The organism is Pseudomonas sp. USHLN015 (assembly GCF_037153275.1).
GTDB lineage: Bacteria > Pseudomonadota > Gammaproteobacteria > Pseudomonadales > Pseudomonadaceae > Metapseudomonas > Metapseudomonas tohonis.
Genome location: NZ_JBBCKP010000001.1, coordinates 553,674 through 610,364, shown reverse-complemented (window position 1 = coordinate 610,364; position 56,691 = coordinate 553,674). Strand labels below are relative to the sequence as shown.

Annotated in this window: 49 protein-coding genes (2 of these 49 running past the window's edge); 19 read left to right on the top strand and 30 right to left on the bottom strand. The window is 67.0% G+C overall.

Annotation, left to right across the window (positions count from 1 at the left end; all coding sequences use genetic code 11):
• Positions 1 to 844 carry the 5' portion of a transcriptional regulator HexR gene (hexR, locus tag WFQ67_RS02865; protein ID WP_111259177.1) on the bottom strand. It extends 23 nt beyond the left edge of the window, so the window shows 844 of its 867 coding nt (coding positions 1-844); its start codon is at positions 842 to 844; the stop codon falls past the left edge of the window.
• Between the two features lie 173 nt (positions 845 to 1,017).
• On the opposite strand from hexR, the gene zwf reads away from it, so the two are divergent.
• Together zwf and trhP are read left to right on the top strand one after the other, a co-directional pair.
• A complete protein-coding gene (gene zwf, locus WFQ67_RS02860; RefSeq protein ID WP_244863108.1) occupies positions 1,018 to 2,439 on the top strand; it encodes a glucose-6-phosphate dehydrogenase in 1,422 nt (473 codons plus the stop codon).
• Between the two features lie 391 nt (positions 2,440 to 2,830).
• A complete protein-coding gene (gene trhP, locus WFQ67_RS02855; RefSeq protein WP_213627349.1) occupies positions 2,831 to 4,189 on the top strand; it encodes a prephenate-dependent tRNA uridine(34) hydroxylase TrhP in 1,359 nt (452 codons plus the stop codon).
• Here the strand turns inward: trhP and WFQ67_RS02850 are convergent.
• Complete coding sequence (locus tag WFQ67_RS02850) at positions 4,158 to 7,043, bottom strand: EAL domain-containing protein (protein ID WP_213627350.1); 2,886 nt, start codon at positions 7,041 to 7,043, stop codon at positions 4,158 to 4,160. The two genes, trhP and WFQ67_RS02850, sit on opposite strands and share 32 nt — an antisense overlap.
• Positions 7,044 to 7,242: 199 nt before the next feature.
• Between WFQ67_RS02850 and uvrD the strand changes: the two genes are divergently transcribed.
• From uvrD to WFQ67_RS02835, 3 genes are all read left to right on the top strand, one after another.
• Positions 7,243 to 9,426: a DNA helicase II gene (gene uvrD / locus WFQ67_RS02845; protein ID WP_173178163.1), complete on the top strand. Its 2,184-nt coding sequence runs from the start codon at positions 7,243 to 7,245 to the stop codon at positions 9,424 to 9,426.
• Between the two features lie 109 nt (positions 9,427 to 9,535).
• Complete coding sequence (locus tag WFQ67_RS02840; protein WP_213627351.1) at positions 9,536 to 11,323, top strand: hypothetical protein; 1,788 nt, start codon at positions 9,536 to 9,538, stop codon at positions 11,321 to 11,323.
• Between the two features lie 224 nt (positions 11,324 to 11,547).
• A complete protein-coding gene (locus WFQ67_RS02835) occupies positions 11,548 to 12,390 on the top strand; it encodes a Tim44 domain-containing protein (protein ID WP_213627352.1) in 843 nt (280 codons plus the stop codon).
• Between the two features lie 238 nt (positions 12,391 to 12,628).
• On the opposite strand, the gene WFQ67_RS02830 is transcribed toward WFQ67_RS02835, so the two are convergent.
• On the bottom strand, positions 12,629 to 13,087 hold the full coding sequence (locus WFQ67_RS02830) for a GNAT family N-acetyltransferase (protein ID WP_337056118.1): 459 nt from the start codon (positions 13,085 to 13,087) through the stop codon (positions 12,629 to 12,631).
• 136 nt (positions 13,088 to 13,223) lie between these two features.
• On the opposite strand from WFQ67_RS02830, the gene WFQ67_RS02825 reads away from it, so the two are divergent.
• Positions 13,224 to 13,631, top strand: coding sequence for an SMI1/KNR4 family protein (locus WFQ67_RS02825; protein ID WP_111259185.1), 408 nt, complete (start codon positions 13,224 to 13,226; stop codon positions 13,629 to 13,631).
• A 15-nt stretch (positions 13,632 to 13,646) separates the two neighbouring features.
• Here WFQ67_RS02825 and WFQ67_RS02820 read toward each other — a convergent pair whose 3' ends face one another.
• Together WFQ67_RS02820 and WFQ67_RS02815 are read right to left on the bottom strand one after the other, a co-directional pair.
• Positions 13,647 to 15,410, bottom strand: a complete 1,764-nt coding sequence (locus tag WFQ67_RS02820; protein WP_337056117.1) for a cation:proton antiporter — start codon at positions 15,408 to 15,410, stop codon at positions 13,647 to 13,649.
• Positions 15,411 to 15,625: 215 nt separating this feature from the next.
• Positions 15,626 to 16,291 (bottom strand): GntR family transcriptional regulator, encoded by a 666-nt coding sequence (locus tag WFQ67_RS02815; protein WP_213627355.1) that lies wholly within the window; start codon positions 16,289 to 16,291, stop codon positions 15,626 to 15,628.
• A 282-nt stretch (positions 16,292 to 16,573) separates the two neighbouring features.
• Here WFQ67_RS02815 and WFQ67_RS02810 point away from each other — a divergent pair, with 282 nt between their 5' ends.
• The 4 genes from WFQ67_RS02810 to ybaL all read left to right on the top strand — a co-directional run bounded on the left by WFQ67_RS02810 (position 16,574) and on the right by ybaL (position 21,986).
• A complete protein-coding gene (locus WFQ67_RS02810; protein ID WP_337056116.1) occupies positions 16,574 to 17,965 on the top strand; it encodes an aspartate aminotransferase family protein in 1,392 nt (463 codons plus the stop codon).
• A 14-nt stretch (positions 17,966 to 17,979) separates the two neighbouring features.
• Complete coding sequence (locus WFQ67_RS02805) at positions 17,980 to 19,347, top strand: glutamine synthetase family protein (RefSeq protein ID WP_213627357.1); 1,368 nt, start codon at positions 17,980 to 17,982, stop codon at positions 19,345 to 19,347.
• A 268-nt stretch (positions 19,348 to 19,615) separates the two neighbouring features.
• Positions 19,616 to 20,125: an acyl-CoA thioesterase gene (locus WFQ67_RS02800; RefSeq protein ID WP_213627358.1), complete on the top strand. Its 510-nt coding sequence runs from the start codon at positions 19,616 to 19,618 to the stop codon at positions 20,123 to 20,125.
• 169 nt (positions 20,126 to 20,294) lie between these two features.
• Positions 20,295 to 21,986 (top strand): YbaL family putative K(+) efflux transporter, encoded by a 1,692-nt coding sequence (gene ybaL / locus WFQ67_RS02795; RefSeq protein WP_213627359.1) that lies wholly within the window; start codon positions 20,295 to 20,297, stop codon positions 21,984 to 21,986.
• A 15-nt stretch (positions 21,987 to 22,001) separates the two neighbouring features.
• On the opposite strand, the gene WFQ67_RS02790 is transcribed toward ybaL, so the two are convergent.
• The 4 genes from WFQ67_RS02790 to pdxY form a co-directional block, all read right to left on the bottom strand.
• Positions 22,002 to 22,514, bottom strand: coding sequence for a copper chaperone PCu(A)C (locus tag WFQ67_RS02790; RefSeq protein WP_213627360.1), 513 nt, complete (start codon positions 22,512 to 22,514; stop codon positions 22,002 to 22,004).
• Positions 22,515 to 22,585: 71 nt separating this feature from the next.
• Positions 22,586 to 23,965, bottom strand: coding sequence for a PepSY-associated TM helix domain-containing protein (locus tag WFQ67_RS02785; RefSeq protein WP_337056115.1), 1,380 nt, complete (start codon positions 23,963 to 23,965; stop codon positions 22,586 to 22,588).
• A 121-nt stretch (positions 23,966 to 24,086) separates the two neighbouring features.
• Positions 24,087 to 24,470: a DUF2946 domain-containing protein gene (locus WFQ67_RS02780; protein ID WP_337056114.1), complete on the bottom strand. Its 384-nt coding sequence runs from the start codon at positions 24,468 to 24,470 to the stop codon at positions 24,087 to 24,089.
• Positions 24,471 to 24,588: 118 nt separating this feature from the next.
• On the bottom strand, positions 24,589 to 25,458 hold the full coding sequence (gene pdxY, locus WFQ67_RS02775; protein ID WP_337056113.1) for a pyridoxal kinase PdxY: 870 nt from the start codon (positions 25,456 to 25,458) through the stop codon (positions 24,589 to 24,591).
• A 105-nt stretch (positions 25,459 to 25,563) separates the two neighbouring features.
• Between pdxY and WFQ67_RS02770 the strand changes: the two genes are divergently transcribed.
• Together WFQ67_RS02770 and WFQ67_RS02765 are read left to right on the top strand one after the other, a co-directional pair.
• Positions 25,564 to 27,102, top strand: coding sequence for a sensor domain-containing diguanylate cyclase (locus WFQ67_RS02770; protein ID WP_337056112.1), 1,539 nt, complete (start codon positions 25,564 to 25,566; stop codon positions 27,100 to 27,102).
• Between the two features lie 47 nt (positions 27,103 to 27,149).
• A complete protein-coding gene (locus tag WFQ67_RS02765; RefSeq protein ID WP_337056111.1) occupies positions 27,150 to 27,554 on the top strand; it encodes a DUF3301 domain-containing protein in 405 nt (134 codons plus the stop codon).
• Positions 27,555 to 27,598: 44 nt separating this feature from the next.
• On the opposite strand, the gene WFQ67_RS02760 is transcribed toward WFQ67_RS02765, so the two are convergent.
• The 3 genes from WFQ67_RS02760 to WFQ67_RS02750 all read right to left on the bottom strand — a co-directional run bounded on the left by WFQ67_RS02760 (position 27,599) and on the right by WFQ67_RS02750 (position 29,695).
• Positions 27,599 to 27,964 (bottom strand): DUF7079 family protein, encoded by a 366-nt coding sequence (locus WFQ67_RS02760; protein ID WP_337056110.1) that lies wholly within the window; start codon positions 27,962 to 27,964, stop codon positions 27,599 to 27,601.
• The gene (locus WFQ67_RS02755) at positions 27,961 to 28,836 is read right to left on the bottom strand and encodes an alpha/beta fold hydrolase (protein ID WP_337056109.1); all 876 of its coding nucleotides are present in this window, start codon (positions 28,834 to 28,836) and stop codon (positions 27,961 to 27,963) included. Before WFQ67_RS02755 ends, WFQ67_RS02760 begins: the two co-directional genes overlap by 4 nt.
• 67 nt (positions 28,837 to 28,903) lie before the next feature.
• Complete coding sequence (locus WFQ67_RS02750; RefSeq protein WP_213627367.1) at positions 28,904 to 29,695, bottom strand: alpha/beta fold hydrolase; 792 nt, start codon at positions 29,693 to 29,695, stop codon at positions 28,904 to 28,906.
• A gap of 184 nt (positions 29,696 to 29,879) precedes the next feature.
• On the opposite strand from WFQ67_RS02750, the gene WFQ67_RS02745 reads away from it, so the two are divergent.
• Positions 29,880 to 30,494, top strand: coding sequence for a TetR/AcrR family transcriptional regulator (locus WFQ67_RS02745; RefSeq protein ID WP_337056108.1), 615 nt, complete (start codon positions 29,880 to 29,882; stop codon positions 30,492 to 30,494).
• On the opposite strand, the gene WFQ67_RS02740 is transcribed toward WFQ67_RS02745, so the two are convergent.
• Together WFQ67_RS02740 and WFQ67_RS02735 are read right to left on the bottom strand one after the other, a co-directional pair.
• Positions 30,491 to 31,852, bottom strand: a complete 1,362-nt coding sequence (locus WFQ67_RS02740) for a DUF1329 domain-containing protein (protein ID WP_337056107.1) — start codon at positions 31,850 to 31,852, stop codon at positions 30,491 to 30,493. The two genes, WFQ67_RS02745 and WFQ67_RS02740, sit on opposite strands and share 4 nt — an antisense overlap.
• A 16-nt stretch (positions 31,853 to 31,868) precedes the next feature.
• On the bottom strand, positions 31,869 to 33,617 hold the full coding sequence (locus WFQ67_RS02735) for a DUF1302 domain-containing protein (RefSeq protein WP_337056106.1): 1,749 nt from the start codon (positions 33,615 to 33,617) through the stop codon (positions 31,869 to 31,871).
• Between the two features lie 328 nt (positions 33,618 to 33,945).
• Here WFQ67_RS02735 and WFQ67_RS02730 point away from each other — a divergent pair, with 328 nt between their 5' ends.
• The 4 genes from WFQ67_RS02730 to WFQ67_RS02715 all read left to right on the top strand — a co-directional run bounded on the left by WFQ67_RS02730 (position 33,946) and on the right by WFQ67_RS02715 (position 40,471).
• Positions 33,946 to 34,782 carry an extracellular medium-chain-length polyhydroxyalkanoate depolymerase gene (locus WFQ67_RS02730; RefSeq protein WP_213627371.1) on the top strand — a complete coding sequence of 279 codons (837 nt, stop codon included), beginning with the start codon at positions 33,946 to 33,948 and terminating at the stop codon, positions 34,780 to 34,782.
• A gap of 70 nt (positions 34,783 to 34,852) precedes the next feature.
• The gene (locus WFQ67_RS02725) at positions 34,853 to 36,613 is read left to right on the top strand and encodes a sensor histidine kinase (protein ID WP_244862960.1); all 1,761 of its coding nucleotides are present in this window, start codon (positions 34,853 to 34,855) and stop codon (positions 36,611 to 36,613) included.
• Positions 36,610 to 37,950 (top strand): sigma-54-dependent transcriptional regulator, encoded by a 1,341-nt coding sequence (locus WFQ67_RS02720; RefSeq protein ID WP_337056105.1) that lies wholly within the window; start codon positions 36,610 to 36,612, stop codon positions 37,948 to 37,950. The genes WFQ67_RS02725 and WFQ67_RS02720 overlap by 4 nt, the downstream gene beginning before the upstream one ends.
• Before the next feature lie 1,213 nt (positions 37,951 to 39,163).
• Positions 39,164 to 40,471, top strand: coding sequence for an MFS transporter (locus WFQ67_RS02715; RefSeq protein ID WP_173178140.1), 1,308 nt, complete (start codon positions 39,164 to 39,166; stop codon positions 40,469 to 40,471).
• 90 nt (positions 40,472 to 40,561) lie between these two features.
• Here the strand turns inward: WFQ67_RS02715 and WFQ67_RS02710 are convergent, their stop codons facing one another.
• Positions 40,562 to 41,527, bottom strand: a complete 966-nt coding sequence (locus tag WFQ67_RS02710; RefSeq protein ID WP_337056104.1) for a CobW family GTP-binding protein — start codon at positions 41,525 to 41,527, stop codon at positions 40,562 to 40,564.
• Between the two features lie 82 nt (positions 41,528 to 41,609).
• On the opposite strand from WFQ67_RS02710, the gene WFQ67_RS02705 reads away from it, so the two are divergent.
• Complete coding sequence (locus WFQ67_RS02705) at positions 41,610 to 41,996, top strand: NADH:ubiquinone oxidoreductase (RefSeq protein WP_337056103.1); 387 nt, start codon at positions 41,610 to 41,612, stop codon at positions 41,994 to 41,996.
• Between the two features lie 123 nt (positions 41,997 to 42,119).
• Here WFQ67_RS02705 and WFQ67_RS02700 read toward each other — a convergent pair whose 3' ends face one another.
• The 3 genes from WFQ67_RS02700 to dksA are packed head-to-tail and all read right to left on the bottom strand — an operon-like array spanning position 42,120 to position 44,437.
• Entirely contained in the window at positions 42,120 to 42,764 is a 645-nt protein-coding gene (locus tag WFQ67_RS02700) for a DUF1826 domain-containing protein (protein WP_337056102.1), read from the bottom strand.
• On the bottom strand, positions 42,764 to 43,969 hold the full coding sequence (zigA, locus tag WFQ67_RS02695) for a zinc metallochaperone GTPase ZigA (protein ID WP_337056101.1): 1,206 nt from the start codon (positions 43,967 to 43,969) through the stop codon (positions 42,764 to 42,766). Before zigA ends, WFQ67_RS02700 begins: the two co-directional genes overlap by 1 nt.
• 48 nt (positions 43,970 to 44,017) lie before the next feature.
• The gene (gene dksA / locus WFQ67_RS02690) at positions 44,018 to 44,437 is read right to left on the bottom strand and encodes an RNA polymerase-binding protein DksA (RefSeq protein ID WP_213627377.1); all 420 of its coding nucleotides are present in this window, start codon (positions 44,435 to 44,437) and stop codon (positions 44,018 to 44,020) included.
• Positions 44,438 to 44,507: 70 nt separating this feature from the next.
• Here dksA and folE2 point away from each other — a divergent pair, with 70 nt between their 5' ends.
• Positions 44,508 to 45,428, top strand: coding sequence for a GTP cyclohydrolase FolE2 (gene folE2 / locus WFQ67_RS02685; protein WP_337056100.1), 921 nt, complete (start codon positions 44,508 to 44,510; stop codon positions 45,426 to 45,428).
• Positions 45,429 to 45,500: 72 nt separating this feature from the next.
• Here folE2 and glmS read toward each other — a convergent pair whose 3' ends face one another.
• The 12 genes from glmS to WFQ67_RS02625 all read right to left on the bottom strand — a co-directional run.
• On the bottom strand, positions 45,501 to 47,333 hold the full coding sequence (gene glmS, locus WFQ67_RS02680; protein ID WP_337056099.1) for a glutamine--fructose-6-phosphate transaminase (isomerizing): 1,833 nt from the start codon (positions 47,331 to 47,333) through the stop codon (positions 45,501 to 45,503).
• A 12-nt stretch (positions 47,334 to 47,345) separates the two neighbouring features.
• Positions 47,346 to 48,116 (bottom strand): DeoR family transcriptional regulator, encoded by a 771-nt coding sequence (locus WFQ67_RS02675; protein ID WP_173174600.1) that lies wholly within the window; start codon positions 48,114 to 48,116, stop codon positions 47,346 to 47,348.
• A 141-nt stretch (positions 48,117 to 48,257) separates the two neighbouring features.
• The gene (gene glmU / locus WFQ67_RS02670; RefSeq protein ID WP_337056098.1) at positions 48,258 to 49,619 is read right to left on the bottom strand and encodes a bifunctional UDP-N-acetylglucosamine diphosphorylase/glucosamine-1-phosphate N-acetyltransferase GlmU; all 1,362 of its coding nucleotides are present in this window, start codon (positions 49,617 to 49,619) and stop codon (positions 48,258 to 48,260) included.
• Between the two features lie 98 nt (positions 49,620 to 49,717).
• Positions 49,718 to 50,143 (bottom strand): F0F1 ATP synthase subunit epsilon, encoded by a 426-nt coding sequence (locus WFQ67_RS02665; RefSeq protein WP_111259219.1) that lies wholly within the window; start codon positions 50,141 to 50,143, stop codon positions 49,718 to 49,720.
• Positions 50,144 to 50,186: 43 nt separating this feature from the next.
• Entirely contained in the window at positions 50,187 to 51,563 is a 1,377-nt protein-coding gene (atpD, locus tag WFQ67_RS02660) for a F0F1 ATP synthase subunit beta (RefSeq protein ID WP_111259220.1), read from the bottom strand.
• A gap of 30 nt (positions 51,564 to 51,593) precedes the next feature.
• The gene (gene atpG, locus WFQ67_RS02655) at positions 51,594 to 52,454 is read right to left on the bottom strand and encodes a F0F1 ATP synthase subunit gamma (protein WP_111259221.1); all 861 of its coding nucleotides are present in this window, start codon (positions 52,452 to 52,454) and stop codon (positions 51,594 to 51,596) included.
• A 50-nt stretch (positions 52,455 to 52,504) separates the two neighbouring features.
• Entirely contained in the window at positions 52,505 to 54,049 is a 1,545-nt protein-coding gene (gene atpA / locus WFQ67_RS02650; protein WP_173174604.1) for a F0F1 ATP synthase subunit alpha, read from the bottom strand.
• Between the two features lie 21 nt (positions 54,050 to 54,070).
• Positions 54,071 to 54,607 (bottom strand): F0F1 ATP synthase subunit delta, encoded by a 537-nt coding sequence (locus WFQ67_RS02645; RefSeq protein ID WP_337056097.1) that lies wholly within the window; start codon positions 54,605 to 54,607, stop codon positions 54,071 to 54,073.
• 12 nt (positions 54,608 to 54,619) lie between these two features.
• Entirely contained in the window at positions 54,620 to 55,090 is a 471-nt protein-coding gene (locus WFQ67_RS02640; RefSeq protein WP_111259224.1) for a F0F1 ATP synthase subunit B, read from the bottom strand.
• Between the two features lie 48 nt (positions 55,091 to 55,138).
• Positions 55,139 to 55,396, bottom strand: coding sequence for a F0F1 ATP synthase subunit C (gene atpE, locus WFQ67_RS02635; protein WP_003457994.1), 258 nt, complete (start codon positions 55,394 to 55,396; stop codon positions 55,139 to 55,141).
• A 190-nt stretch (positions 55,397 to 55,586) separates the two neighbouring features.
• A complete protein-coding gene (gene atpB / locus WFQ67_RS02630) occupies positions 55,587 to 56,456 on the bottom strand; it encodes a F0F1 ATP synthase subunit A (RefSeq protein WP_111259225.1) in 870 nt (289 codons plus the stop codon).
• Between the two features lie 16 nt (positions 56,457 to 56,472).
• Positions 56,473 to 56,691 carry the 3' portion of a F0F1 ATP synthase subunit I gene (locus tag WFQ67_RS02625; RefSeq protein WP_337056096.1) on the bottom strand. Its footprint extends 189 nt past the window's final position, so the window shows 219 of its 408 coding nt (coding positions 190-408); its start codon lies beyond the right edge, outside the window; the stop codon is at positions 56,473 to 56,475.

The following is a 56,691-nucleotide window of genomic DNA, read 5'->3' as shown; positions in this document are numbered from 1 at the left end:
ACTTGGGCGACAGGCGCAGGCTGCGCAAGCTGCGCTTCACGCTCTTGAGGTGGTTGACCAGGCTCGGGCCACGGGCCATGGCGACGCCCATCGCCAGCACGTCGATCACCACCAGGTGGGCGATGCGCGAGGTCAGCGGGGTGTAGATCTCGGTGTCTTCCTGCACGTCGATGGCCAGGTTCACCGTGGCCAGGTCCGCCAGCGGCGTCTGGCTCGGGCACAGGGTGATCAGCGTGGCGCCGGCCTCGCGCACCAGGTTGGCGGTGATCAGCAGGTCCTTGGAGCGGCCCGACTGGGAAATGCAGATGGCCACGTCGGTGGGCTTGAGCGTCACCGCCGACATCGCCTGCATGTGCGGGTCGGAATAGGCGGCGGCGGTCAGCAGCAGGCGGAAGAACTTGTGTTGGGCATCGGCCGCCACCGCACCGGAGGCACCGAAGCCGTAGAACTCCACGCGCTGGGCCTGGGCGCAGGCGGCGATGGCGCGTTGCAGGGCCTGGGGGTCAAGCTTCTCGCGCACGTCCATCAGGGTGTGCAGCGTGGTGTCGAAGATCTTCAGGCTGAAGTCGGCGACCGAGTCGTCCTCGTGGATCGCGAACTGGCCGAAGCTCGCGCCGGCGGCGAGGCTCTGCGCCAGTTTCAACTTGAGGTCCTGGAAGCCGCCGCAGCCGATGGCGCGGCAGAAACGCACGATGGTGGGTTCGCTGACGCCGACGCTCTGCGCGAGGTCCGCCATGGAGCTGTGCATGACTGCGGCGGGATCGAGCAGGACGTGGTCGGCGACCTTCAGTTCCGACTTGCGCAGCAGGTGGCGCGACTGGGCGATGTGTTGCAGCAGATTCACAGGGCAGGCTCTTCGAAGTGGGGGATACGCCTCACGGCTCGATCAACGCGTGGGGACAACTCGGTTATGATCGACGGCCGTCGGGCTGTAGTGACCTTGTAGTTATACTACATGACCCGCTTTTCCGCCCAGGTAAACCACGCAGGAGTGCACCCTTGACCCAGCCCTGTGACATGTTGGTCTTCGGCGGTACCGGCGACCTCGCCCTGCACAAGCTGCTCCCGGCGCTCTACCACCTGCATCGCGATGGGCGCCTGCATCCGCAGCTGCGCATCCTCGCCATCGCCCGCAATCCCCTCGACGCCCCGCAGTACCGGGCCCTCGCCGAGCGCCACTGCCGCGCCCAGGTGGCCCGCGCCGACTTCACCAACGAGGCCTGGGCGGGGTTCGCCGCGCGGCTCGACTACTTCGTCATGGACGTCTCCCAGAGCGCCGACTTCGGCCGCCTGGCCCGCCACCTGGGGCCGGGCGAGGATCGCGGCCGCGTCTACTACCTGGCCATCGCCCCGCGCCTGTTCGAGGACATCGCCCGGCACCTGCAGATCGCCGGCCTCGCCGGGCCCCAGGCGCGCATCGTGCTGGAGAAGCCCATCGGCCACTCCCTGGAATCGGCCCTGGCGATCAACGCCGCCATCGGCGCGGTGTTCGACGAGCGCCAGGTCTTCCGCATCGACCACTACCTGGGCAAGGAGACGGTGCAGAACCTCATGGCCCTGCGCTTCGCCAACGCCCTGTTCGAGCCGGTGTGGCGCGCCGGGCACATCGACCATGTGCAGATCAGCGTGTGCGAGACCCTGGGCGTGGAGAACCGTGGCAGCTACTACGACCACGCCGGCGCCATGCGCGACATGGTGCAGAACCACCTGCTGCAGCTGCTCTGCCTGGTGGCCATGGAGGCGCCGGTGCGCTTCGACGCCGACGCGGTGCGCACCGAGAAGGTGAAGATCCTCGAGGCCCTCAAGCCCATCTCCGGGCTCGACGTGCAGGACAAGACCGTGCGCGGCCAGTACGCCGCCGGCAAGATCGGCGGCCAGGAAGTGCCCGCCTACTACTTCGAGAAGAACGTCGACAACGACAGCGACACCGAGACCTTCGTCGCCGTGCAGGCGGAGATCGACAACTGGCGCTGGGCCGGCGTGCCCTTCTACCTGCGCACCGGCAAGCGCCTGGCGCGCAAGTACTCGGAGATCGTCATCCAGTTCAAGCCGGTGCCGCACCGCCTGTTCAACGGCGGCGAGGCCAACCGCCTGCTGATCCGCCTGCAGCCCGAGGAGCGCATCAGCCTGCAGCTGATGGCCAAGAACCCCGGCAAGGGCATGCGCCTGGAGCCGGTGGAACTGGACCTGAACCTGGCCCAGGCCTTCAGCCAGCGCCGCTGGGACGCCTACGAGCGCCTGCTGCTGGACGTGATCGAGGGCGACTCGACGCTGTTCATGCGCCGCGACGAGGTGGAGGCCGCCTGGCGCTGGGTCGACCCGATCCTCGAAGGCTGGCACGAGTACTATCAGAGCCCGCGCAGCTACCCCGCCGGCTCCACCGGCCCCGAGCAGGCCCACAGCCTGCTGGAGCTGCAGGGCCGGGAGTGGAACGACTGAAGCGAATGGAGCCGCCTCCAAGGGAGTGGTTGCGGGAAGAAGAGCGGGCGAATGAATTCGCCCCTACAAAAGCGCGGCCGCCCCAACGCCCCGTAGGTTGGCGCCGAGACCCGTAGGATGGGTAGAGCGCAGCGAAACCCATCATTGCGGATATCGGGCATTGCACCCCATCGCCCATGAATTCGCTGCCGGGCGTGACTCCGCCTGGTGGATAAAAGAGCGTTATCCACCCTACGCAACGGGATAGTCCGTGCGGGTGGGAGCGGTTTCAGTTCCCACGCCGTCACCCCCACCGAAACACCAACGGCCCGCGCCGTCATTGCTCCAGCGCAATACCCGCGCCGCGCGGCTTGCCTAGAATCGGCGGTTTTTCGCGCAACGAGCCTCGCCCATGTCCAGCCGCCAAGCCCCCGAACTGCTCTGCCCCGCCGGCACCCTCAAGGCCATGCGCCATGCCTTCGCCTACGGCGCCGATGCCGTGTACGCCGGGCAGCCGCGCTACAGCCTGCGCGTGCGCAACAACGAGTTCGACCACGCGACCCTGGCCGCAGGCATCGCCGAGGCCCACGCCCAGGGCAAGCGCTTCTACGTGGTGGTGAACATCGCGCCGCACAACGCCAAGCTCAGGACCTTCCTCAAGGACCTGGCCCCGGTGGTGGCGATGGCGCCGGACGCGCTGATCATGTCCGACCCGGGGCTGATCATGCTGGTGCGCGAGCACTTCCCGCAGGTGCCGGTGCATCTCTCGGTGCAGGCCAACACGGTGAACTGGGCGAGCGTGAGGTTCTGGCAGGCCCAGGGGCTGACCCGGGTCATCCTGTCCCGCGAGCTGTCGCTGGAGGAGATCGGCGAGATCCGCCGCGAGGTGCCGGAGATGGAGCTGGAGGTGTTCGTCCACGGTGCGCTGTGCATGGCCTACTCCGGCCGCTGCCTGCTGTCCGGCTACATCAACCACCGCGACCCCAACCAGGGCACCTGCACCAATGCCTGCCGCTGGCAGTACAAGGCCGGCGAGGCCCGCGAGGACTCGCTCGGCGACCTGGTGCACCGCTGCACGCCGCAGCCGACCCTGGGCGAGGGCGCACCCAGCGAACGCCTGTTCCTGCTGGAGGATGGCAGCCGCCCGGGCGAATACATGCCCGCCTTCGAGGACGAGCACGGCACCTACATCATGAACTCCAAGGACCTGCGCGCCGTGCAGCACGTGGGCCGCCTGCTGGAGATGGGCGTGCACTCGCTGAAGATCGAGGGTCGCACCAAGTCGCACTTCTACGTGGCGCGTACCGCCCAGGCCTACCGCCAGGCCATCGACGACGCCCTCGCCGGTCGTCCCTTCGAGCCGCGCCTGCTGGAGCGCCTGGACTCCCTGGCCAACCGCGGCTACACCGAGGGCTTTCTGCGGCGCCACACCCACGACCACTACCAGAACTACGAGCACGGCAGCTCGCGGCCCTCGCGCCAGCAGTTCGTCGGCGAGCTGACCGGCGTGCGCCGGGGCGAGCTGGCGCAAGTGCGGGTGAAGAACCGCTTCGAGGTGGGTGATCGCCTGGAACTGATGACCCCGTCGGGCAACCTGGGCTTCATCCTCCATGGCCTGGAGACCGAGGCCGGCGAGCGCCGCGATGTCGCGCCCGGCGACGGCCACGTGCTCTACATCCCGCTGCCCGCCGACCTCGACCTGGAGTACGCCCTGCTGCTGCGCGACCTGCCGGAGGCGGTCAGCGCCACAGCGCCGTCGCCTGCTCCTTGAGCAGCGCGGCGAACACCGGCGCCTCCACCGGCGGGCTGATCAGGTAGCCCTGAATCTCGTCGCAGCCCTGGGTCTTGAGGAAGTCCATCTGCGCCTGGGTCTCCACGCCCTCGGCCACCACCTTGAGTTCCAGGCCGTGGGCCATGGCGATGATGGCGCGGGTGATGGCGGCGTCCTCGCCCCCGGAGGACAGGTCGCGGATGAAGGTCTGGTCGATCTTCACGTAGTCCACCGGGAAGCGCTTGAGGTAGCTCAGGGACGAGTAGCCGGTGCCGAAGTCGTCGATCGCCAGCTTCACCCCCAGCTCGCGCAGCTGGCGGAAGGTGGCGATGACGTGCTCGACGTTCTCCAGCAGGTGGCTCTCGGTCAGCTCCAGTTCCAGCAGCCGCGGCGACAGGCCGGTCTCGTCGAGCACCTGGCGCACCAGGCTGGTGAGGTTGCCCTGGCGCAGCTGGTGGCCGGAGAGGTTCACCGAGACGCGGATGTCCGCCAGCCCCTGGCGCTGCCACTCGCGCGCTTGCAGGCAGGCCTGGCGCAGCACGAACTCGCCGATGGGCGCGATCAGCCCGGTCTCCTCGGCCAGGCCGATGAAGTCCCCCGGCGGCACCAGCCCCAGTTGCGGATGGCGCCAGCGCACCAGCGCCTCGGCGGCGTTGAGGCTGTCGTCGGCCAGGCACAGCTTGGGCTGGTAGAAGACCTCCAGCTGGCCTTCCTCGATGGCCTTGCGCAGCTGGGTCTCCATCTGCAGGCGTTCGAGGGTGCAGGCCTGGAGGTTGTCGGTGAAGAACTGGAAGGTGTTGCCGCCCAGGTGCTTGGCGTGCTGCATGGCCATGTTGGCCTGGCTGATCAGGGTGGAGATCTCGCGGGCGTTGTCCGGCAACAGGCTGATGCCCAGGGATGCGCTGACCACCAGTTCCTCGCCGCCCACCGTCATCGGCGTGCGCAGCTTGGTCAGCAGGCGGCTGGCGGTGCGCGCCAGGCTGGAGAGGCTGCCGTAGGCGTCGAGGATCACCGCGAATTCGTCGCCGGACAGCCGGGCTATGGTGTCCGCCTCGGGCGCGGCCTGGGCCAGGCGCCGGCTCATCTGCCGCAGCAGCTGGTCGGCCACTTCATGGCCGAGGCTGTCGTTGAGTACCTTGAAGCGATCCAGGTCGATGTGCAGCAGGGCCAGGCTGCGACCGCTCTGGCGCGCGCGCTGGCTGGCCTCGTGCAGGCGGTCCTTGAACAGGGTGCGGTTGGCCAGGCCGGTGAGTTCGTCGTAGTGCGACAGGTAGCGCAGGCGCTCCTCGGCATCGCGGCGTGCGGAGAGGTCGGCGAAGAAGCCGACGATGTGGCTGGCGTTGCCCCGGGCGTCGCGTACCACGTTGAGCTGCAGCCACTGCGGGTAGAGCTCGCCGTTCTTGCGGGTGTCCACCAGTTCGCCCTGCCAGCTGCCGCTCTGCTCCAGCTCCTGGCGGATCAGGTGGTACTGGCGGCGGCTCTCGCGGGTGCTGTTGATTTCCACCACCGTGCGGCCGAGCACCTCGTCGCGGCGGTAGCCGGTGACTTCGCTGAAGGCCTGGTTGACCGCCAGCAGGCGGTATTCCGGGTCGAGGATGACGATGCCCTCGCTGGCCGCCTCGAAGACCATGGCCGAAAGGCGCTGCTGCTCCTCGGCCTGCTTGCGCTCGGTGACGTCGCGGCGGGTGCCGAGCATGCGCAGCACCTTGCCCTGCTCGTCACGCTCCACCACGCGGCCGCGGTCCTCGACCCAGAGCCAGCGGCCGTCGGCGTGGCGCACCCGGTAGTCGATGGCGTAGCCGTCGCTGCGGCCCTTGAGGTGGTCGACCAGGGCCCGGCGCAGCAGCGGCAGGTCGTCCGGGTGCAGGCGCGGCTTGAGGTCGCTGAGCACGCGGGTGACGTCGTCCATCTCGATGCCGAAGATCTCCCGCAGGTGCGAGTGGTGCACCTCGTCGGTCTCCAGGTTCCAGTCCCACAGCCCCAGCTCGCTGGCCTCCAGGGCCAGGGCCAGGCGCGCCTCGCTCTTGGCCAGGGCGTGGCTGGCGTCGGCCAGTTCCAGGGTGCGCTGGGCGACGCGGATCTCCAGGTCGTTGTGGGCGGCGCGCAGCTCGCGCTCGGCGCGCCGGCGCTGCTCCACTTCCCGCGCCAGCTCGCTGTTGAGCCCCTCGGCGCGGACCTTGGCGTGCTCCAGGTTGTCGATCAGCGCCTGGTTGTGGAAACGCTGGATCAGGCTGCGCTGCACCAGGCGGTTGACCTGCCAGGCCACCACCATCAGCGCGGCCAGGAGGATCAGGCTGAGCAGGCCCCAGCCGCGCTGCAACGGCTCGCCGCTGGCCAGCAGCCAGGACACGGTGGGCACCAGGCACGGCAGGGCGAAGGTGAGGAAGGCTTGCAGGCTCACCGCATAGGCGACGCTGGCGGAGAGGATGGCGGCGGCGATCAGGCCGTAGACCAGCGCCTGCTGCAGGAAGGCATCGCCCGGCACCAGGAAGATCACCGGGAAGGCCAGGGTCAGGCCGGAGGCGGCGGCACCGAGAAGGAAGGTGCGGTGCCACTGGGGCTGGGCCTGGCGCGAGGGCAGCGCGGCCTTGAAGGCGGCCACCTGGGTCAGGCGCAGCACCGCCAGCAGCACCAGCCACACCAGCCAGCCGCCCAGCAGCAGACCGTTGGCGGGCTCCCACAGCAGGTAGGCGCAGGCCAGGCCGTTGAGCAGCATGAATAGAGTGGGGGTTTGCGAGCCCTGGTAGAGCAGGCGCGTGCGCTCCACGGCCAGGTCCGTTGCGAAGTGCTGGCTGAGGGCGCGGCTGTCGCCGCCGGGCAGGTCGATCTGGGCTTCGTTGGGTGTCGCGGTCATAGGCGATTTTCTTGTAATGGTTGCCTAGGCGTCGGCGGAGCTTACCCGAGCGGAACGTGCCGCCAAAGCTTTATGTGCCGTGTTTCACGGATGCGCCGCCCAACTTTCGGCGGGCCTTCCGGGCGCGGCTCGCGAACCGTCTGGCTGACCACGCGGTCATCGGTTTGCCCTCGCCTGGGCCGGTCAATAGAATGCCGCGATGCATGACGATCTCTCTCTCCTCCTGAACTCCCTGAACGATGCCCAACGCCAGGCCGTAGCCGCCTCGCTGGGGCGTCAACTGGTCCTCGCCGGTGCCGGCTCGGGCAAGACCCGCGTGCTGGTGCACCGCATCGCCTGGCTGATCCAGGTGGAGCAGGCTTCGCCGCACTCGATCCTGTCGGTGACCTTCACCAACAAGGCCGCCGCCGAGATGCGCCACCGCATCGAGCAGCTCCTGGGCATCAACCCGGCGGGCATGTGGGTCGGCACCTTCCACGGCCTGGCCCACCGCCTGCTGCGCGCGCACTGGCAGGAAGCCGGCCTGGCCGAGAACTTCCAGATCCTCGACAGCGACGACCAGCAGCGCCTGGTCAAGCGGGTGATCCGCGAGCTGGGCCTGGACGAGCAGCGCTGGCCGGCGCGCCAGGCGCAGTGGTTCATCAACGGGCAGAAGGACGAAGGCCTGCGCCCACAGCACATCCAGGCCGGGGGCGACCTGTTCCTCGGCACCATGCTGAAGATCTACGAAGCCTACGAGGCCGCCTGCGCACGCACCGGGGTCATCGACTTCTCCGAACTGCTGCTGCGCGCCCTCGACCTGTGGCGCGACAAGCCCGGCCTGCTGGCCCACTACCAGCGGCGCTTCCGCCACATCCTGGTGGACGAGTTCCAGGACACCAACGCCGTGCAGTACGCCTGGCTGCGCCTGCTCGCCCAGGGCGGCGACAGCCTCATGGTGGTGGGTGACGACGATCAGTCGATCTACGGCTGGCGCGGCGCGCGCATCGAGAACATCCAGCAGTTCTCCAGCGACTTCGCCGACGCCGAGACCATCCGCCTGGAGCAGAACTACCGCTCCACCGCAGGCATCCTCAAGGCCGCCAACGCCCTGATCGCCAACAACCAGGGGCGCCTGGGCAAGGAGCTGTGGACCGAAGGCGAGGACGGCGAGCCGCTGGGCCTGTACGCCGCCTTCAACGAGCACGACGAAGCCCGCTACGTGGTGGAAAGCATCGAGAGCGCGCTGAAGGACGGCATGGCGCGCAGCGAGATCGCCATCCTCTACCGCTCCAACGCCCAGTCGCGGGTGCTGGAGGAGGCGCTGCTGCGGGAGAAGATCCCCTACCGCATCTATGGCGGCCAGCGCTTCTTCGAGCGCGCCGAGATCAAGAACGCCATGGCCTACCTGCGCCTGCTCGACGGTCGTGGCAACGACGCCGCCCTGGAGCGGGTGATCAACGTCCCCGCCCGGGGCATCGGCGAGAAGACCGTGGAAAGCATCCGCGAATTCGCCCGCGCCCAGGACGTCTCCATGTGGGAGGCGATCCGCCTGCTTCTGGCCAACAAGGGCCTGCCGGGCCGCGCCGCCGGCGCCCTGGCGGTGTTCATCGAGCTGATCGAGAACCTCGCCGCCAAGGTCATGGAGATGCCCCTGCACCTGATGACCCAGACCGTCATCGAGCAGACCGGGCTGATCACCTACCACAAGGAAGAGAAAGGCGAGAAAGGCCAGGCCCGGGTGGAGAACCTCGAGGAACTGGTCAGCGCCGCCCGCGCCTTCGAGAACGGCGAGGACGATGTCGAACTCACCCCGCTGCAGGCCTTCCTCAGCCATGCCTCGCTGGAAGCCGGCGATACCCAGGCCGATGCCTTCGAGGACAGCGTGCAGCTGATGACCCTGCACAGCGCCAAGGGCCTGGAGTTCCCCCTGGTGTTCCTGGTGGGCATGGAAGAAGGCCTGTTCCCGCACAAGATGAGCCTGGAGGAGTCCGGCCGCCTGGAAGAGGAGCGCCGCCTGGCCTACGTCGGCGTCACCCGCGCCATGCAGCGCCTGGTGCTGACCTACGCGGAAACCCGCCGCCTCTATGGCAGCGAGACCTACAACAAGGTTTCGCGCTTCGTCCGCGAGATCCCCCCGCAACTGATCCGCGAAGTGCGCCTTGGCAACAGCATCAGCCGCCCGGTGGCCGGCGGTGCACGCAGCGGCGGCTCGATGTTCTCCGGCGCGGAGATCCCGCAGACCGACTTCAACCTCGGCCAGCGCGTGCAGCACGCGCTGTTCGGCGAAGGCACCATCCTCAACTTCGAGGGCTCCGGCGCCCAGGCGCGGGTGCAGGTGAAGTTCGAAAGCGAAGGCAGCAAGTGGCTGATGCTCGCCTACGCCAAGCTCCAGGCCCTCTGACCGAACCCGGGCCCCGCTGCCATGGCGGAGCCCGGCACAACGCGCACTTGGCAGTTATCCACAGCCACGGCAGGATGGCCGCTCCCCTCCTTCTTGCGGAAACACGGACGTGCGCCTTCCCCTGCTGCTGCTCAGCCTGATCATCGCCACCGGCATCGAGGCCGCCCCCGGCTTCGAGGTGAAGCGCGAAACCGACAGCTACCGCGACTGGAACACCGGTCAGCGTCGCGAGCGCACCGAGACCTCCCTGCGCCTGGACGGCGAAACCCTGTCGATGAAGGCCCTCTCGCGCCTGCTGGCACCCGGCGGCGAGACCCTCTACCCGACGCTCTGGGACGCCCGCGTCAACGGCCCCGACCAGGTGCTGATCCTCTTCAACCGTGGCAGCGGCCAGGACTTCGAACTGGCCCGCCTGTACCGCAAGAACGGCGGCAAGCCGCAGGCCGAGGTGTTGCTGCGCGACCTCCCCTACAACTGGTTCAACGACGCCCGCCGCAAAGGCTGGGTGAGCGTGGGCGGCGCGGACCGCTTGTACCTGGTGCAACTGCAACCGCTGCGCATCGTCGATGCAGGCCCCGGCGCGCTGCTGGATGTGCGCGGCGAGGTGGCCCTGCTCGCCGACCCGGGCTGGAACAAGCGCCCGCCGGCCTTCCTCGCGGTGGACATGCAGCGTGGCCGCGAAGTCGCCCGCCTGGAGTTGGACCCTGCCTGCTTCGTGCTGCCCGATCTGGAGTTCAGCCATCCGCTGATCTATTCCGCGCTGGGCAGCTCCACCCCCGGGCGCCTGCGCTTCCAGGATGGCCCCGCCTGGTTCGACCGCAACCTGGAGCTGGTCACCACGCCCGCACCGGCCCTGCGCCTGCGCCCGACCCAGCAACTGCCGCGACCCGACCCGGTACGTTGGGGCGTGACCCTGCGCGAGGTGGACGCCGGTCCGCAGCCGCGCACGCCGGAAACCCTCGACTACGCCTCCAGCCCCGAGCCCGACGACTTCGTCGATACCCTCGACCTGGTCCCCGGGCAATGCCAGGCCATCAACCCCAATCCTCCGCTGCATGCCGGCCAGGCGCCCTACCCCAGCAGCCAGGTGCCAACCGACGACCTGTGCCTGGGCGAGCCGCTGCCCGGCGTGCCGGACACCCTGCGCCAGGAGCGTTGCGTACTGCCGGCACGCACCCGCGTGCTGGTCGGGAGTCCGCGCTGGTCGCTGGAGGAGGTGCGCTATGCCTATCGTCCCGGCGGCACGGGGGCGGCCATCGAACAGACCGTCTACCAGCTGCGCGAGGGCGACGTGGTGAACCGCTACATCGCCAGCAGCAATGGCTATGCCGAGGCCCTGGCGATCCGCGAGGTGCTGCCCACCGGCCAAGGCGAGGCCCTGTTGAAAACCCGCGGTGACGGCGCCTACGAACTGCTGCGCGCCTCGACCGAGGCCGACGGCAAGCTGCGCCTGGGCTACCTCGACATGCTGCCCTACCCCGCCAGCCCCTTCGACTCCAGCCGCCCGGGCTGGGTCTACCTGCGCAAGCCGGGCCTGCTGGTGCGCCTTGCGCCCTTCGCCCATGAGCAGACCGGCGAGAACCTGCTGGATATCCGCGGCGAGACCCTGCTCTACGCCTATGGCGACAGCGAGAAAGACCGCCTGACCCTCGGCCAGCGAACCTTCGGCAGCGACCGCGCCGACGACTCGCCCCTGCCGGGCCTGGTACTGAACGCCAGATGCCGGCGGGAGGACGACCCCTACTGGGAATTCACCCTGCCACCGGTCAACGCGACGCTGGAGCAATCCGCCGCCTGGTTCGCCCGCAACTTCGACTACCAGCCCGGCGCCAAGGGCGCCATCCGCCTGCGCACCGACCACCAGCTGCGCGCCCGCCCGGGCTGCGCCGCCCGCTAGCTCGGCCGTGGGAGCGGCTTCAGCCGCGAAGCGCTCGCCGGATGGCCTTCAGGGGCCGGCAGCAACATCGCGAATGAATTCGCTCCCACGGGAAGTGCGCCGGCCCCGGCGGCACACGCCCCTCAGCGCAGCCGTAAAAAATCCCGATACATTCTGCCGCTAGCCATCGCAGGCGCGACTGGGCAGCATGGCGCGCGTGGACCCCTAACCAAGAGATGCCTCTGATGCGCCGATTCCTCAGTATCGCCCTGGCCCTTTGCGTCGGCCTGACGCTCAGCCTGGATGCCAACGCCAAGCGTATGGGCGGTGGCAAGACCTTCGGCTCCGCGCCGACCCACCAGACCCGCCAGGCGCAGCCCAACACCCCTGCCGCCACCCCGACCGCACCCGGTCGCCAGCCCGCTGCCGCCAGCGGTGCCTCGCGCTGGCTCGGCCCGCTGGCCGGCCTCGCCGCCGGTGGCCTGCTCGCCTCCATGTTCATGGGCGACGGCTTCCAGGGCATGCAGATCTTCGACTTCCTGATCATCGCCCTGATCGCCTTCGTCATCTTCCGCTTCATCGCCGCCCGCAAGCGCCAGCAGCAGGGCCAGCCCGCCATGGCCGGGGCGCCGTTCCAGCGCGAGATGCCGCAGCAGCAGGCGCCGATCTTCGGCAGCGCCGCCGCCCCGGCCCCGGTGGCACAACGCGCGTTCAACGCTCCGAGCTGGTTCAACGAAGAGCGTTTCATCGAAGCCGGCCGCGAGCACTTCATGTCCCTGCAACAGCACTGGGACGCGGCCGAGATGGACAAGATCGCCGAGTTCGTCACCCCGCAGATGCTCAGCTTCCTGAAGGAGGAGCGCGCCAGCCTGGGCGACGGCTTCCAGTCCACCTACATCGACAACCTGCAGGTGCAGCTGGACGGCATCGACGAGCTGGCCGACAAGACCGTCGCCACCCTGACCTTCAACGGCGTGTCGAAGACCTCGCGCTTCGACCAGGGCGAAGTGTTCAGCGAAAGCTGGCGCATGGAGCGTGCCAACGGCGACAACCAGCCCTGGCTGGTGGCGGGCATCCGCCAGAACTGATCACGCCTCGCGCAATGAAGAAACCCCGGGCATGCCCGGGGTTTTCTTTTGTGGTGTTCGCTCAGCCTCTGAGCCGAACGAGAGGGTGGATGACGCTCTTTCATCCACCACACCCTGCGTGGGCCGCGACCGGAATCTGTGGGTCGGGTGCAACCCGGCGTTCGTGGCAGGCGGCAGCAGGGACCGCTAGCGGTCCTTGGCGAATTAATTCGCCCCTACTGGGCGATATCCACCGGTATCAAACCGCCGCCTTGCGCATGCCGACATGGGGGATGTCGTCCTCCAGGTAGACCTCGGTCACCGGCACGAAGCCGTAGCGCCCGTAGTAGTTCTGCAGGTGCGCCTGGGCCGAGAGGTACACCGGCAGGCCCGGCCAGCGTCGCTGGCAATCCTCGAGGGCGCGCTCCATCAACTGGTGGCCCAGGCCGGTGCCGCGCGCCGCCTCGGCGATCACCACGCGGCCGATCACCACCTCGCCCTGGTTGTGCTGCGGGTCCAGCAGGCGCAGGTAGGCCACCAGCGCATCGCCATCGCGTGCCATCAGGTGGCAGCTGTCGCCCACCAGGTCCAGGCCGTCCACCTCCAGGTAGGGGCACTTCTGCTCGACGACGAACACTTGGGTGCGCAGGGCGAGGATGTCGTAGAGCGCCTGTTTGTCGAGTTCGCTGTGGTGGCTGCAGGTCCAGGTGATCGGCATGCGGGCTCCGTCGTGGTCAGGGGAAGGGGGCAGTATGCAATGCACCACCACCGGACGAGCGGTCCGCTCGCGGTTTTTTTCTTCCGGGCGCCAGCTACTGTATAAAGCGCATCCCAATGCACGAGGACCTGTCGCCGTGGAAGAAGTCATCGAACAGCTGCGCGAACTCAACGAACCCGTACCGGTCCCGCTGGAGCTGCCGGACGACGAGCTGCTTGTGGAGATCGAGGAGCAGTTGCTGATCAACCTGCCCTTCGAGCTGCGCGAGTTCCTGCTCAAGGTCAGCGATGTGGTCTACGGCCGCCTGGAGCCGGTGACCGCCACCGACCCGCAGTCCCACACCTACCTGCCGGAAGTGGCCTCGGTGGCCTGGGACCTGGGCGTGCCCCGCGACCTGGTGCCGATCTGCCAGGACGGCCGCGACTACTACGTGGTCGACCTGGAAGGCGAAGTGCTGCTCTGGTCCGGCGAAGAGGGCGACATGACCGATGAGAGCTGGGACTCCGTCTGGCACTGGGCGCGCGACGTCTGGCTGGAGAGCTGAGCGCCCTCCCGCCCCTCAGTGGTGGCCCTGGTCGCGGCTCTGCTCCAGGGTCTCCAGCAGCGCGATCTGCATGCGCGAGTGCACGCGGATCAGCCAGCGCCACAGCAACGCGATGACCCCGGCCGCCAGCAGCGCGATCAGCAGCAGCAGCTCCAGAGTCGGCAGGATGCTCGCCGACAGCGCCATGAGCAGCAGCATGATCACCCCCAGCGACAGCGCCGGGATCACCTCGGCGATCACCTTGCGCACCCGCGCGGTATGCCGCCCGGCCTTCTCCGGCGTCACGCCCATCTCCGCCAGCAGCATCGACAGCGCCTTGAGCTTGCGGTACGCGGCGATCAGGAAGGGCAGCGACAGCAGTAGCGCGGCGCCCCAGACCATGGCCTTCTGCAGGTTCTGCTGGGCCACCCAGTCGCTCAGGTACTCGCCCAGGGTGCCGGCGAAATAGGCGCCGGAAAGGAAGATCGCCACCACCAGCGCGATGTTCACCCCCACCTGCAGGAGGATCTTGCGGATCATCCCCGCCAGCACCGCGCCCTGCCCCTGGGGCTGGATGCTGCGCAGCCAGTCGCCATAGAGGTTGAATACCCGCGCGATGCGCGCCGGGACGATGCCGGCGAGCGTCTGCGACAGCGGATCGGCTGCGCGGATCAGGTAGGGCGTGAGCAGCGTGGTGATGGCCGAGACCGCCACCGCCACCGGGTAGAGGAAGTCGCTGGTGACCTGCAGGGTCATGCCCAGCGCGGCGATGATGAAGGAGAACTCGCCGATCTGCGAAAGGCCCATGCCGACGCGCAGCGAGGTGCGCCCGTCATTGCCGGCGATGAACGCGCCGATGCCGCAGGAGACCATCTTGCCCAGCACCACGGCGACGGTGATCACCGCGATGGGCCAGGCGTATTCCAGCAGGATCGCCGGGTCGATCATCAGGCCGATGGCGACGAAGAAGATGGCGCTGAACATGTCGCGCACCGGCTCCACCAGGCGCTCGATCTGCGCCAGCTGGCGCGACTCGGCGATGATCGCGCCGATCAGGAAGGCGCCCAGCACCATGCTGTATTCCAGCTTCACCACCAGCAGGCAGAAGCCGAAGCACAGCCCCAGCACCGTCACCAGCAGCATCTCGTTGCTCTCGAACTTCGCCACGTAGGCCAGCAGGCGCGGCACCAGCAGGATGCCGATGACCAGCGCGACGACCATGAACAGGCTGAGCTTGCCCACCGTGGCGAACACCTGGCCGGTCTCCACCGAGCCGGACAGGGCGATGCCCGAAAGCAGCGCGATGATGCCGATGCCGAGGATGTCCTCGACTATAAGCACGCCGAAGATCAGTTGGGCGAAGCGCTCGTTCTTCATCTTCAGGTCGCTCAGCGCCTTGATGATGATGGTGGTCGAGGAAATGGCCAGGATGGCGCCCAGGAACAGGGAATCCATGGTGCTCCAGCCGAAGAAGCTGCCGATCTCGTAGCCGATCCAGATCATCAGCACGATTTCCAGGAAGGCGGCGATGAAGGCCGTGGCCCCCACCTTGAACAGCTTGCGCAGGCTGAACTCCAGGCCCAGGCAGAACATCAGGAAGATCACCCCCAGCTCGGCGAGGATCTTGATCGTCTCTTCCTCGTGGATCAGGGCGAAGGGCGGCGTGTGCGGGCCGATGAGGAAGCCGGCGATGATGTAGCCCAGCACGACCGGCTGCTTGAAGCGGTGGCAGAGGATGGTGACCAGGCCGGCCACCAGCATGATCACGGCCATGTCCTGGATGAAACTTATGGCATGCATGGCGCACCGGCTCCTTCTTGCTGGTCAGTGCGCAGGACACAGTGCCGCGCCCGGGGTTGCTCGCTTGGCTCCTTGGGAGCCCCTGTATGAAATAGGGAAGTTCCTAGTCAGAACTTTCGGCAGAGTAACACCGGGCACCGCACCGTCATTTTCGGCGAAACAAACCGAAACAGCTTTGCCGGGCCGCGAGGGGAAGCAGCCGCATCAGCCGCCTTTCAGCCCCCGCTCCTGGCGTGGGCGGTCTCCAGCTCCAGCAGGTTCATCAGGAAGTTGCCGAAATAGGTCATGTCCTGCTCGATCGCCACCCGCGCCCCCTTGGCGTCACCGGCGAGCAGCGCCGCGAAGGCGTCCTCGTGGAAGTCGTTGAGGCGCAGGGACAGGTCGGCCTCGGTGAACAGCTGGTTGAAGAAGGGGCCGACCTGCAGCCACAGCGACTCGATCATGCGCAGCAGCGTGGGGTTGGCGCAGGCGCGGTAGAGCGTCATGTGGAACAGGCTGTTGTCGTCCAGGTAGCCCTGCACGTCGCGCCGCTCCAGGGCCCGCTCCATGTTCTCGACGCAGCGTCGCAGCTGCTCGATGTCCTCCCCGGTGAGCCGTGGCGTGGCGGTCTCCACGGCCAGCCCTTCGAGGGACAGGCGCACCAGGAAGATCTGCTGGAAGCGTTCGCGGGTCATGATCGGCACCCGCAGCGAGCGCTGCGGCTCGCCTTCCAGGGCACCCTCGGCCACCAGGCGCTGCAACGCCGCACGGACCGGCATCGGGCTGGTGCCCCATTCGGCGGCAAGGTCGCGGATCTTGAGGCGCTCGCCGGGCTGGAAACGCCCTGCCAGCAAGCCTTCACGTAGTCGTAGGTAAAGCTGTTCCTGCAGGTTGTCGGCCATGGGTCACTCCTGGCTGGCCGGTGGTGCCGGCAGTTGGGCGAGGGTCAGGCTGCAGTTGCGCATGGTGGTGGATCTCCTGGGTCGACGGATGGCCGGGCCTGTGGATAACTGCCCCGGCGCGCTGCAAGCGCAGCGACCGCCTGGGGACAAGACCGACGGGCCTGCCGATAGTGTGATCACAAAAGCAGTTCGATCATAGGCTTTTGCCAGAAACAGTCCAGCTATTGACATATCTGTGATCACAAAACAGGATGTGCGGAAATTCGAACGAGGTGTTCAAACATGACCGCCAGTGGCATTGCAGAATCCGCCGTTGAAACCTTCGCCGCCGCCGAGCGCGCCCGTTTCATCGCCCAGAACCCCAAATCCCTGGCGCTCGCCGAGCGTGCCCGCCACTCGCTGTTCGGCGGCGTGCCCATGCACTGGATGAGCGACTGGTCGACGCCCTGCCCGCTGTTCGTCGAGCGCGCCCAGGGCGCGCGCTTCCACGACGTCGACGGCCACGAGTACGTGGACTTCTGCCTCGGTGACACCGGCAGCATGTTCGGCCACTCCCCCGCGCCCATCGCCCGTGCCATCGCCGAGCAGGGCGCGCGCGGGCTCACCACCATGCTCCCGGGCGAGGACGCCGTGGTAGCCGGCGAACTGCTGGCCGAGCGCTTCGGCCTGCCCTACTGGCAGGTGGCGACCACCGCCACCGACGCCAACCGCTTCGTCATCCGCTGGGTGCGCGCCATCACCGGGCGCAAGGTGCTGCTGGTGTTCGACGGCTGCTACCACGGCACCGTCGACGACGTCATGGTGCGCCACCGCGAGGGCCGCACCGTGCACCGCAGCGGCCTGATCGGCCAGGCGCGCAACCTGGCCAAGACCAGCCGCGCCGTGCCCTTCAACGACCTCGACGCGCTGGAAAAGGCCCTGGCGCAGAACGATGTCGCCGCCGTGCTCTGCGAACCGGCGATGACCAACATCGGCATGGTCCTGCCCGATGCCGGCTACCTGGAGAAGCTCCGCGAGCTGACCCGCCGCTACGGCACCCTGCTGATCATCGACGAGACCCACACCATCTCCACCGGCCCCGGCGGCTGCACCCGCGCCTGGAACCTGCAGCCGGATTTCATCACCCTCGGCAAGCCCATCGCCGGCGGCGTGCCCTGCTCCGTCTACGGCTGCACCGCCGAGATGGCCCAGGCCATGAAGCTGGCCCGCAAGCACGCCAGCGAACAGTCCGGCGGCCACGGCCACAGCGGCATGGGCACCACCCTCTCGGCCAACGCCCTGGCCATGCACTGCATGCGCGCCAACCTGGAACAGGTGATGACCCCGGCCGCCTATGACCACATGCTGCCCCTGGCGGCACGCCTGGCCGAAGGCTTCCGTGGACTTATCCACAAGCACCACCTGGCGTGGTCGGTGACCGAGCTGGGCGCCCGCTGCGAGTTCCAGTTCTGCGCCACCTCGCCGCGCACCGGTGCCGAGGCCGAAGCGGCCTTCCACGACAGCCTGCAGATGGCCCTGCACCTCTACCTGATCAACCGGGGCATCCTCATCACCCCGTTCCACAACATGACCCTGTGCTGCCCGGACACCACCGAGGCCGATGTCGACCGCCTGATCACCACCCTCGACCAGGCCCTGGGCGAGCTCCTGGCCATCCCCGGCGCCCGACTCTGACTGCGAGAAAATCCATGCGATTCGCCGATCCCCAGGAAGCCCGCGACTTCCTCGACCGCCACCCCGAAGTCCGCAGCATCGAACTGATGCTGTTCGACGCCAACGGCATCCCGCGCGGCAAGCTGCTGCACCGCGACGAGCTGCTGGCCATCTACGAGAATGGCCGACCGCTGCCCAGCTCCATCCTCTCGCTGACCATCCAGGGCGAGGACGTGGAAGCCAGTGGCCTGGTCTGGGAAGTGGCCGACGCCGACTGCTGGACCTACCCGGTGCCCGGCTCGCTGGCCCTGCAACCCTGGCGCAGCAGCCCCACCGCCCAGGTGCAGGTGAGCATGCACCCGACCCAGGGCCTGCCCGCCACGCCCGGTGACCCGCGCCACGTGCTGGCCCGCGCCATCGACCGGCTCAAGGCCGACGGCTACCACCCGGTGATGGCGGTGGAGCTGGAGTTCTACCTGCTGGACAAGGCCCGCGACGCCAACGGCCGCCCGCAGCCGGCGCTGCAGGCCAATGGCGTGCGCCCGCAGGCGCCGCAGGTCTACGGCGTGTACGAACTGGAGCAGCTGCAGCCCTTCCTCGACGACCTCTACACCGCCTGCGAGGCCCAGGGCCTGCCGCTGCGCACCGCCATCTCCGAATACGCCCCCGGCCAGCTGGAGCTGACCCTGGAACACCGCTTCGACGCGCTCCAGGCCATCGACGAAGGCGTGCGCTACAAGCGCCTGGTCAAGGGCGTGGCCAACAAGCACGGCCTGGTGGCCTGCTTCATGGCCAAGCCCTTCGGCGACCTGGCCGGCAGCGGCATGCACCTGCACGTCAGCCTGGCCGACGAGGCGGGCAACAACCTGATGGCCAGCGAGGACCCGCACGGCACCCCGCTGCTGCGCCACGCCATCGGCGGGATGATGGCGACCCTCGACGACGCCCTGGCGATCTTCTGCCCCAACGCCAACTCCTACCGGCGCTTCCAGGCCAACAGCTACGCGCCGCTGGCCAAGAGCTGGGGGGTGAACAACCGCACCGTGTCCTTCCGCGTCCCCGGCGGCCCGGCCCAGAGCCGGCACGTCGAGCACCGCATCTGCGGCGCCGACGCCAACCCCTACCTGGCCGCCGCCGCGATGCTGGCGGGCATCCACAAAGGCATCCGCGAGCAGATCGACCCGGGCGAAGCCATCACCGGCAACGGTTACGAACAGGCCCGCGAGACCCTCGCCACCGACTGGCTCACCGCCCTGCGCACCCTGGAGCGCTCGGCCTGGGCGAAGGAGGCCCTGGGCGAAGGCTTCCTCGACATCTTCCTCGCCATCAAATGGGAAGAGTTCCGCCAGTTCGTCAGCGAGGTAGGCGAGCAGGACTGGCGCTGGTACCTGACCCACGCCTGATGCGTGGGGTTGTGGACAAGTTGCTTATCCACAACCCCACCAGCCGCAAACCGCAACTCGTAGGATGGGTAGAGCGGAGCGAAACCCATCAATTCCGAGTACCGGCATGACTTCGGCGTCGGGCGGGCAGCATGGGTTTCGCGGGGCTCTACCCATCCTACGGGGCGGAGTGCGGCTGGGTGTTTATCCACAGGCGGTGCCCCTGTGCTCCGTGCCTGTCTCGCTGCGTCTACAGTTTCACTTCCCAGCCCCGAGACAGAGCCCTTCCATGGAACCCGGCAACGCGCAACTGACGATGACCGTCCTCATGACCCCGGACATGGCCAACTTCTCCGGCAACGTCCACGGCGGCACCCTGCTCAAGTACCTCGACGAGGTGGCCTACGCCTGCGCCAGCCGCTATGCCGGGCGCTACGTGGTGACCCTATCGGTGGACCAGGTGGTGTTCCGCGAGCCGGTGCACGTGGGCGAGCTGGTGACCTTCCTCGCCTCGGTGAACTACACCGGCACCACGTCCATGGAGATCGGCATCAAGGTGGTGACCGAGAACATCCGCGAGCGCTCGGTACGCCACACCAACAGCTGCTTCTTCACCATGGTGGCGCTGGATGACGACCGCAAGGCGGCTCCCGTGCCGCCGCGCCAGCCGGAGACAGCCGAGGAAAAGCGGCGCTTCCTGCAGGGCCAGCAGCGCCGGCAGATCCGCCAGGAAATGGAGCGCCGCTACCGTGAGCTGCGCGAGAACGGCACCGAACCGTCGCTACATCCTGAAAAATAATCTGACGGACTTTTCATACAATCACCGTCAGCCAACGGGTAACCTGACGCACGCGGCGGCAGCCGCGTTCGCCACGGGCCAGGCCCCGTGAACCACCTTCGAACCGTCCTCCGCAGCGTTGCGCGCATCGTTGCGGCCTGGATGTTCCCTGCGTGCAAGGAGCCGCCGCATGCCCCACCACACACCGCTGATCGCGACCCTCTCCGCCGGCCTGGTGCTGGCCTTCCTGCTCGGCAGCCTGGCCAACCGCCTGCGCATCTCGCCGCTGGTGGGCTACCTGCTGGCCGGCGTTCTCGCGGGGCCCTTCACCCCGGGTTTCGTCGCCGACCAGGCGCTGTCCCAGGAGATCGCCGAGCTGGGGGTGATCCTGCTGATGTTCGGCGTCGGCCTGCACTTCTCCCTCAAGGACCTGATGTCGGTGAAGAACATCGCCATCCCAGGCGCCGTGGTGCAGATCGCCGTGGCCACCCTGCTGGGCATGGGCCTGGCCTGGGGGCTCGGCTGGTCGCTGGGCGGCGGGCTGGTGTTCGGCCTGGCGCTGTCGGTGGCGAGCACCGTGGTGCTGCTGCGGGCCCTGGAGGAACGCCAGCTGCTCGATACCCAGCGCGGCCGCATCGCCGTCGGCTGGCTGATAGTCGAGGACCTGGTGATGGTGCTGACCCTGGTCCTGCTGCCGGCGCTCTCGGGCATGCTCGGCGGCAAAGCCCATGGCGGTGGCGAGATCAGCCTCGGCGTCGAACTGCTGCTGACCCTGGGCAAGGTCACCGCCTTCGTGGTGCTGATGCTGGTGGTCGGCCGCCGCCTGATCCCCTGGGTGCTGGCCAAGGTCGCCGGCACCGGCTCGCGGGAGCTGTTCACCCTCGCCGTGCTGGCCATCGCCATGGGCATCGCCTACGGCTCGGCCATCCTCTTCGACGTGTCCTTCGCCCTGGGCGCCTTCTTCGCCGGCATGGTGCTCAACGAGTCGGAGCTCAGCCATGACGCCGCCGAGAAGACCCTGCCCCTGCGCGACGCCTTCGCGGTGCTGTTCTTCGTCTCGGTGGGCATGCTCTTCGACCCGCTGATCCTGATCCGCGAGCCGCTGCCGGTGCTGGCCACCTTCCTTGTGATCGTGCTCGGCAAGTCGGTGGCGGCCTATGTCATCGTGCGTGCCTTCGGCCACCCCAAGAGCACCGCCCTGACCATCTCCGCCAGCCTGGCGCAGATCGGCGAGTTCAGCTTCATCCTCATCGGCCTGGGGCTGGACCTGGAGCTGATGCCGCAGACCGGCCGCGACCTGTTGCTGGCCGGCGCCATCCTCTCGATCCTGGTCAACCCGCTGCTGTTCATCGCCATCGGCCGCTGGCAGGCACGCCAGGACCGCAAGGCGGCGGAGCTGCTGCCGGAGCAGGCAGCAGTCGAGGACGTGCCGCCGGCGATCGAGGAACACGACCACGCCATCCTCATCGGCTATGGCCGCGTCGGCCGCAAGATCGCCCTGCGCCTGCGCGAGGCCGGCACGCCGCTGGTGGTGATCGAGGACAGCCGCGCGGGGCTGGATGAATTGCGTGAGGCGGGCATCAGCGCGGTACTGGGCAACGCGGCGCGACCCGAGGTGCTGGAGCTGGCGCAGCTGGCGCGGGCGCGCTGGCTGCTGCTGGCGATCCCCAATGGTTTCGAGGCCGGGCAGATCGCCCAGCAGGCCCGCGCGGTGAACCCGCAGCTGACCATCATCGCCCGCGCCCACTTCGACGCCGAGGTGGAGCATCTGGAACAGAACGGCGCGGACCTGGTGATCATGGGCGAGCGCGAGATCGCCCGCGCCATGATCGATCGCGTCGCCGCCGACCAGGCCACCCCGGACGCACCGGTCGCGGCCTGACGACGGCGCGAGCCGTCACTCGGCGTGCTGGTGCGCGCCGTGGTCCATGTGCTCCATGTGCTGCATCTGCCCGTCGGCCTTGGCGGGCGCTTCCTTCTGCACGGCGATCTCCACCTGCAGGTCGCCGGCCTTCTCGAAGTGCAGGGTGAGCGGGAAGCGCTCGCCATCCTTCAGCGGCTGCTTCAGGCCGAACAGCATCAGGTGGTAGCCGCCCTGCTCCAGGCGCACCTCGCCACCGGCGGGGATGGCCAGGCCGCCCTGCACCTGCTGCATCTTCATCATGCCGTTGACGTGGGCGTGCTCGTGGATCTCGGCCTTGTTCGCGCGCGGGGTGTCGGCGCCCAGCAGGCGGTCCGGCGTGTCGCCGCCGTTGTGCACCACCAGGTAGGCCGCGCCGTTGGGCGAGACCGGCGGCACTTCCAGGGCCCAGGGGTGCTCGATGTGCAGCTTGCCCAGCTCGTATTCATGGGCCTGGGCGAAGGGGACGAAGCCCAGCAGGGCGATCAGGGTCAGCAGTGTCTTGCGCATGTTCAACTCCATCAATCGATAAGCAGATTGGGCGCCCGCCATGCGAGCGCCGATGAAAACCCGTGGCGGGATCAACCCGCCATCACCCTGCCGCCGCCGAAGCGCGACAGCACCAGCCGGTCCAGGGCCCAGACCAGCACCAGGGACAGGCCCACCAGGGGGAAGGCCACGCCCAGCACCAGCATGATCACCACCGCGCCACGCCACAGCGGCAGGCCATGGGGCAGCGGCGGCACGCCGAGGCGGCCGCTGGGCCGGCGCTTCCACCAGAGCACCAGGCCGCTGACCGCGCTGAGCAGGATCATCAGGCACACGGCGAACATCAGCAGCTGGTTGGCCAGGCCGAAGAGACGGCCCTCGTGCAGCATCACGCCGGTCTCCACGCTCCGGGCGACGAGCCCGTAGTCCCGCCAGCGCACATCGGCCAGCACCTTGCCGCTGTAGCGGTCCAGGTGCAAGGTCGCGTCGTTGCGCGGGTCGTCGGCGAACACGGCGATGCTGAACACACCCGTGGGCGTGGTCGGCAGGGTGATCCCGTAGCCCGGCACCACACCGCGCTCGCGGGCGGTGTCGACCACCTGCTGCAGCGGGATGCTCGGCGTATCGGTTGCCGCTGCCCGATCGTGCCCGGCGTGGGCACGGTGGGCGGCATGGGCGTCGGACTCCGGCAGCGGCGTGTTCTCCACCGCCCAGGGCACGGTCTGGTCACTGGCGCTGTTGAGGCTGCGCGCCAGCTCGCCGGACTTCGGTACCTCGTTCCACATGGCGGCGGGGAAGCGGTTCCACACATCGGCGAAGCTCGCGCCCCAGAAACCGGTCCAGGTCATGCCGGTGAGCAGCATGAACAGCAGCAGCAGGCTGCCCCAGAAGCCGGTGACGCCGTGCAGGTCGCGCCAGAAAAGGCGCCCGCGCGCGGACAGGCGCGGCCACAGCACGCCGGCGCCGGACCGCCCTCGCGGCCACCAGAGGTAGAGCCCCGACACCACCAGGACGATGCCCCAGCCGGCGGCCAGCTCGATCAGCCGGTCGCCGACTGTGCCGATCATCAGCTCGCCGTGCAGGGCGCGGGTGGCCGCCTGCAGGTTCCAGAAGGCGTCCTGGGTGCCCAGCACCTTGCCGCTGTAGGGGTCGAGGAACAGGTTCAGGTTGCGGCCGGCGTCGGCGATGACGAACTGGGCACTGTGCCCGGCATCCACCGGCGGCAGGTACTGGCTGACGCTGGCCTGTGGATAAGCCTCGCGCACCCGCTGCAGCTGGGCGTCGGCGTCCAGCGCGTGGTGGCCCGGCTGCACCCGCAGCAGGTCGGCGTACATCAGCGCGTCGAGCTGCGGCTTGAACAGGTAGATGCTGCCGGTGACCGACAACAGGATCATGAAGGGGATGACGAAGAGGCCGGCATAGAAATGCCAGCGCCAGGCCAGGTTGTAGAACGAGACAGCAGGTTTGCTCATGGTCGTGCTCGCCTAGAAAGCGCCTCTCTGGGTTCGCGCGCAGCGACGTGGCTGGCGCGGCGGAGGCTTGGCGCCAGCCGACGCGCCCAGGGAAGGCGGCAAGGATGGCGCGGTGCGTGGATCAGGCGAGGGAGACGGGCGGCGCGCGGGAACGTGAGCCGGGGAAGATCGCCGAGCCGGCATGGCCCGAGTCGACCGGGGCCAGGCGAGGTGCCCGGGCGAGGTCCGCCAGGGCGGAGGCCACCAGCGGTGCGGAACTCAGCGCCGGGCAATTGAGCAGCAGGGTGCAGTAGCCGCACTTGGCCCAGGCCGCCTCGTGGTCCGGCTGGCCCGGCGCCTTCTGCGGGGCGCCGTGCTCGGCGGAGCAGGCCAGCTCGCCCATCCAGGCCGGCACGCCCTGGTGGTCCATGGCACGGGCCTGGGACAGCAACGGACCGGCGAACACCAGCAGCATGGCCAGAAGGCCAAGCCAGGCGCCGCTGCGGATTGTCGTGTGTCGAGCCACTGCTGCCGTCCCGGAATCGAGGGGGTGAAGAGCGGGCGCCATGCTAGCCGCACGCCGCCACGGGTTGAAGCATAGCGGCTGAGTCAGATGGCCGCAGTGGGCGGCGGCAAAGTCCCGCTCAACCCAGGCGCCGTGCCTCGAACTTCACCCGGGGATGGGCGATGCGGTCCTGGGCGCGTACCAGTTCCAGCTCGTAGCTGCCGCACGCCTGGGTCTCCAGCAGCACCTCGTGCACGGCGGCGGCGCTGAATTCGAAGGCGCCGAGCAGGTCGTCGCCCAGCAGCAGGCGCGCCAGGAACACCCCGGAGGTGAGGTCGCCCACGCCCACCGGCTGACGCGGGAAGGCCAGCAGCGGGCGGCGCAGGAGCCAGGTGCCCTCGGCGCTGGCCAGCAGCATCTCGAAGTCCTTGGCGGCGCGGCCCGGGTAGTCCAGGTGCTTGACCAGCACGGCCTTCGGCCCGCGCGCAAGCAGCGCCCGGGCCATGCCCACGCAATCCTCCAGCGAGGTGGGGCGGCGGTCGGCGAAGCTGTTCAGCTCCAGCTGGTTGGGGCACAGCAGGTCGGCCACGGCGGCGGCTTCCTCGAGGAGGAAGGTGCTGACTTCCGGCGCCACGATGCAGCCTTTCTCCGGGTGGCCCATCACCGGGTCGCAGAGGTACAGGGCACGCGGATTGGCCCGCTTGATGCGCGCCACCACCTCGAGGATCTCGCGCCCCTGGGCCGCGCTGCCGAGGTAGCCCGAGAGCACCGCGTCGCAATTGCCCAGTTCGCCGATGGCGGCGATGCCTTCCACCAGCGTCGGCACCTGGTTGGGCGGCAGCACCTCGCCCGTCCACTGCCCGTACTGGGTGTGGTTGGAGAACTGCACGGTGTTCAGCGGCCAGACATTGACCCCGAGACGCTCGACGGGAAACACCGCCGCGCGGTTGCCGGCGTGGCCGAAGACCACATGGGACTGGATGCTGAGGAGATGGGGCGTTCGCGACATTGGGTGGACCCTGGGCTCGACGGGTGGGAGGACGGGCCTGGCTTACGGCGACAGGCTCACTACCATGATGGCAAGATTCTCCCATCCTCCGCCGCAAGAGCCACCATGGAATCCCTGTATTTTTCGCCGATGCTGCTGGGCCTCAACCTGATGCTCGGCAGCGCCGTCGCCTGCACCGGCCTGTGGTACTTCTCGCGGCCCTACCGCGGCCCGGGCCTGTGGATGGCCGGGGCCTGGCTGCTGATTTTCGGCATCCTCGCCTTCTTCGTCTTCGTCGCCACCGGCAACCGCCCGCTGAACGTGCTCGGCAACGCAACGCAGCTGGCGGGCGAGGCGGTGCTGATGCTCGGGGTGTTCCGCTTCCTCGGCCGCCCGCTGCCCTGGTGGACGGTACCGGTCAGCGCCGGGTTGATGGCCGCCGCCAACAGCTGGCACTGGTGGGTGGCGCCGCTGAACAGCGAATTGCTCATCGCGCTGTACGCCGGCATCGGCGGCCTCCTGCCGCTGCAGGCCGCCAACGCCCTGCTGCGCTACCCGCGGGAGCCGGAGCTGCGCAGTGTCTGCCGCTGCGTCGGCACCGTCCTGCTCGGCTATGCGCTGGTCACGTTGCTGCGGGGCGCCATCGCCGTGCACGACTGGCTCAATGCCGTCGAGCACGCCGACGTGACCCGCTCCATGGCCTACCTGTTGCCCTACAACTTCGGCATTCCGCTCTGGGTCATCGCGCTGCTCGGCCTGGCGCTGATGACCATGCGCCGCATCCTTCTCGACAGCCAGCGCAACGCCCGCCACGCCGAGGCCAGCGCGCAGCGTTTCGAACGGCTGATGGGGGTGACCAGCGCCGGCGTCCTGGTGCTGCAGGACGGGCGCATCCACGATAGCAACCCGACGCTCGAGGCGCTCTTCGACCAACCGCGCGAAGCACTGCAGCGGCAGGCGCCCGAGCAGTTGTTCGTCGAGGCCGAGCGGGCGCGCATCGGCCAGTTGCTCGCCCGTGGGGACGGCGCCCCCGCCGACGCGCTCGCGCTGCGCCGTGATGGCTCGACCTTCCCGGCCGAGCTGGCGGTCACCAACCTCGACGGCAGCGGCCAGCAGCTCATGGAGGTGCGCGACGTCAGCCACCGCAAGGCCCTGGAGGAGCAGTTGCGCCTGCAGGCCACCACCGATCCGCTGACCGGCGCCCTCAACCGCCGCGCCTTCCAGGCCCGCGCCGAACAGGAACTGCAACGCGCGCGGCGCCAGGAACAGCCCCTGTGCCTGGCGATGCTCGACCTCGACCACTTCAAGCGCATCAACGACACCCACGGCCACGCCAGCGGCGACCTGGTGCTCTGCGCGTTCAGCCAGCTGTGCCAGCGCGAGGCACGCAGCACCGACCTGTTCGCGCGCTTCGGCGGCGAGGAGTTCGTCTTCCTGCTGCCCGACACGACCCTCGAGGCCGCCCGCGCCTTCCTCGATCGCCTGCGCGAAGCGGTCGAGCACCTGCGCATCGACGCCAGCGGCACCGCCCTGAGCGTCAGCGTCAGCATCGGCCTGGCCGGCAGCCCGCCGAACGGCGATCTCCTGCACGTGCAGGCGGCCGCCGACGCGGCCCTCTATCGCGCCAAGCAATACGGTCGCAACCGTGTCGAACTGGCCCGCTGAAATCACCAAGGATGGGTTAAGCTTCTGGGCATTCCAGGGGAGTGATCATGATCAGTCTGGGCGATGTCTTCCTGTTCCTGCTCTTCGCCGCCAGTGCCGCCTGGCTCTGGCGCGGCCACGGCATTCGCGAGCGCGCACTGGCGCTGGTGAAGCAATACTGCACGCGTTTCGACGTGGAGCTGCTCGACGGCAACGTCGCCCTGCAGCGCCTCGCCATCGTCCGCGACGCCAAGGGCCATCGGCGCCTGGCGCGGATCTACGGTTTCGAATTCACCGTCACCGGCGAGCAACGCCTCACGGGGACCATCCAGATGTTCGGCAACCACGGTGGCCGCATCGAGCTGGATGCCCACCCCTTCCAGCCGCCCGTCGCCTCCGAAGGCAACGTCATCCAGATCAGCGACTGGCGGCGCAGCCACCCGCGCCCGGACGAGCAGCGCCACGTCGAATGACGCTGCGGTTGTCCACAGCGCGAGCCTGTGGATAAACCTCGCGATCAGGTGCCTTCGACCAGCCTGTGGATAACCTGCTGCCACTGCTCGCAGTTGGTGTAGGTCATCGGCCAGCGCAGTAGCCGGCAGCGCCAGCGGAACCAGCGGCTGGCACGTCGCGCCCGGTTAACCCGGCAATGCTCGAAGAGCCATTCGGGATCGAAGCCGATCCACGCCCCCGCCACGCTCCAGGCGTTCAACCAGACCACCGGTGCCACCTCGTAGAGGTAGATGGCCTCCAGCTCGGCCGGGGGCAGGGCGCTGGCGCGCAGCGTGTCGGCGATCACGCGCAGGTCGGCCTCATCCCGTTGCGTGTCCAGCCACAGCCCGGACAGCGCCAGCCAGACCCGCTCCCGCGCCGCGTCGCTCATCGCTGCAGGAGGAAATCGGCCGCGCGCTCGGCGGCGGCGTCGGGGAACTCCTGCATGAAGCAGTGCCCGCCCTCCACCACCTGGGCGCCGACGTGGGGGTTGAGTGCGCTGATCCGCGCCACCGAGCGGGCGACGAAAGGATAGCTCGCCTGGCCATGGAAGATCCGCGTCGGCGTGACGATGCGTGTCAGCGACGGCCACAGGCGCTTGGGGCAGGAGCTGAAGATCTCCGCCTCGCGGCTGGGCCGGCATTTCAGCTCCACACCGCCATCCACGTCCTTCAGCGCATGCTCCACGTAGGCGCCGAGGGCCGCGTCCGTCCAGCCCTTGAAGATGCCGCGCCCGTGCAGCGCGGCGAAGGCGGCCGGGCGATCGGTCCAGTGGTTGCGCCGGGCCCGGGCGCGCCTGGCCATGGTGGTGCGGCGATGCAGGCCGAGCACTTCGGAGAAGGCCATGACGCCGATCATCGCCGGGGTGAAGAGCACCGGGTCGAGCAGCACCGCGCGCTGGAACAGCTCGGGGTGGCGCGCCAGCACCAGGCTGGTGAGCACGCCGCCGAAGCTGTGGCCGAGGGCGAAGCGGGGGGCATCGCCGAAGATGCCGCGCCCGGCCTCGAAGGCTTCCACCGCCAGCTCGGCGTTGCGGTTCCAGCCGAGGAAACGCCCGCCGTGGTCGCTGTCGCCATGCCCCTGCACATCACACAGCCAGAGGTCGAAGTCCTCGCTCAGGGCTTCCAGCAGCGGCGTGTAGGCACGGCCGCAGAAACCATTGCCGTGGAGGAAATGCAGCAGCGGCTTGCCGCTGGGCTGGCTGTGCCAGCCGCGCAGGGTGAAGCCGGCGGAACTCGGGTGGGACCAGGCGGACAACAGCATCGCAACGCACTCGAAGGAAAGAGCGTGCAGTTTATCCGCCGGGCCGCCTCCGGCGCAGCCGTTGCCTTCAGATGGCCGCGTGTTCGCGGACGAAGGCGTCCAACAGGCGGTTCAGCGCCTCGGGCTGGTCCAGCGGCGTGGCGTGGCCGGAATCGGCTATCACCTCCAGGCGTGCGTTGCGCAACTGGGCGACGTAGGCCGCCTTGGCCGCCACCGGGGTGTAGTCGCGATCACCGCTGATCACCAGCAGCGGAGTGTTCGCCCGGCGGGCCCCGGGCAACGCCGACCAACCCGGGATGGCGCCCATCGCGTGCAGGTAGGAGCGCCGGTCGTTGCCGGCGATGCGTGCCATCACCCGCTTGCGCAGCGCCGCCTGCTCCGGCTTGGGGAACAGCCTGCCGGCCAGCAGCCGCGCCATCCCCGCCGGGCCGAACAACCGCACCAGGGCGAAGCGCAGCGCCACCTGCCAACGCGCCTGCCAGCTGTCCAGGGGGAAGCACGGCGAGCTGTTGATGACCGCCGCCGCACGCACCAGGTGCGGGTGCTCGGCGAGCAGCTGGAAGGTGATCATGCCGCCCATGGAGATGCCCACCAGGATGCACGGCTCCAGGTCCATGGCGACGATGAACTCGGCCACGTCGGCGGCCAGCTCGCCCATGCTCACCGGTGCCCGCAGCGGCTCACTGGCGCCGTGGCCACGCAGGTCCAGGGCGTACACGCGAAAGTGCCGCGACAGCGCCTCGACCTGGGGCTGCCAGTCCTCCAGGGACGATCCCAGGCCATGCACCAGCAGCACGGCGGCCCCTTCTCCCTGGCGGATATAGTTGAAACGCCCGCCGGACAAGTTGATCTGTTCCATGGTCGATTTAATTCCCTTTCGAATAATCATCGGCCAATAAAAAGGCGCCGTTCCTTATTAAACGGACCGATGAAAAGTTGGTTGATCGGATAACTTACGAGGCGCCCGATGAACAAGTTTCCGGTGTTTGCCTTTGCCCTTCCAAACCTCCTAGAATCGCCCAGCGCCGACTCGAGAAACCACCATGTACAGCATTGCCAGTCCGACCCAGGCACGCAGCAGAAAGGCCCTGGAACGCTACCTCAACGTCGCCGCCGAACTGCTCGCCAACGACAGTTTCGAAGAAACCGGCATTTCCCAGATCGCCCAGCTCGCCGAGTCCTCGGTGGGCACTTTCTATCGCCTGCTCGGTGACAAGGACGTGCTGCTCTATGCCGTCCACGAGCGCTTCGTCCTGCAGAGCCGGGACGCCGTCGACAGCGTCATCGCCCACCTCGACGGCCTGCCGCTGACCACGCAGATCGAGGGTTTCATCGAAGGCGTGACGCGTCTTTTCGATGGCAGCGAGGGCCTGCTCCGCGCCCTGATCCGGCGCAGCTCGATGGACGTGCAGTTCCGCGAGCGCTTCCACCAGCTCAATGCCTACATCGGTCAGGCCTTCTGCCGCATCGTCCTCGCCCACCCGCAGCAGATCGGCCACCGGCACCCGCAACAGGCCGCCGACCTGACGGCCCACATGCTGCTCGCCAGTCTCAATTACCTGACCATGGTCGGCACCCTCGGTGTCACCCCCCGGGAAGTTGTCCCGGGGGAACTTTCCCACCTCGTCTGCAATTACCTGGAAGTTCGCCGGGTTTAACGCCGGCTGTCCCGCCTTAGTTGTGCCGGGGTGAAGTCGGACGCTTTCAGCGCTATATCGAATTCATCCGCCGGTTCTTCGTTGGACAATATGCCGATTACATAACGACCGCCGATCAGGTCATATACGGCGTCGCCCTTGGTCCATACCAGCGGCTGGTCGTAGAGGTTGAGGGTGTAGGACTCGCCGACCCGCCACAGCTGGTCGCGGTTGTCGTAGTGGTCCACCAGGAGGATCTGGTAGCTGTCCTCGTCGAAATAGAGGTCGCGCTGCTTGTACTGGTGGCGCTGGCCGTCCTTGAGGGTGGCGCGCACGTGCCAGACACGGTGCAGTTCGTAGCGCAGCAGGTCGGGATTGACGTGGCCGGCCTGGACGATGTCCGCGTACTTGCTGCTGCGCGAGGCGAAGCGGTAGCTGTTGTAGGGCACGTAGAGCTCTTCCTTGCCCACCAGCTTCCAGTCGTACTTGTCCGGCGCACCGGAGAACATGTCGAAGTTGTCGGTGGTGCGCAGCCCCTCCGAGGCGGTGCCGGGGGAATCGTAGGCCACGTTCGGCGTGCGCCGCACACGGCGCTGCCCGGCGGCGTAGAGCCAGGCCAGGCGCGGCTCCTTCACCTGGTTGACCGTCTCGTGCACCAGCAGCTCGGTGCCGGCCAGGCGTGCCGGCGCCAGCACCGACTGGCGGAAGTAGAACAGCACGTTGCCGTTGTCCTTGCCGGGATCGCCGGCATCCTGGTTGAACAGGAACAGGTCCTCGATGCGGGTCATGAAGTAGTCGCCGCTGGCGTGGGGCACCGCCTGGGCGTAGTAGCGCTTGACGCTGTTGCCACGGAACCGCACCAGGTGGTTCCACAGCACTTCGAGCCCCGACTGGGGGATGGGAAACGGCGTGGCGACCTTGAAGTCGGCGATGCCGTTGCCGTTCTCGATCAGCCGCGCACGGGTGGCGTTGCCCTTGATCGCGGCGTACACCGCCTCGGGGTAGGAGGCCGAGCGCCGGGTCGGGTAGACCACCAGCTTCCAGCTGTCCGGGTAGCGCTTGAGCATGGCCAGTTGGCCGGGGCTGAGGTGGGACCGGTACTGCTCGGCGTTCCGCGCGGTGATGCTGAACAGCGGCTGGTCGGCGGCGAAGGGGTCCTTGTAGCCCGTGGCCTTGTCGTAGGCCGTGGCATCGCGGGCCAGGCCGCCGTCCCAGGCGGGAATGGTGCCGGCGGCGTTGCCGGCCTTCTCTGCGCCCAGCGGGGTCAGGTCGGCGCCCAGGCGCGCGGCCTGGTCGGCCCCCACCTGGGCCAGGGCGAACGGCGCGGCCAACAGCAGCGCGGTGAGCAGGCCGCTGTGGATAAGTCCTGATCTGTGCATGGCGTCGAATCCCTTCTCAGAAGCTGTACTTGATGTTGAAGCTGACGAAGTCGCGATCGCTGCGCTTGTTCGATACGCCACCGCCGCTGTAGCCGACGTAGCGGGTGCCCACGGTCAGCGATTCCTTGTAGATGGCGTCGATCCCCGCCGACCAGCTCTGCGCCTCCTCGTCCAGGCCGTTGGTGAGCTGGGGCGCCACGCCGTTGATGCTGTACTGGTAGCCGAACGACGGCACCAGGTTCACCAGGTTGAGCACGTTGGTGTAGGTCAGCTGCAGGCTGGCCTGGGCGCCGGTGGCGGTGCTGGTGGCCTCGTAGTAGTCGACGTCGGATTCCAGGCCCTGTACGCGGCTGGCCACGAGTTCGGTGAACAGGGTCGCCGAGTCGGCGCCGAACACCCCGGTGAAGTTGTAGATGGCGGCCAGCGAGGCCTGGTACATGTCCTTCTCGCGGTAGCCGTCCAGGTGGGTGCCCACCGGCAGGCCGGCGGGGTTGAACAGGGCGTCGGGCAGGTACTCGTTGAGGCCGAGGGCGATGGGCGTGTCCGGGCGGTAGCTCAGCTCGCCGGCCAGCGACAGGCCGTTGAAGATGCTCTCGCCGCCGATGGAGGTGTTGAAGCTGATGCCGAACAGGTCGCGCTTCTCCAGGTACTCGGCGTAGTAGCGCGAGCTGCTGGCGTTGGGCAGGGTGCCGACGATGGGCAGCGTCACCGGCTGGCCGACGGTCAGCCCGAGCATGGGCACCTGCATGTTGTAGCGCAGGTAGTAGAAGCCCAGTTCGGTGTCGTTCAGTTCCGGCACGTACCAGCGCAGGGCGAGGCCGTACTGCGCGGCGTCATCGCCGTCGATGTCCTGGGCGCGGGGGATGAAGGTGGTGGGCAGGTAGGCCTTGAGCAGGTTGTTCAGGCCGCCCGGCGCCAGGGCATCGGCGTAGGCCAGGGCCAGCGCCGGGTTGTCGAAGGCGCGGCCGCCGGCCACCGCTTCCTGCAGGGGCGAGACGGACAGGTAGTTGCAGCCCTCGCCTATCACGTCGAGGGTCGAGTAGTAGGTGCCGCAGGGGTCGATCTTCGAGGCTTCCCAGGCCTTGCCCGGTTGCCAGTAGCCCTCGACGCTGAGGTTGTCGCGCAGCTCGAAGGAGGCGTAGGCCATGAAGGTCGGCATATACGCCTCCTTCACCTCGGAGCCCGGTGCGCGCAGGGCGTTGATATCCACGGGGTTCGTGGCGCCGATGCCGTTCTGGTAGAACAGCCCCTCGCCCCAGTTGATCACCTGGCGCCCGAGCCGCGCGTTCAGGGCGCGGTCATTCACCGTCCAGCTGCCGTAGACGAAGGCGTCCAGCAGGTCGGCGCTGGAGCCGGCTTCATCGAGGCCGGCATGGCTGATCTGGCGGTGGCGGCGCTCGTCGTCCTTCAGCTCGAAGTCATAGAACGCGCGGCCCCGGACGAACACGCCGAAGCGGTCCTGGTAGCGCAGGTCGAGCTCGGACACCGCCTTGACCACTTCGGAGAAGAGATCGCCACGGCGGAAGTTGAGGTCGCCGTCATCGGAGTTGATCAGCCCGGCGTTGTCACCGGTACCGCCGTTGGCGCGGGCGATCAGCTTGCTGTCCTGACCCTCCACGCGGTAGCTGAGCCCGTAGGACAGGGTGGTGTCGAGCGAGGTGGTCCAGTCTCCGGAACGCACCTGAAACGCCTGTGCGCCACCCAGGGGCAACGCGCCGAGCAACGCCAGGCCGGCTGCTGCCAGGCCTCTTCCTTGATTTGCCACGATGATCTCCAGCTGTTGTTTTTATCGGAATCGGAACATCGGTTCCGAAATAATCTAATCCGGCACCTAACGGCTGACAAGACGGCCACCGCATTATTTTTTTATCCACAGCTCCGCCACCTCAGTCGGGTTCGCCCGGCGGGCCGGACCGGCCTGTGGGCTGACCAGCGAAGCACGCGCCGTCCGTCGCTTTTCAGAAGCTGTCCACAGGCTCTGCAACGGCCCTCCTCCACAGCGCGCTGGACGAATATCGAACAGCCCTATTGACGGAATCGGAATTTCTGTTTCGATTTAAAAGCGGTCGAACAACAACAACAGGAGACCCGTCATGCCCCTTCGTACCCTGCTCTGCGGCCTGCTGCTGGCCGCCTGCCTGGGCCAGCACGCCCTGGCCGCCTCACGCTGCAGCGAACGCCCCCGCACCCTGCTACGCCCTGCCGAAGTGAGCTGCACCTACCAGAGCACCTGGCTGGATTCCGGCCTGGTCGGCCAGCGCAAGATCATCTACCAGACACCGCTGGGCGCCCCTCCGGCCGGCGGCTGGCCGGTGGTGCTGGTCTACCAGGGCTCGTTCTTCCCGCTCAACGACTTCAGCTACCACGGCAACCTGCCCTTCGGTGGCTACTACGAGGGCAAGCTGGTGCAGGCCCTGCTGGACAACGGCTATGCGGTGATCGCCCCCAGCGCGCCGGCGGACCTGTTCTGGCAGACCAACATCCCCGGCCTCGCCCAGGCCTATGAGCTGAGCACCGACTACGACTTCCTAGGCAACGTCCTCGCCGCCATCGCCAGCGGCCACTTCGGCCCGCTCAACGCCCAGCGCCAGTACGCCACCGGCATCTCCAGCGGCGGCTACAACACCAGCCGCATGGCCGTGTCCTTCCCCGGCAGGTTCCGCGCCCTGGCGGTGCAGTCCGGCTCCTACGCCACCTGCAGCGGCCCGCTCTGCGTGGTGCCCGACCAGCTCCCCGCCGACCACCCGCCGACGCTGTTCCTGCACGGCTTCGTCGACGCCGTGGTGCCCTGGTGGAGCATGGACCTGTACTACGACCGCCTGCTCCACCAGGGCATCGAGACCGCGCGCTACACCGAGCCCCTGGGCGGCCACGAATGGTTCGCCGCATCGCCGGGCAAGGTGCTCGCCTGGTTCAACGCCCACCCCTGAGCCACCGCGGACGCAGCCCGGGCCGGGTCATGCTATCGTCGCCGCCTGTCGCGACACCCGGACCCCGCCCGTGCTGCCCCGTTCCCTGCGCATCGCCCTGCTGACCCTGCTGCTCTTCGCCGGCCTGCTGCTGTCGATGCACCTGGCCGGCCGCCATGCCGAGCACCAGGCCCTGCGCGAGGAAGGCCAGCAGGCCGGCGCCCAGCTGGGCCTCTACGCCGACGCCCTGCGTACCCTGATCGACCGCTACCGTGCCCTGCCCGCCGTGCTCGCCCTGGACCCGGAGCTGCGCGACGCCTTGCAGCAACCGCTGACGCCCGACCTGCAACAGCGCCTCAACCTCAAGCTGGAGCGCATCAATGGCGCCGCCCACTCCTCCACCCTGGAGCTGATGCGCAGCGACGGCCTGGCCATCGCCGCCAGCAACTGGCGCCTGCCTACCAGCTACGTGGGCCACAACTACGGCTTCCGCCCCTACTTCCTGCAGACCCGCACCCATGGCACCGGGCGCTTCTACGCGGTGGGCGTGGTCAGCGGCATCCCCGGCTATTTCCTCTCCCACGCCATCCTCGACGCAGCCGGCAACTTCCTCGGCGCCATCGTGGTGAAGCTCGAATTCCCCGAGATCGAGCAGCAATGGCGCGAGCGCCCGGACACCATCCTGGTGAGCGACGCCAAGGGCATCGTCTTCATCGCCAACCAGCCGCAATGGCGCTACCGCGAGCTGGCGCCGATCGATGCCGCGCAGCGCGCCGAGCTGGCCTCCACTCGCCAGTACGACAAGAAGCCGCTGACGCCGCTGGTGCACCGTACCCTCGATGACTTCGGCGACGGCAGCCGCCTGGTCCGGGTGCAGGGGCCCGACGGCGAGGCCGACTACCTGTGGGAATCCCAGGCACTGCCCAGCGAAGGCTGGACCCTGCACCTGCTGCATCGCCCGCAGAACGTCGCCGGCACCGCCCGCGACGCCAGCCTGGCCGCCGGCGGGCTGTGGCTGGCGCTGTTCTTCCTCGCCCTGTTCCTGCACCAGCGCTGGCGCCTGGCACGCCTGCGCCGGCAGAGCCACGACGAACTCGAACGCCTGGTGGAACAGCGTACCGCCGCCCTGCGCACCGCCCAGGACGGCCTGGTGCAGGCGGCCAAGCTGGCGGCCCTGGGGCAGATGTCCGCCGCCCTCGCCCACGAGATCAACCAGCCGCTGACCGCCCTGCACATGCACCTGGGCAGCCTGCGCCTGATGCTCGACAACGGGCAGCTGGAACAGGCGCGCAATGCCCTCGGCCGCCACGACGAACTGCTGCAGCGCATGGCCGCCCTCACCACCCACCTGAAGACCTACGCCCGGCAGAGCCCTGGCGGCCTGCGCGAGACCCTGGAGCTCGGCAGCGTGGTGGACAAGGCCCTGCAACTGCTGGCGCCGCGCCTGCGCGACGGCGCCGTGCACATCGAGCAGCACCCGCGCCAGCCGGCCTGGGTGCGCGGCGATGCCATCCGCCTGGAACAGGTGCTGGTCAACCTGCTGCGCAACGCCCTCGACGCGGTCGCCGAACAGACCGCGCCGCGCATCGAGATCGCCCTGCTGCGTGAGGGCGGGCACTGGTGCCTGGAAGTCGCCGACAACGGCGGCGGCATCCCCGAAGACACCCTGGCCCAGGTGTTCGACCCCTTCTTCACCACCAAGCCGGTGGGCGAGGGGCTCGGCCTCGGCCTCGCGGTTTCCTACGCCATCGTCCATGAACTGGGTGGCCGGCTCAGCGCCGGCAATCGCGGCGCCGGCGCGGTGTTCCGCCTGTGCCTGCCCATCTTCGAGCCTGCCGAGGAGCAGCCATGACCCCGAATCTGATCTTCGTCGACGACGAGGCCGCGATCCGCGAAGCGGTGCGCGAGTGGCTGGAGCTCTCGGGCTTCACCGTGCGCCTCTGCGCCAGTGCGGCGGAATGCCTGGACGGGCTCGACGCCGACTTCCATGGCGTGGTGATCAGCGACCTGCGCATGCCCGGTATGGATGGCATGGCGCTGCTGGAAGCGGTCCAGGCGCTGGATCGCGAGCTGCCCTTCCTGCTGGTCACCGGCCACGGCGACGTGCCCCAGGCTGTGGAAGCCATGCGCCTGGGCGCCTATGACTTCATCGAGAAGCCCTTCACCCCCGAACGCCTGCTGGGCAGCCTGCGCCGTGCCCTGGACAAGCGCCGCCTGACCCAGGAGAACCGCCGCCTGCGCCGCCAGGTGGACGACCGCGCCCGCCTCGATGGGCAACTGATGGGCTTCTCCCGTCCCATGGAACAGCTGCGCCGCCAGGTGCTGGACCTGGCGCAGACGCCGGTGAACATCCTTCTGCGCGGCGAAACCGGCAGCGGCAAGGAACTGGTCGCCCGCTGCCTGCACGACTTCGGCCCGCGCGCCGGCAAGCCCTTCGTGGCGCTGAACTGCGCGGCCATCCCGGAGAACCTGTTCGAGAGCGAACTGTTCGGCCACGAAAGCGGCGCTTTCACCGGCGCCCAGGGCAAGCGCATCGGCAAGCTGGAACACGCCGATGGCGGCACCCTGTTCCTCGACGAGATCGAGAGCATGCCCCTGGCCCAGCAGGTGAAGCTGCTGCGCGTACTGCAGGAGCAGCAACTGGAACGCCTGGGTTCGAACCAGAGCATCCGCGTCGATCTGCGAGTGATCGCCGCCACCAAGCCGGACCTCAAGGAAGAAGTGCGCGCCGGGCGCTTCCGCGAGGACCTGCTCTACCGCCTCAACGTCGCCGAGCTGCAGCTGCCCGCCCTGCGTGAACGCCGCGAGGACGTGCCACTGCTGTTCGAGCATTTCGCCGCCCTGGCCGGCGAGCGCCTCGGCCGCCCGGTGCCGAGCCTGACGCCCGCCGAACTGGCGCAACTGCTGGCCCACGACTGGCCGGGCAACGTGCGCGAACTGGTCAACGCCGCGGAGCGCCATGTCCTGGGGTTATCCACAGCGGCCCGCAACCCGGACGGCGCCGACCCCTCCCTCGCCGAATTGATGGAAACCTATGAGGCCCAGTGCCTGCGCCAGGCCCTGGCCCGTTGCAAGGGCGATATCAAGGCGGTGATGGCCCTGCTGCAGCTGCCCCGCCGCACCCTCAACGAGAAGATGCAGCGCCACGGCCTGGCCCGGGGCGAGTTCCTGCCGGGGGATGAGGACTGAGGCCGGTCAAAAGCTGAGCACACCGGTTAAACCCTTGTGCCCTCTGGATCACAGCTAACTATCCACAGGCCACGCACAGTTGGCTCCACAGACATTGTGGGCAACTGGGGATGAATCCGTGCGCCTGGGGATTTCTTCGCGAGTGCATCGTGCCTACGGACGCATTCTCCCCTGTAGGAGCGGTTTCAACCGCGAATGGGCGGCACTGGTCGAAATCTGAGCACACCGTTCAAATCCCCGTGGTTACTGGACCATATCAATCTATCCACAGACCGCGCACAGTTGGCTCCACAGCAATTGTGGGCAACTGGGGATGAGTACGCGCGCCTGGGGATTTCTCGCGAATGAATTCGCTCCTACGGGCGCATCCTCGTCTGCGGGAGCGGTTTCAACCGCGAATGGGCGGCACTGGTCGAAATCTGAGCACAACATTCAAAGCCCCGTGGTTACTGGCCCATATCGATCTATCCACAGAGCGCGCACAGTTGGCTCCACAGCAATTGTGGGCAACTGGGGATGAATACGCGCGCCTGGGGATTTCTCGCGAATGAATTCGCTCCTACGGGCGCTTCCTCCTCTGTGGGGGCGGTTTCAACCGCGAATGGGCGGCACTGGTCGAAATCTGAACACACCATTCAAAGCCCCTTGGTTACTGGCCCATATAAATCTATCCACAGACCGTGCACAGTTGGCTCCACAGCCATTGTGGGCAACTGGGGATGAGTACGCACGCCTGGGGATTTCTCGCGAATTAACTCGCTCCTACGGGCGCATCCTCGCCTGTGGGAGCGGTTTCAACCGCGAATAGGCGGCAGTGGTCGAAATCTGAGCACCCTCCTGAACGCACCGCCGCAAGAGGCTCCCAGCAATCTATCCACAGGCCGCTAACAGTCGGCTCCACAGTAATTGTGAGCAATGCAGAGGCCAGTTCATTCGCCCGGGAAAGGCACTGTGGATACTTCAGTTCCGTCGGTGGGGCTGTGCACCACTTGGCGAATGAATTCGGCCCTACCTGACCATCGATGGATAAGCGGAATTCCGCTTATGAGCCCTCCGCGATAAGCGCCAATCCGCGCAAAAATGCCCGGTTAAATCCCCTCGAGCCCTCTATTCCGGTGCTTTCCGGTACTGGCACAGCTCCTGCTATGTGCCCGCACCCCAAGCGCGGCGAAGGCCGTGCCTAACAACAACAACTATGAATCGAGGAAACACGATGGAAAGCACCAGCACCCTGACTGCCTCAGCAGCACCCCGCACGACATCCCAACGCATCAAGTCCATTTTCAGCGGCTCGGTGGGCAACCTGGTCGAGTGGTACGACTGGTACGTCTATGCCGCCTTCTCGCTGTACTTCGCCAAGGCCTTCTTCCCCCAGGGCGATTTGACCGCCCAGCTCCTGAACACCGCCGCGATCTTCGCCGTAGGCTTTTTGATGCGCCCGATCGGCGGCTGGCTGATGGGCATCTACGCCGACCGCAAGGGGCGCAAGGCCGCCCTGCTGGCCTCGGTCCTGCTGATGTGCTTCGGCTCGCTGATCATCGCGCTGACGCCCAGCTATGAAACCATCGGCATCGCCGCGCCCATCCTGCTGGTGGTCGCCCGCCTTCTGCAGGGCCTGTCGGTCGGTGGCGAATACGGCACCTCGGCCACCTACCTGTCGGAGATGGCGACCAAGGAGCGTCGCGGGTTCTTCTCCAGCTTCCAGTACGTGACCCTGATTTCCGGCCAGCTCATCGCGCTGGCGGTGCTGATCCTGCTGCAGCAGACCCTGTCCACCGAACAGCTGGAAAGCTGGGGCTGGCGCGTCCCCTTCTTCATCGGCGCACTGTGCGCGGTGGTGGCGATGTTCCTGCGTCGCGGCATGGAAGAGACCGAGTCCTTCACCAAGAAGAAGGACAAGCCCAAGGAAAGCCTGCTGCGCACCCTGATGCGCCACCCCAAGGAAGTGTTCACCGTGATCGGCCTGACCATGGGCGGCACCCTGGCCTTCTACACCTACACCACCTACATGCAGAAGTACCTGGTCAACACCGTGGGCATGAGCAAGAACGACTCGACCATGATCTCGGCCGCCACGCTGTTCCTGTTCATGCTGCTGCAGCCCCTGGTGGGTGCGCTCTCGGACAAGATCGGCCGCCGTCCGATCCTGATCGCCTTCGGGGTGATGGGCACGCTGTTCACCTACCCGATCCTCAGCACCCTGCACACCATCGAGACCTGGTGGGGCGCGTTCTTCCTGATCATGGCGGCGCTGATCATCGTCAGCGGCTACACCTCGATCAATGCCGTGGTGAAGGCCGAACTCTTCCCCACCGAAATCCGCGCCCTGGGCGTGGGCCTGCCCTACGCACTGACGGTTTCCATCTTCGGCGGCACCGCCGAGTACGTGGCGCTGTGGTTCAAGAGCATCGGCATGGAGAGCGGCTTCTACTGGTACGTGACCGGCTGCATCGCCTGCTCGCTGCTGGTGTACGTGTTCATGAAGGACACCCGCACCCACTCGCGGATGAACCAGGATTGATCCCTTGAGCCCAGGTGGCTCTGGCTGCGCTAACCCGTAGCCGTTTTATTCCCGACGACGGGCCCGCGAGGGCCCGTTTTCGTTTGTGGATCAGGAAAGGCGGCAGGCCTCGAATCCAGCCTTGAGCGCATCCTCGTCCTGGGGTGTGGCGAAGATCAGTTCCAGCCGCGAGTCCTTGCGCCACTCGCTGGCCTGCCAGTGGAAGGGCGCGCCATCCAGGGCATTGCCGGAGAGCCAGCCCGCGTTGCTGTGGATAACCAGCTTGGCGCGGCGCCAGGGCAGGCTCGCCAGCCACAGCTGCACGCGCATCAGCTCGAAGGCCTGCGAGGGGTGCCAGCGCCAGCCGATGCTCCAGCCGTCCGCCGAACCCTGCGCCTGGACGAGGGGCTGCCGGGGGTTTATCCACAGTGCGGCCGGAGCCGCCTGGCCACCGGGCAGGGCCGGGTTATCCACAGTGGCACCCGCCTTGGCGTCGAGCCCCGGCAGTTCGGCCAGGGGCAGGCGGCCCTGTACCGTCCAGCTCTGCGGCAGGGACGGCAATTGCGCCGCCAGGCGCTGGCGGGTGGCCTCGTCGAGGTTCTCGGCCTTGTTCAGCACCAGCAGGCCGGCACCCTCCAGGGCATCACGCTGGCTGTCGGGCAGTGCCTCGCCACGGGCCAGGGCGGCGGCATCCAGCACCAGCAGGCTCGGCTGCAACGCCAGCACGCCTTCCCAGGGCGGCTCGCACAATTGGCGCATCAGCTCGGCGGGGTGGCCGAGGCCAGAAGGCTCGATGAACAACCGATCCGGCCGCGCCTTGCGCAGCAGGCGCCCAAGCCCGACCTGGAAGGGCGCGCCGTTGACGCAGCACAGGCAGCCGCCGGCCACTTCGGCCAGGGCGATGCCGTCGTCGCCGGTCTCCAGCAATGCGGCGTCCAGGCCGACCAGGCCGAATTCGTTGATCAGCACGGCCCAGCGCTCGTCGCTCGGGCGATGCGCCAGGAGGTGGCGGATGAGGCTGGTCTTGCCGGCGCCGAGGGGGCCGGCCACCAGGTGGGTGGGGATATGGGCAAGCATCGCGCTATGGTGCTGCGTCACGGGTTCGGAATAAAGCCTCGTGCTAGAGTCGCGCCCATTATTTTCCCGAGGTCCTGCGTACATGCGTCTCTGCCTACTGCCCCTGCTGCTGGTTTTGTCCGCCGATGCGCTGGCCGAGGCCTGCATCGTCCACAGCCAGAGCGACAAGCTCGATGTGAAGGTCTGCCAGCAGAACCGCAGCATCCCTGCGCAACTGTTCCGCGACGGCTTCTGCAAGCCGGAGATGCCCGGGCAGAAGGTGGAGGTGAGCTACGCCGACCAGTGCCCGAGTGGCGCGTTCGGGGTGTGCAGCAACGCCCAGGTGAGCAACATCGCCTACCGCCAGGACATCCACTACTACGGCGTGGCCACCGACGCGCGCTACCTCAAGCCCTTCTGCGAGGGGCCGAGCAAGGGCACCTGGGAAGGCCCGTCGTCATCAGCCGGTAACAGCCAGGGTGTGCAATAGCCTTGGGTACCTCGCCCGTACCGGCCTGGCCGGCAGGGCCTCGGTGATACAGGGCCACCTCCGGGTGGCCCTTTTTTTGTTCCGTTCCTTGGCAGGGCTGTGCCTGGCTCGGTCGCTACCGGATCAGGCCAGCCAATCCAGGGTCAGCAGCAGGCGCGCATCGCCGGGCATGACGTCCGGCGACCTGTGGATAACCCCTCGCCCCTCATTGCCGATCCACTTCTCGCCCTTGAACAACGCCACATGACCCGCGCCCATGGCCTGCCCGGCCGGCGCGGCCTTGGGCTCGGCAGCCGCATCGCCCAGGCGGCTGCGAGGCATCTGTCCCTCTCGCAGCCATTGGCTGCCGGCACCGGCATAGGTGGTGATCAGCCGCAGCGGTACATGGTCGACGTGGTAGCGCGGGCACATGGCGCGGTCCAGTCGACGCAGGCGCAGGCCGACGCGGCGGGCATCCAGCAGGCAGGCGAAGGCGCGTACCAGCCAGGCCACGTCGGCGATGAAGTCGGCGCGGCCTTCGATGTCGTGGAAGCGCCGCGCCAGGTCGCCCAGGTCGAGCGGCACCTCCGGGTCCGCCAGCTCCAGGGTCAGGGATTCGCTCAGCGGCTCCCCGACCTGCAGCAGGCAGCGGGCGTAGTCGGCGATGCGTGGGGGCAGCGGGCGTTCCCACACGGCGAGATTGACCTCCTCCCGCAAGGCGTCGCCGAGAACCGCCGGGGTGTCGCCGATTGCCGCACGGGGCGGGAGGCGTAGCGCCAAGGCCTGCATCAGGCGACCTCCCCTACCAGGCCGTCGAAGGGGTCGACCAGGCGCGACCAGCCCTCGGTCCCCAGGGCCATCTCTGCGACATCCAGCAGGCACGCGTCCAGTTCGGCATGCAGGCGCTCGAAGTCGATGCCCTGGCCGATGAAGACCAGCTCCTGGCGGCAATCACCCACCTCCGCGTCCCAGTGCTTCATCACCGCGCGCAGGCCGTCTTCATCGGTGGGCCACTGCTCGCGCGGCACGAAGCGCCACCAGCGCCCGGCATGCCCGTAGCGCATCAGCCCGCCGGCCTGGGACCAGCTGCCCGCCTCGCGCCAGGCGCTGGCCAGCCAGAAGAAGCCCTTGGAGCGCAGCAACCGGCCGTTGCTCCACTCGCGATTGAGGAACGCGTGGAAGCGCTGCGGGTGGAAGGGCCGACGCGCCCGGTAGGCGGTGGAGGCGATGCCGTAGGCCTCGGTTTCCGGCACGTGCTCGCCACGCAGCTCCTTGAGCCAGCCGGGCGCCTCGGCGGCGCGGTCGAAGTCGAAGCGACCGGTGTCGAGGATCTTCTCCAGCGGCACCCGGCCCATGCTCATGGGCAGGATCTCGGCCTGGGTGTTGAGGCGCGCGAGGATGGCCGTGAGCTCCTCGCGCTCGGCCTGGCTGATCAGGTCGATCTTGCTGATGAGGATGACGTCGGCGAACTCCACCTGTTCGATCAGCAGGTCGGTGATGGAGCGCTCGTCCTCCTCGCCCAGCGTCTCGCCACGACTGGCGAGGCTTTGCGCCTCGTGAAAGTCGCGCAGGAAGTTGACGCCATCGACCACGGTGACCAGCGTATCCAGCCGCGCCAGGTCGGACAGGCTCTGGCCCTGCTCGTCGCGGAAGGTGAAGGTCTCCGCCACCGGCAGCGGTTCGGAGATGCCGGTGGACTCGATCAGCAGGTAGTCGAAGCGCCCTTCGCCGGCGAGGCGGCTGACCTCTTCCAGAAGATCCTCGCGCAGGGTGCAGCAGATGCAGCCGTTGCTCATCTCCACCAGGCGCTCTTCGGCACGGTTTAGGCTGACGTCGCGCTGTACCTCGCTGGCGTCGATGTTGATTTCACTCATGTCGTTGACGATCACGGCGACGCGCAGGTTCTCGCGGTTCTTCAGCACATGGTTGAGCAGGGTGCTCTTGCCGGCGCCGAGGAAGCCGGAAAGCAGGGTGACGGGGAGTCGGGCGGTCATGGGGTTCTCCGGTTCAGGCTGGGCGGCTCGGGCGGCCGCTCTGGGGTGTCAGGCGTCGCGCCGGTGACGCTCGCGTTGTTCCTGGCGTTCCTTGGCCTCGATGCACAGCTCGGCGGTGGGGCGCAGCAGCAGCCGGCGCAGGCCGATGGGCTCGCCGGTCTCGCGGCACCAGCCGTATTCGCCACGGGCCAGCCGCTCGAGGGCGCTGTCGATCTTGTCCAGCAGCTTCTTTTCCCGCTCAAGGCGCCGCAGTTGCCACTGGCGCTGTTCCTCGCGGCTGGCGATATCGGCGTCGTCGCTGGCCGGCTGCACCTCGCGCAGTTCATCGATTTCCTCGTCTATGCGGCTGCGCAGGTCATCGCGCTCGGTCAGCAGCAAGGCACGGAAATACGCCTGCTGGGCGTCGTCCATGTAGTGCTGGGCAGGTTGGGCGAGCAGTTCCTGCTCGCTGAAGGGAAGATCGGGCATGGGGAAGTTCGCTTGATTTTTAAGTGTTATAACATAACATATCTAACCGAACTCAAGCCCCGGATTGCCGATGAACGTCCAGAACCTGCCCGACGTAGCCACACAGAACGCGCCCTGCCTCGGGCCCCTCGACTGGGTGGGCATGAGCGACATCGCCCTGCCCTTGATCCTCGGTGGCCAGCAGGTACAGGCGCGGGTGGATATTGGCGTGAGCCTCGATGACAGCGGCGCGCGAGGCATCCATATGTCCCGGCTATACCTGGCGCTGGGTGAGGAGCTGGGCGGCAGGCCGGCGACGCTGCCCGTGCTGCGCCAGCTGCTGCAACGCTGCCTGGACAGCCATGAAGGCCTGTCGCGAAGCGCCTCCCTGGAGCTGCGTGGCGAGTTGCTGCTGCAGCGACCGGCGCTGGTGAGCGCGCTTTCCGGCTACAAGGCCTATCCCTTCGAGATCGCCGCACGCCTGGATCCATGGGGGTTTCACGTGGAACTGCAAGCGCAGGTCGGCTACTCGTCCACCTGTCCCTGCTCGGCGGCGCTGTCGCGGCAGGCGACCCAGCAAGCCTTCGCCCGCCACTTCACCGATCGCCTGGCGTCCTTCGAAGACGTGCATGAGTGGCTCGGCAGCCAGGCGGGCATGCCGGCGACGCCCCACAGCCAGCGCAGCCAGGCCCACCTGCATGTGCGCGTCGCGGGCGAGGAGCTGCCGCTGGTGGCGCTGCTGGACGAAGCGGAAGCAGCCCTGGGTACCGCCCTGCAGACCGCCGTGAAACGTGCCGACGAGCAAGCCTTCGCAATAGCCAATGGCCGCAACCTGTTGTTCTGCGAAGACGCCGCGCGTCGCCTGGGCCACGCCTTGCAACGCCAACCTTGGGCAGCGGCCTACCGATTACGCGTGGTGCATGCGGAGAGCCTGCATGCGCACGATGCGGTAGCGACCGCCAGTTGGCGCTGGGCGCTTGGTGGCCAGGCGCACCTGTGCGACGCCCCGTGAAGAGCCTGCACGGATAGCATACGGCGGAAACGAAAAGGCCCCCTTGCGGGGGCCTTTTGCATCAGCCGGGAATCACTCCACGGTGACGGACTTCGCCAGGTTGCGCGGCTGGTCGACGTCGGTGCCCTTGAGCACGGCGACGTAGTAGGACAGCAGCTGCAGCGGCAGGGTGTAGAGGATCGGTGCCAGGGCATCGAGGATGTGCGGCATGGCCACCACGTGGGTGCCCTCGCCGTTGTCGATGCCGGCTTCACGGTCGGCGAAGACGATCAGCTGGCCGCCACGGGCGCGGACTTCCTGGAGGTTGGACTTGAGCTTCTCCACCAGCTCGTTGTTCGGCGCGACGGTGACCACCGGCATGTCGCTGTCCACCAGGGCCAGGGGGCCGTGCTTGAGCTCACCGGCCGGGTAGGCCTCGGCGTGGATGTAGGAGATCTCCTTGAGCTTGAGCGCGCCTTCCATGGCCACCGGGTACTGGGCGCCGCGGCCGAGGAACAGGGTGTGGTGCTTCTCGGCGAACAGCTCGGCGACCTTTTCCACGGTCTTGTCCATGGCCAGGGCCTCGCCCAGGTGGGTCGGCAGGCGACGCAGGGCTTCCACCAGCTCCGCCTCGCGGGACTTGTCCAGGCTGCCACGCACCTGGCCGAGGCTCAGGGTCAGAAGCAGCAGGGACACCAGCTGGGTGGTGAAGGCCTTGGTGGAGGCGACACCGATCTCCGGGCCGGCCAGGGTCAGCAGGGTGAGGTCGGACTCGCGCACCAGGGAGCTGGTGCCGACGTTGCAGATGGCCAGGCTGGCGAGGTAGCCCAGCGCGTTGGCATTGCGCAGGGCGGCCAGGGTGTCGGCGGTCTCGCCGGACTGGGAAATGGTCACGAACAGGGTGTCGGGCTGCACCACGACCTTGCGGTAGCGGAACTCGCTGGCCACTTCGACCTGGCAGGGGATGCCGGCGAGGTCTTCGAGCCAGTAACGGGCGACCATGCCGGCGTGGTAGCTAGTGCCGCAGGCGACGATCTGCACGTTGCGCACCTTGGCGAACAGTTCGGCGGCTTGCGGGCCGAAGGCCTGGACCAGCACATGGTCGGTGCCCAGGCGGCCTTCGAGGGTGCGTTGCACGACCTTGGGCTGCTCGTGGATTTCCTTGAGCATGAAGTGGCGGTACTCGCCCTTGTCGGCGGCCTCGGCGCCTTCGTGGTACTGCACGGCCTCGCGTTGCACCGCGTTGCCTTGCTGGTCCCAGACCTGGACGCTGTCGCGGCGGATCTCGGCGATATCGCCCTCCTCCAGGTACATGAAGCGGTCGGTCACCTGGCGCAGGGCCAACTGGTCGGAGGCGAGGAAGTTCTCACCCAGGCCCAGGCCGATGACCAGGGGGCTGCCGCTGCGGGCGGCGAGCAGGCGGTCGGGCTGGGCACGGTTGATCACCGCCAGGCCGTAGGCGCCGTGCAACTGCGGGACGACGGCCTTGAGGGCGACGGCCAGGTCGCCGGTCTCCCTGAGGGTGTGGTGCAGCAGGTGGACGATGACTTCGGTGTCGGTGTCGGAGGTGAATGCGTAGCCGAGGCCCTTGAGGCGCGCACGCAGGGCTTCGTGGTTCTCGATGATGCCGTTGTGCACCAGCGCCAGGTCGCCGGAGAAGTGCGGGTGGGCGTTGTGCTCGGTGGGTGCGCCGTGGGTGGCCCAGCGGGTGTGGGCGATGCCGAGGCGGCCGGCCAGGGGCTGCTCGACCAGGGCCTGCTCCAGCTCGCTGACCTTGCCCACGCGGCGGCGGCGCTGCAGGCCACCGTCGTTGTCCAGCACGGCGACGCCTGCGCTGTCGTAGCCGCGGTACTCGAGTCGCTTGAGGCCTTCCACGAGGATGGCGGTGATGTTCCGTTCAGCCACTGCGCCGACGATGCCACACATGATGTTCTCTCCTCAGTTATCCACAGGCGCGCAGACCAGGGTGATGCCCCGCGCCTCTATCTGTTGCCGAGCGTCCTGGGGCAGGCGCTCGTCGGTGATCAGGGTATGGACGCTGCTCCAGGGCAGCTCCAGGTTGGGGATGCGCCGGCCGACCTTGTCCGCCTCGACCATGACGATCACCTCGCGGGCGACCTCGGCCATGACCCGGGACAGGCCCAGCAGCTCATTGAAGGTGGTGGTGCCGCGCTGCAGGTCGATGCCGTCGGCACCGATGAACAGCTGGTCGAAGTCGTAGGAGCGCAGCACCTGCTCGGCCACCTGGCCCTGGAAGGACTCGGAATGCGGGTCCCAGGTGCCGCCGGTCATCAGCAGCACCGGCTCCTGTTCCAGGTCACGCAGGGCCGTGGCGACGTTCAGTGAGTTGGTCATCACCACCAGGCCGGGGCGATGGCCCAGTTCGGGAATCAGCGCGGCGGTGGTGCTGCCGCTGTCGACGATGATCCGGGCGTGTTCACGGATGCGCGCGGCGGCGGCGCGGGCGATGGCCTGCTTGTGCCGGGACACCGGCTGGCTGGCCTCGACCATGAACTCCTGGGGCACGGGAACGGCGCCGCCATAGCGACGCAGGAGCAGGCCATTGGCTTCTAGGGCGGCGAGGTCCTTGCGAATGGTGACTTCCGAGGTGGCGAAACCCTTGGCGAGCGCATCGACACTGACTTCGCCCTGTTCGGCGAGCAGCGCGAGGATGGCGTGGCGGCGCTGGGGTGTGTTGCGCTTCGACATCTCGTAAGTTTCGATTCGAAAGAAAAAGTTGGCGAATCAAAACTCAACGAAGCTTTTACGTCAACCCCGGAAACGACAGAAGGCGATCAAGGTCGCCTTCTGTGGGGCCTATGGTTATCCACAGGCGGGGTTATCCACAGCTCACTTCTTCTTCACAGGCCGCTTCCAGCCTTCGATGTTGCGCTGCTTCGCGCGACCCACGGCCAGGGCGTGGGCGGGGACGTCCTGGGTGATGACGGAGCCGGCACCGGTGGTGGAGCCGTCGCCCAGGCTGATCGGGGCGACCAGGGCGCTGTTGGAGCCGATGAAGACATCCTCGCCCATGACGGTGCGGGATTTGTTGGCGCCGTCGTAGTTGCAGGTGATGGTGCCGGCGCCGATGTTGGTGCGCGCGCCGATCTCGGCGTCGCCCAGGTAGCTCAGGTGGCCGGCCTTGGCGCCCTCGCCCATCACGGCATTCTTCAGCTCTACGAAGTTGCCCACATGGGCCTTGGCGCCCAACACCGCCCCCGGGCGCAGGCGGGCGAACGGGCCGCAGTCGGCGCCTTCGCCCAGCTCGGCGCCATCCAGGTGGCTGTTGGCCTTGACGATGGCGCCGCGGCGCAGGGTGCTGTTCTTGATCACGCAGTTGGGGCCGATCTGGACGTCGTCCTCGATCACCACGCGGCCCTCGAGGATCACGTTCACGTCGATCAGCACGTCGCGGCCGACGCTCGCTTCACCCCGCAGGTCGAAGCGCGCAGGGTCCAGCAGGGTCACGCCCTGGGCCATCAGGCGGCGGGCGGCACGCTTCTGGTAGTGCCGCTCAAGGTCGGAAAGCTGGATGCGGTCGTTGGCGCCCTGCACTTCCATGGCGTCCAGGGGCTGCTCGGTGGCCACCACCAGACCGTCGGCGACCGCCATGGCGATGACGTCGGTGAGGTAGTACTCGCCCTGGGCGTTGTCGTTGGAGAGGCGCCCCAGCCAGTCGGCCAGGCGCTTGCCGGGCACGGCGAGGATGCCGGTGTTGCCTTCGCGGATGGCGCGCTGCTCGGGACTGGCGTCCTTGTGCTCGACGATGGCCTTCACCACGCCCTGCCCGTCCCGCACGATGCGACCGTAGCCGGTGGGGTCTTCCAGCTCGACGGTGAGCAGTGCCAGTTGCTCGGGGCCGACTTTCTGCAGCAGGCGCTCGAGGGTCTCCACTTCGATCAGCGGCACGTCGCCGTAGAGGATCAGCACGCGCTCGGCGCTGATCTGCGGCAGGGCCTGGGCCACGGCGTGGCCGGTTCCCAGCTGCTGTTCCTGGATCACGAAGCCGAGGTCGTCGGCCGCCAGTCGCTCCTTGACCCTGTCGGCGCCGTGGCCGATCACCACGTGGATGCCCTGGGGCTTTAGCTTGCGGGCGCTGTCGATGACGTGGCCGAGCATCGGCTTGCCCGCGACGGGGTGGAGGACCTTGGGCAGGGCCGAGCGCATGCGGGTGCCCTGGCCGGCGGCGAGGATGACGATATCGAGCGACATGGAGGGTGGTTCCGAGCCTGTGGATAACCGGCTGAGCCGGAAAAGAAAAAGGGTAGCCAAGGCTACCCTTTTACTCGCTTGCGATGAAGAGCGCGGGATCAGCCGCCGAACTTCTTGCGGATCTGCTGGACGGTGCGCAGTTGGGCCGCAGCCTCGGCCAGACGAGCAGCAGCAGCGGAGTAATCGAACTCCGCGCCCTGCTCGTGCAGGGCCTTCTCAGCAGCCTTGAGGGACTCCTGAGCAGCCGCTTCGTCCAGGTCACCAGCGCGCAGAACGGTGTCGGCCAGGACCTTCACCATGTTCGGCTGAACTTCGAGGAAACCACCGGAGATGTAGTACACCTCCTCCTCGCCACCCTGCTTCACCACGCGGATCGGGCCCGGCTTGAGGTCGGTGATCAGCGGGGCGTGGCCCGGCGCGATACCAAGATCGCCGAGGTTGCCGTGCGCAATCACCATCTCCACCAGACCGGAGAAGATCTCCGCTTCGGCGCTGACGATATCGCAATGGACAGTAATAGCCATACGCTTGCCTCACGTAAGCGCCCGTTGCCGGGCGCCCAGGGGGTTACAGTTTCTTCGCTTTCTCGATGGCTTCTTCGATGCCGCCGACCATGTAGAACGCCTGCTCGGGCAGGTGATCGTAGTCGCCGTTGAGGATGCCTTTGAAGCCAGCGATGGTGTCCTTCAGGGAGACGTACTTGCCGGGCGAACCGGTGAATACTTCGGCCACGAAGAACGGCTGGGACAGGAAGCGCTGGATCTTACGAGCACGGGATACGAGCTGCTTGTCCGCTTCGGACAGTTCGTCCATACCCAGGATCGCGATGATGTCCTTCAGTTCCTTGTAGCGCTGCAGGACGTACTGGACGCCGCGAGCGGTGTCGTAGTGGTCCTGACCGATCACCAGCGGGTCGAGCTGGCGAGAGGTGGAGTCCAGCGGGTCAACGGCCGGGTAGATACCCAGGGACGCGATGTCACGGGACAGAACGACGGTGGCGTCCAGGTGGGCGAAGGTGGTCGCCGGGGACGGGTCGGTCAGGTCGTCCGCAGGAACGTATACGGCCTGGATCGAGGTGATCGAACCGGTCTTGGTGGAGGTGATGCGCTCTTGCAGAACGCCCATTTCCTCGGCCAGGGTCGGCTGGTAACCCACAGCGGACGGCATACGACCCAGCAGCGCGGATACTTCGGTACCGGCCAGGGTGTAGCGGTAGATGTTGTCCACGAACAGCAGAACGTCACGGCCTTCGTCACGGAACTTCTCGGCCATGGTCAGGCCGGTCAGTGCAACGCGCAGACGGTTGCCCGGCGGCTCGTTCATCTGGCCGTATACCAGGGCCACCTTGTCCAGAACGTTGGAGTCCTTCATCTCGTGGTAGAAGTCGTTACCCTCACGAGTACGCTCACCCACACCGGCGAACACGGAATAACCGCTGTGCTCGATGGCGATGTTACGGATCAGTTCCATCATGTTCACGGTCTTGCCGACACCGGCGCCACCGAACAGGCCGACCTTGCCGCCCTTGGCGAAAGGGCAGACCAGGTCGATTACCTTGATGCCGGTTTCCAGCAGCTCGTTGGAGCCAGCTTGCTCGGCGTAGGACGGCGCGGGGCGGTGGATTTCCCACTGCTCTTCTTCGCCGATGGGGCCGGCTTCGTCGATCGGGTTGCCCAGCACGTCCATGATCCGGCCGAGGGTCGCTTTGCCCACCGGTACGGAGATGGCCTTGCCAGTGCTGCCGACGTCCAGGCCACGTTTCAGGCCTTCGGTCGAACCCATCGCAATGGTACGTACCACGCCGTCGCCCAGCTGCTGCTGAACTTCGAGGGTGGTTTCGGCGCCTTGAACTTTCAGCGCCTCGTAGACGTTCGGTACCTGGTCACGCGGGAATTCCACGTCGATGACGGCGCCGATGATTTGAACGATACGTCCGCTACTCATCATTTGGTCCTCTGAATATTTGAACCGTTCTTAAACCGCGGCAGCGCCGCCGACGATTTCCGAGATCTCTTGGGTGATCGCAGCCTGACGGGCCTTGTTGTAGACCAGCTGAAGTTCGCTGATCAGGTCACCGGCGTTGTCAGTGGCGTTCTTCATCGCGATCATCCGCGCCGCTTGTTCGGCTGCGTTGTTCTCGACGACCGCCTGGTACACCTGCGACTCCACGTAGCGCACCATCAGGCCGTCCAGCAGCTCTTTGGCGTCGGGTTCGTAGAGATAGTCCCAGTGGTGCTTGAGATCCTGGTCGGCATCTGCCACCAGCGGAACCAGCTGCTCCACGGTGGGCTTCTGGGTCATGGTGTTGATGAACTTGTTGGATACCACCGAGAGACGGTCGATACGACCTTCCAGGTAGGCATCCAGCATCACCTTGACGCTGCCGATCAGGTCGTTGATCGAAGGCTCTTCGCCGAGTTGGCTGATGGCTGCGACGACGTTGCCGCCGAAGTTGCGGAAGAATGCCGCACCTTTGCTGCCGATCACGCAGAGATCGATCTCCACGCCCTTCTCGCGGTTCGCCGACATGTCCTTGACCAGGGCCTTGAACAGGTTGGTGTTCAAGCCACCGCACAGACCACGGTCACTGCTCACCACGACATAACCGATGCGCTTGATTTCACGCTCGATCATGAACGGATGGCGGTACTCCGGGTTGGCGTTGGCCAGATGACCAATCACCTGACGGATACGCTCCGCATAGGGACGGCTGGCAGCCATGCGCATTTGAGCCCTGCGCATCTTGCTGACGGCCACCTTTTCCATGGCGCTGGTGATCTTTTGCGTGCTTTTGATGCTCGCAATCTTGCTGCGAATCTCTTTTGCGCCTGCCATTTGACACCTATCGGGTTAGCAGGCGGGCGTCTTGCGACGCCCGCTGCGGCTTACCAGGTTTGGGTGGCTTTGAACTTCTCGATGCCGGCTTTCAGGCCTGCGTCGATTTCGTCGTTGAAGTCACCCTTCTCGTTGATCTTCGCCAGCAGAGCGGCGTGATCCCGGTTGAAGTAGGCAATCAGGGCCTGCTCGAAGGCGCCGACTTTGGCGACTTCGATGTCCTGCAGGAAGCCACGTTCGGCCGCGTACAGGCTCAGCGACATGTCGGCGATCGACATGGGCGCGTACTGCTTCTGCTTCATCAGCTCGGTAACGCGCTGACCGTGTTCCAGCTGCTTGCGGGTCGCTTCGTCCAGGTCAGAGGCGAACTGGGCGAAAGCCGCCAGCTCACGGTACTGGGCCAGGGCGGTACGGATGCCACCGGACAGCTTCTTGATGATCTTGGTCTGGGCTGCGCCACCGACGCGGGATACCGAGATACCGGCGTTGACGGCCGGACGGATACCCGAGTTGAACATGGCGGATTCCAGGAAGATCTGACCGTCGGTGATGGAGATCACGTTGGTCGGAACGAACGCGGAAACGTCACCGGCCTGGGTTTCGATGATCGGCAGAGCGGTCAGGGAACCGGTCTTGCCAGTCACGGCGCCATTGGTGAACTTCTCGACGTACTCTTCGGAAACGCGGGAAGCGCGCTCCAGCAGACGGCTGTGGAGATAGAACACGTCGCCCGGGTAGGCTTCGCGGCCCGGCGGGCGGCGCAGCAGCAGGGAGATCTGGCGGTAGGCAACGGCTTGCTTGGACAGATCGTCATAAACGATCAGCGCGTCTTCGCCGCGGTCGCGGAAGTACTCGCCCATGGTGCAGCCGGCGTACGGTGCGATGAACTGCAGCGCAGCGGATTCGGAAGCCGAGGCAGCCACCACGATGGTGTTGGCCAGGGCGCCGTTCTCTTCCAGCTTGCGAACCACGTTGGCGATGGTCGATTGCTTCTGACCGATGGCAACGTAGACGCAGCGGATGCCGCTGTTCTTCTGGTTGATGATGGCGTCGACCGCGAGGGCGGTCTTGCCGATCTGACGGTCACCGATGATCAGCTCGCGCTGGCCACGGCCTACCGGGATCATGGCGTCGACGGACTTGTAGCCGGTCTGTACCGGCTGGTCGACCGACTTACGCCAGATCACGCCCGGCGCGACCTTCTCGACAGCGTCGGTGGCGACGTTGTTCAGAGGGCCTTTGCCATCGATCGGGTTGCCCAGGGCATCGACCACGCGGCCCAGCAGTTCCGGACCGACCGGTACTTCCAGGATGCGACCGGTGCACTTGGCGCTCATGCCTTCGGCGAGGGTCAGGTAGCTGCCGAGGACCACGGCACCCACGGAGTCTTGTTCCAGGTTCAGCGCCATACCATAGACGCCACCGGGGAACTCGATCATCTCGCCGTACATAGCGTCGGCCAGACCATGGATACGCACGATACCGTCGGACACGCTGACGATGGTGCCTTCGTTACGGGCTTGGGAGGACACGTCGAGTTTCTCGATGCGCCCCTTGATGATTTCACTAATTTCGGAAGGATTGAGTTGCTGCATTGCTCTGCTGCCCCTTCAAACTCAAGATTTCAACGCTTCGGCCAGTTTCGCGAGCTTACCGCGAACCGAGCCATCGATAACCAGGTCGCCGGCGCGGATGACGACACCGCCTATAAGGCTGGCATCCTCCGCGGCGTGCAGACGCACTTCCCGGCTGAGCCGTGCGCTGAGAACCTTGGCGAGTTTGTCTTGCTGTTCAGTGTTCAATGCGAAGGCACTGGTGACTTCCACATCGATCGACTTCTCCTGCTCGGCCTTGTACAGCTCGAACAGGTTGGCGATCTCCGGCAGCAGCACGAGGCGGCTGTTCTCGGACAGGATGTGGACGAAATTACTCGCCGGTGCATCGAACTTGTCACCAACCACCTCGACAAAGGTGATGGCTTTTTCTTCGCTCGTCAGACGCGGGGCTTTGAGCACTTGCTGCATGGTGGTGTCCTGGGACACCGCAGCGGCCAGGCCTAGCATGGCCGACCAGGCGGCCAGCTGCTGATGGGCCTGGGCGTACTCGAAAGCAGCCTTGGCGTAAGGTCGGGCCAGCGTGGTCAGTTCTGCCATGATCGCCCTCGCTTAGATTTCGGCGGCCAGTTTGTTAACCAGCTCCGCGTGCGCGTTTTGATCGATAGTGGCACCCAGGATCTTCTCGGCACCGCCGACGGCCAGGCTACCCAGTTGGGCGCGCAGCGCGTCTTTGACGCTGTTCAGTTCCTGCTCGATCTCGGCCTGAGCCTGCGACTTCAGTCGCTCGCCTTCCACACGGGCCTGATCGCGAGCTTCGTCGACGATCTGGGTACCGCGTTTCTTGGCCTGCTCAATGATTTCAGCTGCCTGGGCCTTGGCTTCGCGCAGTTGCTGGGCCACTTTTTCGTGGGCCAGCTCCAGGTCACGAGCCGCGCGATTGGCAGCGTCCAGGCCGTCGGCGATCTTCTTCTGACGGTCGCGCAGTGCCGTGATGACCGGAGGCCACACGAACTTCATGCAGAACAGTACGAAGATGAAGAACGCGACGGACTGGCCGATCAGGGTTGCATTAATGTTCACGCCAACACCTCGCTCGTTCGTTGTCAGTCCAATCCTCTGCGAAGAGGATTATTGGGCTACCTGAGCAATGAACGGATTAGCGAAGGTGAAGAACAGAGCGATACCAACGCCGATCATGGTCACGGCGTCCAGCAGGCCGGCAACGATGAACATCTTGACCTGCAGCATCGGGACCATTTCCGGCTGGCGAGCAGCGCCTTCCAGGAACTTGCCACCCAGCAGACCGAAGCCGATAGCGGTACCCAGGGCACCCAGGCCAATCAGCAGAGCAACGGCGATCGCAGTGAGACCTACTACAGTTTCCATTTTTCCTCCCGACTTTATGTCGTGTTGGTTAAGGTTTAAGTGAAGCGGTAAAACGAAATCGACTAGTTTCCAGCTGCCCTTTCGGGCTTCCCGCGTCGACCGACGCGGGACCATCTCGAACCTCGCACCCTCATCCGCCCTTCGGGCACCTTCTCCCGTGGGAGAAGGACATCAGGTGCGAGCTGCGTTCTTAATGGTTGTCTTCGTGTGCCATCGACAGGTAGACGATGGTCAGCATCATGAAGATGAAGGCCTGCAGGGTGATGATCAGGATGTGGAACACGGCCCACGCCCACTGCAGTGCGATACCCAGGCCGCTCAGCAGGATCATGCCGGCGCCGAACATCACGGCGATCAGGATGAACACCAGCTCGCCGGCGTACATGTTGCCGAACAGACGCAGGGCCAGGGAGATCGGCTTGGCCACCAGGGTCACGAACTCGAGCAGGAAGTTCACCGGGATCAGCAGGATCTGAACGAAGATGTTCTTGCTGCCGAAGGGATGCAGGGTCAGCTCGCCGATGAAGCCGCCGATGCCCTTGACCTTGATGCTGTAGAAGATGATCAGCGCGAAGACCGACAGGGCCATGCCCAGGGTGGCGTTCGGGTCGGTGGTCGGTACGGCACGGAAGAACAGGTGCTCGTTGCCGCTGATCTTGGCAGCCAGGACCGGAATCCAGTCCACCGGCACCAGGTCGATGGCGTTCATCAGGAAGATCCAGACGAAGATGGTCAGCGCCAGCGGGGCGATCAGCGGGTTACGGCCGTGGAAGGTGTCCTTCACGCTGCCGTCGACGAAGTCGACCATGACTTCGACCAGGTTCTGCAGGCCGCCGGGGATGCCGGAGGTGGCCTTCTTGGCAGCCAGGCGGAAGAGGATCACGAACAGCAGGCCGACGGCGATGGACCAGCCCAGGGTGTCCACGTGGAAAGCCCAGAAGCCCATTTCCTTGGCTTGCTCGGCAGTGTGGGCGAAGCCCCATTCGCCGGACGGCAGTTTACCGAAAGTCAGGTTTTGCAGGTGGTGCTGGATATAGCCCGAAGCGGTTTGCTCTGCCATGTTTGCCTCAAACGCCCTAAGGTTTCGAAAATCTTGTTCTCATCAGCAGGGGAGCGAACCAGCTGACCGCCTGGGTCAGCAGGAAGACACCGAATACCGCCGGTGCATCCAGGGGTTTCACGCCTGCGAACGTCAGTGCGAACAGCACCGCCGTCAGAATCATCTTGCCCATCTCGCCGGCATAGAAAGACCGGACTATCGCCTGAGCCGCCCGCGCCCCGCTGAAACGGAACGC

Coding starts and splice junctions, on each gene's coding strand:
- zwf (WP_244863108.1), top strand. CDS start 1,018: ATGTTGGTCTTCGGCGGTACCGGCGACCTCGCCCTGCACAAGCTGCTC.
- trhP (WP_213627349.1), top strand. CDS start 2,831: ATGTCCAGCCGCCAAGCCCCCGAACTGCTCTGCCCCGCCGGCACCCTC.
- WFQ67_RS02850 (WP_213627350.1), bottom strand. CDS start 7,043: ATGACCGCGACACCCAACGAAGCCCAGATCGACCTGCCCGGCGGCGAC.
- uvrD (WP_173178163.1), top strand. CDS start 7,243: ATGCATGACGATCTCTCTCTCCTCCTGAACTCCCTGAACGATGCCCAA.
- WFQ67_RS02835 (WP_213627352.1), top strand. CDS start 11,548: ATGCGCCGATTCCTCAGTATCGCCCTGGCCCTTTGCGTCGGCCTGACG.
- WFQ67_RS02830 (WP_337056118.1), bottom strand. CDS start 13,087: ATGCCGATCACCTGGACCTGCAGCCACCACAGCGAACTCGACAAACAG.
- WFQ67_RS02820 (WP_337056117.1), bottom strand. CDS start 15,410: ATGCATGCCATAAGTTTCATCCAGGACATGGCCGTGATCATGCTGGTG.
- WFQ67_RS02815 (WP_213627355.1), bottom strand. CDS start 16,291: ATGGCCGACAACCTGCAGGAACAGCTTTACCTACGACTACGTGAAGGC.
- WFQ67_RS02810 (WP_337056116.1), top strand. CDS start 16,574: ATGACCGCCAGTGGCATTGCAGAATCCGCCGTTGAAACCTTCGCCGCC.
- WFQ67_RS02805 (WP_213627357.1), top strand. CDS start 17,980: ATGCGATTCGCCGATCCCCAGGAAGCCCGCGACTTCCTCGACCGCCAC.
- WFQ67_RS02800 (WP_213627358.1), top strand. CDS start 19,616: ATGGAACCCGGCAACGCGCAACTGACGATGACCGTCCTCATGACCCCG.
- ybaL (WP_213627359.1), top strand. CDS start 20,295: ATGCCCCACCACACACCGCTGATCGCGACCCTCTCCGCCGGCCTGGTG.
- WFQ67_RS02790 (WP_213627360.1), bottom strand. CDS start 22,514: ATGCGCAAGACACTGCTGACCCTGATCGCCCTGCTGGGCTTCGTCCCC.
- WFQ67_RS02785 (WP_337056115.1), bottom strand. CDS start 23,965: ATGAGCAAACCTGCTGTCTCGTTCTACAACCTGGCCTGGCGCTGGCAT.
- pdxY (WP_337056113.1), bottom strand. CDS start 25,458: ATGTCGCGAACGCCCCATCTCCTCAGCATCCAGTCCCATGTGGTCTTC.
- WFQ67_RS02770 (WP_337056112.1), top strand. CDS start 25,564: ATGGAATCCCTGTATTTTTCGCCGATGCTGCTGGGCCTCAACCTGATG.
- WFQ67_RS02765 (WP_337056111.1), top strand. CDS start 27,150: ATGATCAGTCTGGGCGATGTCTTCCTGTTCCTGCTCTTCGCCGCCAGT.
- WFQ67_RS02760 (WP_337056110.1), bottom strand. CDS start 27,964: ATGAGCGACGCGGCGCGGGAGCGGGTCTGGCTGGCGCTGTCCGGGCTG.
- WFQ67_RS02755 (WP_337056109.1), bottom strand. CDS start 28,836: ATGCTGTTGTCCGCCTGGTCCCACCCGAGTTCCGCCGGCTTCACCCTG.
- WFQ67_RS02750 (WP_213627367.1), bottom strand. CDS start 29,695: ATGGAACAGATCAACTTGTCCGGCGGGCGTTTCAACTATATCCGCCAG.
- WFQ67_RS02745 (WP_337056108.1), top strand. CDS start 29,880: ATGTACAGCATTGCCAGTCCGACCCAGGCACGCAGCAGAAAGGCCCTG.
- WFQ67_RS02740 (WP_337056107.1), bottom strand. CDS start 31,852: ATGCACAGATCAGGACTTATCCACAGCGGCCTGCTCACCGCGCTGCTG.
- WFQ67_RS02730 (WP_213627371.1), top strand. CDS start 33,946: ATGCCCCTTCGTACCCTGCTCTGCGGCCTGCTGCTGGCCGCCTGCCTG.
- WFQ67_RS02720 (WP_337056105.1), top strand. CDS start 36,610: ATGACCCCGAATCTGATCTTCGTCGACGACGAGGCCGCGATCCGCGAA.
- WFQ67_RS02715 (WP_173178140.1), top strand. CDS start 39,164: ATGGAAAGCACCAGCACCCTGACTGCCTCAGCAGCACCCCGCACGACA.
- WFQ67_RS02710 (WP_337056104.1), bottom strand. CDS start 41,527: ATGCTTGCCCATATCCCCACCCACCTGGTGGCCGGCCCCCTCGGCGCC.
- WFQ67_RS02705 (WP_337056103.1), top strand. CDS start 41,610: ATGCGTCTCTGCCTACTGCCCCTGCTGCTGGTTTTGTCCGCCGATGCG.
- WFQ67_RS02700 (WP_337056102.1), bottom strand. CDS start 42,764: ATGCAGGCCTTGGCGCTACGCCTCCCGCCCCGTGCGGCAATCGGCGAC.
- zigA (WP_337056101.1), bottom strand. CDS start 43,969: ATGACCGCCCGACTCCCCGTCACCCTGCTTTCCGGCTTCCTCGGCGCC.
- dksA (WP_213627377.1), bottom strand. CDS start 44,437: ATGCCCGATCTTCCCTTCAGCGAGCAGGAACTGCTCGCCCAACCTGCC.
- folE2 (WP_337056100.1), top strand. CDS start 44,508: ATGAACGTCCAGAACCTGCCCGACGTAGCCACACAGAACGCGCCCTGC.
- glmS (WP_337056099.1), bottom strand. CDS start 47,333: ATGTGTGGCATCGTCGGCGCAGTGGCTGAACGGAACATCACCGCCATC.
- WFQ67_RS02675 (WP_173174600.1), bottom strand. CDS start 48,116: ATGTCGAAGCGCAACACACCCCAGCGCCGCCACGCCATCCTCGCGCTG.
- glmU (WP_337056098.1), bottom strand. CDS start 49,619: ATGTCGCTCGATATCGTCATCCTCGCCGCCGGCCAGGGCACCCGCATG.
- WFQ67_RS02665 (WP_111259219.1), bottom strand. CDS start 50,143: ATGGCTATTACTGTCCATTGCGATATCGTCAGCGCCGAAGCGGAGATC.
- atpD (WP_111259220.1), bottom strand. CDS start 51,563: ATGAGTAGCGGACGTATCGTTCAAATCATCGGCGCCGTCATCGACGTG.
- atpG (WP_111259221.1), bottom strand. CDS start 52,454: ATGGCAGGCGCAAAAGAGATTCGCAGCAAGATTGCGAGCATCAAAAGC.
- atpA (WP_173174604.1), bottom strand. CDS start 54,049: ATGCAGCAACTCAATCCTTCCGAAATTAGTGAAATCATCAAGGGGCGC.
- WFQ67_RS02645 (WP_337056097.1), bottom strand. CDS start 54,607: ATGGCAGAACTGACCACGCTGGCCCGACCTTACGCCAAGGCTGCTTTC.
- atpE (WP_003457994.1), bottom strand. CDS start 55,396: ATGGAAACTGTAGTAGGTCTCACTGCGATCGCCGTTGCTCTGCTGATT.
- atpB (WP_111259225.1), bottom strand. CDS start 56,456: ATGGCAGAGCAAACCGCTTCGGGCTATATCCAGCACCACCTGCAAAAC.